Below are 57,671 nucleotides of genomic sequence, written 5' to 3' on the forward strand. Positions count from 1 at the left end.
AGGCCCGCGCCCTGGCCGAGGCCGACCGCGCGGCCTCGGTGCGCGGGCTGCTGGCTGAGTGGGCCGCCGAGCCTGCGGCCGAGCAGGGGCCGGTCCAGTACAGCGGTGCGGTGATTGACTGGGCGGTGCCCATGACGCCGGAACGGGTCGAGGTGCTCGACCAACTGTGGGCGGATCTCAATGAACCGATTGAGCAATACAACCAGCACAAGATTGAGTCCAACGCGACGTCGGCGCAGGGTAAATCCGCTGACGAGCTGGACCTGTGGCCCGTTTACAGCGCCGAGGCGCTGAGCCAGCTCAAGGCGTTCCTCGCCTCGTCGCAGGCGGTGCCGCCAGCCGGGCGTTCACTACCGGACCCGAGCGAGTATTTCTCCCGTTCGGCGCTGGAGGCGTTCGCTGACAGTGACGACTTGAGCGCAGCGATGGCGTTCAAGGTCCTGGATTTCTGCCACTTCCTGAGCAACGACGAAGGTCGCCTGAAGAACATCGCCTGCTCGACCTTTGACCGGGTGCATGAGCAGGACCCGTCTCTGAGCCTGATGGCCCTGGCCCAGAGGCTCGAAGACAGTGGCCGCAGCGGTGACGTCCTGTTGCTTGAGTGCTTTAACGGTGCCCTGGCCCAGGCGTGGGACGCCGAGGCCGTGGCGCCGTATTTTGCCTTGCACGTGGCTTGGCTGGAGCAGGCGCTGATTGACCTTGAGGTGTATTCCACCGACTCGCTGTACCGCGGCATCGTCAAGATGACGCCGCCCCCGCCGCAGTTGGTCAGCCGCCTGTTCGAGATCGCCCTGGGCTCCAACCAGGGAGAGCGGGTCCAGGCCCAGCGTGCCCTGGAGCGGCTGCCGGGCAAAGAGGCGCACCTGATTGCCGCCCTGGGCTCGGGCAAGTCCGAGGTCAAGCTGTTGGCCACCAAATGGCTCGGCAACCTGGGCCACAAACCGGCCATCCCAGCCCTGGAGCAGGCGCTGAAGAAGGACAAGAACGATGGCGTGCGCACCGCCATGATCGAAGCCCTGGAACAGCTCGGCCAGCCAGTGGAGCAGTACCTGGACCGCCAGCAATGGGTTACGGACGCCAGCAAGGCCATGGCCAAGGGCGCGCCCAAGGACCTGGCCTGGTTCCCTTGGGACGCCTTGCCCGAGCTGCGTTGGGCCGATACCCAGGAGCCGGTTCCGGCCCTGGCGGCCCAGGGCCTGCTGGCCCAGGCGGTGAAGCTCAAATCGGCGCAGCCGGGGGCCTTGTTGCGGCGTTTCTGCGGGATGTTTGAACCACGGAGTCGCGAGCGTTTCGGCCAGTTTGTACTGGACGCCTGGCTTGCTGAAGACACCCGGCCGATCCCCCTGGAAGAAGCCCAGCAGTTGGCCGAACGCCATGCTTCGAACACCTTGTTTTTCATCCAGCGCTACCCCGACGACTACAAAGACAGCCCGCACCTGGGTAAGAGCCTGGAGGCGCTGACCGCGAGTTTCCTGCCGCGCTTCATGCGCCAGCCGCAAGGCTCGGCGGCCGCCAGCAAAGGCTTGCTGGCCGTGGTCGCAACCTGTGCCGGTGCAGAGGCGGCAGCCCCGGCCGGGCGCTACCTCAAGGAGTTCTATGGCACTCGTGCCTCCCAGGGCAAGGCGCTGATCGCCATGCTGGCCTGGGTCGAGCACCCGTCCTCGACCCAGCTATTGCTGTCCATTGCCAGTCGCTTTCGCACCGCAGGCTTTCAGGAAGAAGCCATCCTGCAGGCCCGGGCCTTGGCTGAACGCAAAAACTGGACCCTGGCGGAACTGGCTGACCGCACCTTGCCGTCGGCCGGTTTCGACGAGAACGGGCTGCTGGAGCTGAGTTACGGCGAGCGAGTGTTCAGCGCCCGTTTGCTGGCCGACTTCAAGATCGAGTTGTACAACCCCGATGGCAAAAAAATTGCCGCCTTGCCCGACCCGCGTCAGGACGACGATGTCGACGAAGCCAAGGAAGCGAAGAAGCAATTCGCCAACGCCAAGAAGTCCCTGACCAGCCTCGTCAAGCAGCAGACCGAGCGCCTTTACGAAGCCCTGTGCACGGGGCGCGAATGGCCTTATGCCGACTGGCAGCGGTACCTCAACCAGCACCCGATCATGCGCCGGTTGTTGCAGCGCCTGGTCTGGGTGCAGGTCGAGGATGAGCAGGTGCTGGCCAGCTTCCGCCCGCTGGACGATGGCAGCCTGACCGATGTCGAGGACAACCCGCTGACCCTAGCCGACGAGGCCCGGGTGCGCCTGGCCCACGATTCGCTGTTGAGCGCCGAGGCTCTGGCCCAGTGGCAGCAGCACCTGGTGGACTATGAAGTGGCGCCGCTGTTCCAGCAGTTGGGCAAGGGCGTCTATCAATTGCCCGAAGGCCAGGGCGACGCCCATTCCATCGAGGACTTCAAGGGCCATCTGCTGGAAACCTTCGCCCTGCGCAGCCGCGCCCTGAAGCTCGGTTACACCCGGGGCGCGACCGAGGATGCCGGCTGGTTCTACACCTATGAAAAGTTCTTTGTCAGCCTCGGGCTGTCGGCCGACATCCGCTTTACTGGCAACCCGCTGCCCGAGAGCAATCGCACCGTGGCCCTGGTGGACCTGACCTTCTACAGCGAGGGTTACAGCCTGCCGCTGGCCGAGGTACCGACCATCCTGCTGTCCGAGTGCTACAACGACCTGCGCTTGATCGCCGCCCAGGGCACAGGTTTCGACCCCGACTGGGAAAAGAAAAGTGGATATTGATGCCGTAGAGGAATCGCGCCCATGACCCCAGCGTCCGCCTCCCTGCTCAAGGCCCCGGCCGAGCAGGCCCACGCTGCCGAGCTGGCGCGCCTGCAACAGCACGACCGCGGGCCACGCCCCCAGGGTTGGCGCCTGTCACCCCGGGCGGTGCGCAGCTTCATCCTCGGTGACGGGGCGCTGCAGGTGCGGCGTAAGTTCTACGGCGACGACGCGCTGATCGACCGCTGCATTGTGACCCTGATGAGCAACCGCGGGCTGATGCTGGTGGGCGAGCCGGGCACCGCCAAGTCGATGCTCTCCGAGCTGCTGGCGGCGGCCATTTGCGGGCAGTCCTTGTGCACCGTGCAGGGCACCGCCGGGACCACTGAAGAACAGATTCGCTACTCCTGGAACTACGCCTTGCTGCTGGCCGAAGGCCCGACCCCGCGAGCCCTGGTGCGTGGCCCGATGTACGAGGCCATGGGCAGTGGCAGCCTGTGTCGGATCGAGGAAATCACCCGCATGCAGCCCGAGATCCAGGACAGCCTGATTAGCCTGCTCTCGGACAAGGTGCTGCACGTGCCGGAACTCAAGGGCGAAGAGGCCACGGTGTTTGCCGCCCCGGGGTTCAATGTCCTGGCCACCGCCAACCTGCGAGACCGAGGGGTGCATGAGATGTCCAGCGCCCTCAAGCGCCGCTTCAACTTCGAAACGGTGCGCCCCATCAGCGACCGGCGCCTGGAAAGCCAACTGGTGCGCGAGCAGACCGAAGCCCTGTTGCAGCAGGCCCAAGTCAAGGTCGACTTCAGCCCCGACGTACTTGAACTGTTGGTGACCGCCTTCAACGACCTGCGCCACGGCGCCACCGCCGAAGGCACGGTGCTGGAGAAACCGACGGCAGTGATGTCGGCCGCCGAGGCGGTGGCGGTGGGGTATGCCGCGAGCCTGGATGCCCATTACTTTGGCAACGGCGTAGTCGGCGGCGAGCATATTGCCCGGCAATTGATCGGCACCGTGCTCAAGGACAACCCCGAAGACGGCGGCAAGCTGCGCCACTACTTCGACGTGGTGGTGCGCCAGCGTGCCCAGCGTCAGCCGCAATGGCAGCGGGTGCTTGAGGCGCGGCGTGAGCTGGATCGCTGACACGGCTCTGGCCGGCACCGAGCTAGACAGTGCCAGCCTGCGCGCCCTGGGCCAGAGCCTGGTCAGTGATGAGCTGATTGTGTTCGCCGTGCGCCACCACAGCCCCGGCTGTGCCTGGCAATTGCAGCAGTTGTTCGCCAGCCACCCGCCGAGCGTGGTGCTGGTGGAAGGGCCGCAATCCTTCAGCCCGTTGCTGCCGTTGCTGGTGCACCCCGAGGCGCAGATGCCCCTGGCGATCTACACCTACGCCGTGGGCGGCGCAACGGCCGATTCGCGGCGGGCGGCCTATTACCCGTTCTGTGATTATTCGCCGGAGTTGGTGGCGCTGCGCGCTGCCGCCGCACAAGGCATTCCGGCGCGCTTTATCGACCTCGATTTCGCCGAACAATGTGCCCTGGAGGCGACGCCGGCCGAGGCCGAGCCCGGCCAGGACTCGCTGCTCGACGAAGGCCATTACCGCCGCAGCGAACACTTGCAGCGTCTGGCCAGCCAACTGGGCTGTCGCGACCATGAAGAACTCTGGGAACACCTGTTCGAAGTACCGGCCACCCGTGGCGACTGGCCCGAACACCTGACCCGGGTCGCGGCTTACTGCCAACTGGCGCGCCTGGATTGCCGCCCCGACGAGCTGCACGCCGACGGCACCCTGGCCCGGGAAGCGGAGATGGCCTGGCATATCCAGCAGGCCCTGGCCGCCCGACGCCCGGGGGACGGGCCGGTGCTGGCCGTGGTGGGTGGCTTGCACGCAGTGGCGATGCCGGGCTTGCTGGCTGCCGCTGTCGAGCGCCCGTACATCCGCCGCGAAGGGCTGACCGATGAAGCCAGTGCGTTGATCCGCTACAGCTTCGACCGCCTGGAGCGCCTCAATGGTTATGCCGCAGGCATGACCGCGCCGGCCTGGCACCAGCGGCTGTGGCAGGCCCAGCTCAAGCACTCATCGCGCAGCGCCCAGGCGCCGGCCAGGCCACGGCAAGAGGCGGCCCTGGAACTGTTGTTCGAGGTTGTGGAAAAACTCCGGGAGAAGGGCTTGGCGCTGCCGCTGCCGACCCTCACGGCGGCCTATGAACAGATGTTACGCCTGGCCACCTTGCGTGACCGCGATGCGCCGATCCGGGTGGACGTCGAGGACGCCATCCTCAGTTGCTTTATCCAGGGCGATGCCGACGCCGACGGGGCCTGGGTACGCCAGGCGGCCACGGCCTGCTTCACCGGCCAGGCGTTGGGCCGGGTGCCGCCCGGGGCCGGCACGCCGCTCCTGGTCAAGGATGTGGAGTACCGCGCACGTCGCCAGCGTTTGAAACTCCACGATTCGCAGCCGCGGCGGGTGGTGCTGGACCTGTACCGGCGCGCCGATCATCGGCGCACCAGCCAGTTGCTGCATGGCCTGCAGTTGCTGGGCATTCCGTTCGCCTGGCGTACCGGCGGCCCGGACTTTGTCAGCGGCCAGGGGCTGCACCTGCTTCAGGAACACTGGCAGTACGCCTGGTCAGCCGGCACCGAAGGTGCATTGGTGGAGGCGTCGATCTACGGCGTGAACCTGCCGCAAGCAGTGGCCACTCGTTTTGCCATGCGCTTGGAGCAGCAGGCTGCGGCGGACGTGGCCGACGCCCGAGGCGCTGCGGCCTTGCTGGTGCAGGCCTGTGTGCTGGGGCTGCATGAGCAGGTGGCGGTCCCCTTGCAGCGCCTGGGCCAGGCCATCGGCGCGGACCCGGTGTTTGCCTCGCTGGTGGCGGCCAGCACCAGCCTCGCGTTGCTGCTGGAGTCCCGCGAGCCGCTGCAGGCGGCGCATCTGCCGGGCTTGGCGGATTTGCTGCGCAGCGCCTATCAGCGCGCCACGTACCTGGGCGCCCTGGGCGTGGGCGAGGCGGATGCCTTGGGCCATATCGGCTGCCTGGTGCAATTGCGCGAGCTGCTGGCCGGGACCACCGGGGCGGAACTGGATGCGCAGTTGTACTGGGCCATGGTCAGCCAGTTGCACCAGCAGCCCAACCGGTTGCTGCGCGGGGCCTGTGCCGGCTTGCTGTACCTGGCCGGGCACCTGGACGAAACCCGGTTGGCCAGTGAGTTGGCCGGGCACCTGCACGGCCAGCGGCAACCCAAGGAGGCGGTGGCCTACCTGCGCGGGCTGTTGTCCACCGCCCGCGAAAGCGCCTGGCAGATTCCCAGCCTGCTGGAGGTGCTGGACCGCTTGCTCAATCAGTGGGGCGAGGCGCAGTTTGTCGCCTGCCTGCCGGAACTGCGCCTGGCCTTTGCCGAAATGACCCCCCGTGAAACCGACCGTATCGCCCGACAGGTCGCGAGCCTGCACGGTGCCGAGGACCTGGGGCGGCTGCGCCACGGGGCGCTGCAGGCCGAGCAGGTCCAGGCCAACCTGCGCCTGTCGCAAAGCCTGGCCCTGGTGCTGCAGGCAGACGGTCTCGACGCCTGGGTGACGCCATGACACCCCTGGAACGCTGGCGCCTGGTGCTGGGCCAATACGCCGACAAACCCCTGCGCGATGCGGCCGGCGGGGCGGGCCTGGAAGGCCGGGCGGCGCGCATGGACGTGGCCCTGGAATACCTTTACGGCCGCGAATACCAGGGCCGGGGCCTGCGTGAAGAGACCCGAGCTGGTTCCCTCGACCCCACACAATTGACCCTGGTGACCTGGCTTGGCGAGGTACGCGAGCTGTTCCCCGTGGACACCGTGGAGGTGATTGAGCAGCACGCCCTGGACCGTTACGGCCTGACCGAACTGGTCACCGACCCCCAGGCCCTGGAGCGCCTGGAACCCAACCAGCAGCTGCTGCGCACCTTGCTTGCCTTGCGCGGGCACTTGCAGGGCGATTTGCTGCAGTTGGTGCGACGGATCATTCGCCAAGTGGTGGAAGAAATTCGCCAGCAACTGGAGCCGCAGGTGCGTCAGGTGCTGTCCGGGCGCCTCAACCGTCAGCGCCATTCGCCCATGGCGGTTGCCCGCAACTTCGATGCCCTGGGCACCGTGCGGCGCAACCTCAAGCATTACGACGTCGAGCGTCAGCGGCTGGTGGTGGAGAAACTGTACTTTTTCCAGCGCAACAGCCGGCGTTTGCCCTGGGACATCATCCTCTGCGTGGACCAGAGCGCGAGCATGGCCGACTCGGTGATCCACAGTGCCGTGATGGCTGGCATCCTCGCCGGGCTGCCGGCACTGCGGGTCAAGATCGTGGTGTTCGACACCCAGGTGGTGGACCTCAGCCAGTACGTCGATGACCCGGTGGAAACCCTGATGCGCGTGCAACTGGGCGGCGGCACTGACATCGGCAAGGCCCTGCGCTATTGCAGCCAGTTGCTGGAAAACCCCCAGCGCACGGTGCTGGTGCTGGTCAGTGACTTCTATGAAGGGGCCTCGCCCAACGAGTTGCTGCGCACCGTCAAGCAACTGGCCGAAGCCCGGGTCACCCTGCTGGGGCTGGCGGCCCTGGACGATCAAGCCAACCCCGATTACGACCGCCAGATGGCCACCCGCCTTGCGGCCTGCGGCATGCAGGTCGCCGCCCTGAGCCCCCGGCGCTTGGCCCACTGGTTGCTCAAGGTGATTTCATGAGCCTTCGCCCGGCGCTGCTGGCGCAACTCCTGAGCTTTGACGACGAAGCCTTTGTCGCCCTGGCCAATCGCGGCCTGCTGCGCCGTGCCTACAAGGACCTGGAAAGCAGCCCGCCACGGTTGCTGGAAGAGGGCGCCGAGCAGCTGCTGCTGGAGTGCGGTGTTTATCAGCTGCGCTTCGATCTACGGGGCCCGGCCTTTGCCCAGTGCAGTTGCCCGGCCAGCGGCGTGTGCCAACACATACTCAGCGCCGCCCTGGGCTTGCGCGAGATCTTGGCCGAACCCGGCGAGACGTTGGCGGCCGAACCCGCGCCGGATCAGCGCCAGGCGCTGATTCAAACCCTGCTTGCTCTGCCCCAGGCCGAGCTGCTGAAACACGCGGGCAAGCCCGGTTATCGCTGGGCCTGGCAGTTCGTCATGGACCTGGATCAGCCCCACGGGCTGCAGGTGGCCGGCGAGCAGAACCTGACCCTGACCCTGGGCACGCCGCCGCTGACCCTGCGTTACATGGGCGGGCCCCTGGGCGGGATGTTGGCCGACCAGCGCAGTGGCGCCCTGGAGAAATACCAGGTTGCGGCGGTGCTGGCGCTGCGCCGCTGGCAAGGCCTGGAACTGATCGCGCCAGAGCCAGTGGGCGCCGCCAACGCGGAGTCCACCACCGCTTTGCGTGACGCGGCGCGCCGCCGTTTGCGCGCAAGCGCGCGGCAGTTGCTGGAGGAGTCGGTGGCGGTGGGCCTGGCCCATTTGTCCTCGGCCATGCAGCAGCGCTACGTGACCCTGGCGGTCTGGGCCCAGGGCGCCGATTACCCGCGCTTGGCCCTGTCGCTAAGGCGTTTGGCGGACCAGGTGCAACTGCTGTTGGAGCGTGCGGCGGGCGCCGATGGCCAGCGCCTGTTCGATGAACTCAGCCGTTGTTACGCCTTGCTCCAGGCCCTGGAGACGGCGGCGCAGCGTGGCGAGGAACCGGCGCGTTTGCTGGGGCAGGCCCGCAGTCAGTACACGCCATCGGCGGCCCTGGAGCTCTGGGGGCTGGGGGCCAGTGCCTGGCGTTCGGCGTCCGGTTATCAAGGCTTGAGCCTGGTGTTCTGGAGCCCCGCGCAGCAGGGCTTTTTATCCTGCACCGAGGCCCGGCCGGTGTTGCAACGGGGCTTCAACCCGCTGACGCGCTACCGCAGCGCGGGGCCCTGGAATGGCTTGCTGTCGCCGGCCCATGCCAGCGGGCGCCGGTTGTCGTTGATGGGGGGGCAGGTCAATGGCGAGGGGCGTTTGTCGGTCGCCGAGTCGGTACAGGCCACGTTGCTTGAACCCCTGTCATCGGCGCAGTGCGGCCAGTTGCCGGCGGCGCAGGACTGGAACGCCTTGCTCCAGGCCCGTTCAAACCAGCGTCGCAGCCTGCTGACACCGGCCAGGCCGATGAATGACTGGACGCTGTTGCAGCCGGCCGCGGTGGGCGTTGTGCAGTTTGACCGTGCGCGCCAAGTCCAGGTCTGGCCGTTGCAGGACCGCAGCGGCGCCACCCTGTGGGTGGAGTTGGTCTATTCGGCCTACAGCCGGCATGCCATCGGCCGCATCGAACAACTGGCCAGTGAGCCCTGGGTCGAGGGCACTCGCTTGGTCGCCCGGGTGTTTGAACGGGCGGGCACGCTGATCGCCGAGCCCCTGAGCCTGATCCGCCCCAGTGCTGCTGCCGACGGCACTTTGCTCGATGCCCTGCATTTCGACCCGGCGCCTTTGGCCGCGCCCGTGACGGCCTTGGCGGTCACGGATGAGTCCGATGCCGAGCAGCACAGTGAACACCAGGATGAGACCGAGGACGAGCCACAGCCAACGCCGGGCCACTTGCTGCCGGAGTTGGCCGGGTGGCTGTGCCAACAGGCCGAGCGCGGGGTGGACCCGAACGTGGCGCCGGGCATCGGCCAGGCCCTGCAACAACGGGGCGCGAGCCTGCGGGCGGCGGGCTACAGCGCCTTCGAGCGCGGGCCTGAGGACGCCGGTGTGCCTGCGCGGCTGATCATTGCCCACTACCTGTGCCTGCAATATCAATACTTGCAGGCGTCAGGGGCCGACCTTGCGGCGAGCTAATTCTTTCCTTCAATGACCATCGGCCGACGGCGCGGCGGGTGGCGCGACCTTGCGCATCAGCGGCACCAGGGCGGTGGCGACGATAAAACACAGCATGATCATCAAGAAGGCGTCGCCATAGGTTTGCGTCTGCGCCTCGCGGTAGGTCAGCAACCACAGCTGGTGCAGGCTGGCGGTCAGCCCAGCGTCCCCGGTCTGGCCCAGGCTGGCAAAGTGGCCGCCGACCTGGTCCAGCCACTGGTTGAGGGCCTCGTTGCGGCTGTTCAAGTGTTCGGCCAGGCGGGTGAAGTGCAGGTTGGTGCGGTCATTGAGGATGGTGGCGCAGGCGGCAATGCCGATGGCCCCGCCCAGGTTGCGCATCAGGTTGAACAGCCCCGAGGCGTGCTTGAGCCGTGCCGGGGCCAGCCCGCCCAGGGTCAGGGTCACTGCCGGTGGCACCGCCAGTTGCTGGGCGATGCCGCGCAGGGCCTGGGGCAGCATCAGCTCGCGGGCGCCCCAGTCGTGGGTGATGGGGCTGAAGTCCCACATCGACACGGCGAATAGGCCCAGGCCAGCCATCATGATCCAGCGCAGGTCCACACGGTTGGCCAGGAACGCGTAAAGGGGGATCGCCAAGACCTGGAATACCCCCGTGGAAAACACCGCCAGGCCGATGTCCAGGGCGCCGTAGCCGCGCACCCGGCCGAGAAACAGCGGGGTCAGGTAAATGGTGGCGAACAGGCCGATGCCGGTGACAAAGGAAAAGAAGCAGCCGAGGGCGAAGTTGCGATCCTTCAGGGCCCGCAGGTCGACGATCGGGTTGGCCACGTGCAGGGTGCGGCCGATAAAGGCCAGCCCGGCCAGGCCGGAGATCCACGCAGTGCTGAGGATGGTGCTGTCGCTGAACCAGTTCCAGCGCGGGCCTTCCTCCAGGGTGTATTCCAGGCAGCCGAGAAACAGCGCGAGAAATACCATGCTCAGGTAGTCGGCGCCCTTGAGCAGGCTCAGTTCCGGCTGGTCGATCTTCACCAGCAGCGGCACCGCGACGGCGACGAATATGCCCGGCACCAGGTTGATGTAGAACAGCCAGTGCCAGGATGAAACATCAGTGATCCAGCCGCCGATCACCGGGCCCAGGGTGGGCGCCAGGGAGGCCACGGCGCCAATGGTGGCGGCGGCGATGACCCGCTGTTTGCCGCTGAAGAAAAAGAACGCGGTGGTGAACACCAGGGGGATCATCGAGCCGCCGAGAAACCCTTGCAGGGCGCGGAACGCAATCATGCTCTGGATGTTCCAGGCCGCACCGCACAGCAGGCTGGCCAGGGTAAAACCCACGGCTGAGGCGCAAAACAGCCAGCGCGTGGAGAACACCCGGGACAGCCAGCCCGACAGCGGAATCACGATGATCTCGGCGATCAGGTAGCTGGTCTGCACCCAGGCCGTCTCATCGGTGCCGGCGGACAGGCCGCCGCCGATATCGCGCAGCGAGGCGGAGACGATCTGGATGTCCAGCAGGGCGATAAACATGCCCACGCACATGCTGGCAAAGGCCAGGACTTTGGTCGCCGTGCTCATGCTCGCTGCGTTGAAGGGCAGGGCGGTCGTCGCCGGCGTAGCGCTGGCCTGGCTCATGGCGCGCGGGACTCGGTCAGGGCCACGGCCGGCGCCTCAGGCACGGCCTGGGTGTCCACGGCGGCGGTCACCGAGAGGCCGGGGCGCAACTGGCCAAGCACCCCGTCCGCCGGGTCGAGGATCACCCGCACCGGCACCCGTTGCACGATCTTGGTGAAGTTGCCGGTGGCATTCTCTGGGGGCAGAACGCTGAATTGCGCGCCGGTGGCCGGGGCCAGGCTGTCCAGGCGGCCGTGGAACTCGCGCCCCGGCAGCACGTCGGCGCGCACCACCACGCGCTGGCCCGGGGTCATGTGTTGCAGCTGGTCCTCCTTGAAGTTGGCGTCCACCCACAAGCCCCGGGCCGGGACCAGGGACAGCAATTGCGAGCCGGCCACCGCATAGGCGCCGGCCCGTGCCCGCCGATTGCCGATGACCCCGTCCACCGGGGCCCGCAGTTCGGTGTCTTGCAGGTTCAACTGGGCCAGGTCGCGCTCGGCCTTGGCCTGTGCCAGTGCGGCGCGAGCCTGGCGTTTTTGTGTGGCAATCACCTCGATCTGCCGCTGGGTGGCCAGCCATTCGGCCTGGGCACGGGTGTTCAGGGCCTGGGCGGTCTTGAAGGTGGCGTCGGCGCGCTGGGCGCTTTCCACCGACACCGCCGAACTGCCTACCAGGCGTTTGTAGCGGGCGTTGTCGTCCCGCGAGCGGCTCATCTCGGCGGCGGTGGCATCGATGCCGGCGCGGGCCTGGCTGATCACCGCGTGCTGCCATTGTTCGGTGGCGTCAAGGTTGGCCAGCAAGGCCTCCTGGGCGGCTACCGCACCTTCGGCCTTGGCCAGGCGTGCCCGGTAATCCCGGTCGTCGAGGCGAATCAGCAGGTCGCCGGCCTTGACCTGTTGGTTGTCGCTGACCAGCACCTGGTCGATGTACCCGGGCACCTTGGGCCCGATCACCGTCACCTCGGCGCCGATGTAGGCATCGTCCGTGGTTTCGATATAGCGTCCGTGGCTCCACCAATAGGCCACGTACAGCGCCAATGCCACCAGGGCGGCCAGGCCCAGGGCCAGTACCAGCAGGCGTTTGCCGCGCTTGGGGGCGTTGGCCGGGGTGACGGCAAGGTCGGTGGCGGGGTCGGCAGAAGAGAGGCTGGTCATGGTGGGTACCCGAGGAAAGATGTTATTACGATCATAATATGATGCTTGTAATATTTTGTGGCAAGTCTCTTTTCCGCGCCGGTCGTCAGTTGGTGGGCGGGAGCTCGCGGCAGGGGGGCTTTTCTTGACCATGATCAAGGGCCGTCCTTTCGCGGGCGCGCAGCCTGTGTCCCGGCCCCGGTCACATCACCGGGTCGTCCCCCTTCAAGGAGTTTCAGCCCATGGCCAAGATGAAAGCGGCGATCTTCGTCGAAAAAAACCGCATTGTTCTGGACGACAAGGACATCCCCGAGATCGGTCCCCTGGACGCCCTGGTGCGCATCACCACCACCACCCTGTGCGGCACCGACGTGCACATCCTGCGGGGCGAGTACCCGGTGGCCAAGGGGCTGACCATCGGCCACGAACCGGTGGGGGTCATCGAGCGCCTGGGGTCCCAAGTTCGCGGTTTTGTCGAGGGCCAGCGGGTGATTGCCGGCGCCATCACCCCCAGCGGCCAGAGCTACGCCTGCCTGTGCGGCTGCGGCGCCCAGGACGGCCCGGACACGCGCCACGGTTTTCGTGCGGCCGGCGGCTGGAAGTTCGGCAACACCATCGACGGCTGCCAGGCCGAATACGTGCGGGTGCCGGATGCCCTGGCCAACCTCTGCCCGATCCCCGACGGCCTGAGCGACGAGCAGGTGCTGATGTGCCCGGACATCATGTCCACCGGGTTCTCCGGGGCCGAACGGGCGGATGTGCAAATTGGCGACAGCGTCGCGGTGTTCGCCTTGGGGCCCATCGGCCTGTGCGCGGTGGCTGGGGCCCGGCTCAAGGGCGCCACCACCATCATCGGGGTCGATACCGTGGCCGCGCGCATGACCGTGGCGCGCCAGTTAGGCGCCACCCACGTGGTGGATTTCAAGGACGGTGATGTGGTGCAGCAGATCCTCGCGCTGACCGATGGCCGGGGCGTGGACGTGGCCATCGAGGCCCTGGGCACCCAAGGCACCTTCGAGTCGGCGCTGCGGGTGCTGCGTCCCGGCGGCAAGTTGTCGAGCCTGGGGGTGTATTCCACGGACTTGCGCATTCCCCTGGACGCCTACGGCGCCGGCCTGGCTGACCTGAGCATCCTCAGCACCCTGTGCCCTGGCGGCAAGGAACGCATGCGCCGCTTGATGGCGGTGGTGGCCAGCGCTCAGGTCGACCTCTCGCCCTTGGTCACTCACCGCTTCAAGCTGGACGACATCGAGGCCGCCTACGAGCTGTTCGCCCACCAGCGTGACGGTGTGATGAAGGTCGCGATCACCCCGTGAGGCGTTGGCGCAGGCGGCCTTGATGCATATCAAGATGGCCTGCGCGCCCTGGTTCGACACTGCACGCCTTTCTGTTCCCCGGAGGTGCACCATGAGCCAGTACCAGCGTCTGCTATTGATCCTCGACCCTGTGCAACACCAGTCCGCCGCCGCACGCCGAGCCACTGCCCTGGCCCAGGCCAGCGGTGCGGCGGTGCATGTGCTGGTGCTGGTGGAGCCGCCAGCCCGCGGCTACCTGTGGGAAGAACACCTGGAGGACAGCGAGCGCGAGGCCTACCTGCAACGCCATGAACGCTGGCTGCTGGTCGAGGCGCAGTGGATGCGCGATCAGGGCGTGGACGTCACCACCCAGGTGCTGTGGAGCGCCCAACCGCTCAAGGACCTGTTGCAGTACGTCAGCGAGTTCAGCCCGGACCTGTTGATCAAGGACGTGGCCCTGGAGTCGGCCCTCAAGCGGGTGTTTGTCACGCCCCTGGATTGCCACCTGTTGCGCGATTGCCCGGTGCCGGTGCACTTGGTTAATCAGGCCCCGCACTCGCTGCCTCGGCGCATCGTCGCCGCCGTGGATGCGGCCGCCGTGGGCACCCAGGCCGAAGGGCACAACGACCTGATCATCCAGACTGCCAACGCCTTGGCCCTGCAGTGCGATGCGCAACTGCACCTGGTGTATGCCTACGACCTGACGCCGGTGTTCGAAGGCGTCACCCCGGTGGGGGCGGGGGCCTGGAGCGCCAACTGCCTGGATGAACTGCGGGACTCCCTGCAGGAGGCCTTTATCCGCTTGGCCGAGCGCTACCAGGTGCCGGTCGAGCTGCGGCATTTTATCAGTGGCCCGCCGGTGCCGGGGCTGACCCGCTTTGTCGATGACTTCCTGGTGGACGTGGTGGTCATGGGCACGGTGCACCGCACCGGCTTCGGCCGGCTGATCGGCAGCACCACCGAGCGTGCCTTGTACTCCATGCCGGGCAGCATCCTGGCGGTCAAACCCCTGGCCTGAGGCCTGGCCCCGTCGGCCGCTGGGCTGCCGGGGCTTTCGTTCCTGTCCGATACCGCCACCCGTGCCGCCGCGCTATAAATGTCCGAACCGCGCGACTGCCGGATCGGCCCGCGGCCGATAGGTGGCCATGCGCTATTTAAAAGCTCGCCGATTCGCTGTTTAATTCGCCGCCATGAACGCCTCCCATCCCCATCGCCCATTGATCGCCTGGACCCTGTATTTCTGCGTCCTGTTCAATGTGTTCGCCTGCGGTTTGGGGCACGGGCAGATGCTCGGCCTGGAGCTCAACGGCGTTGGCGGCCAGTTCTGTTCCTCCATGGGCAACTCGGGCCCGGCCCTGGACGGCGACTTCAGCGACCAGGCGGCTGCCCAATGGTCCGCCACGTTCAGTTGCCCGTTGTGCTCGGCCCTGAGCCTGGGCATCGCCCTGATGTTCTGCCTGGGCTGGTTGCTGCTGGCCAGGCGATCGCGACGCTTCTGGCCTGAACAGCTCAGCAAAGCGCCACCCCGCCATGGCTGGCCCGGCGCCAACCCCCGGGCACCTCCCGCCCTCTGACCTTCCCCCTGGGCCGCCCTCGCGGCAGCCCCTTGTGTTCGTCGCTTGCCTACGGCCTGCGTGCGCTGTCGCGCGCTCGGCCTGGCGATCCGTGTTGGTCATTTTTCGAGTGTCAGTCATGAAGTCTGTGTATCGCTCCCCCGGCGCGGCGCTGCTGTGCGCCCTGTCGTTCAACGTTCTGGCCGAAGGGCCGCTGGATCTGCCGGAAGTGCGGATCGAAGGCGAAACTGAAGAACCGCAAGGCCTGTTGCTGGATACGCCGTCCCACACCGGTTCGCGCCTGGGGCTGAGCCCCCGGGAAACCCCCGCCTCGGTGAGTATCGTCAACCGCCAGCAGATCGAGCAGCGTGGCGCGCAAAACACCCAGGACATGCTGCGCGGCGTGCCGGGCTTGAATGCCGCGTCGCCACCAGGGTCGGCCGGTTCGGTGTCCTACCGGGGCTTCTCCGGGGCGCAGATCACCCAGCTGTTCAACGGCATCACCGTGCAGTACGACGCCATCGCTGCGCGCCCCGTGGACAGCTGGATCTACGACCGAGCGGAGGCCGTGGGCGGGCCGTCGAGCTTCCTGTTCGGTGCCGGCGCCGTGGGCGGCTCGATCAACTACGTGACCAAACTGCCGGTGCGGGGCGCCTCGTTCAATGAGGCGCGGATCAAGTACGGCTCCTACGACAACAGCGAAACCTCCCTGGGCTTCAACCATGGCCTCAACAGCGGCGATGGCCCGCTGCATTACGCCCGCCTGGATGTCAGCCACACCACCAGCAACGGTTACGTCGACCGCGAGCAACGGGATGCCTGGACCCTGGCGTTTTCCCTGCTCAGCGACATCAACGACCAGCTGTCCCACACCCTGGCGTTCGAATACCAGAACGAAAGCGTCGACAGCCCCTATTGGGGCACCCCGGTGCTCAACCCTCTGGGCGGGGCGATGAAAGTGGATAAAAGCCGGCGCTTTGAAAACTACAACGTTGCCGATGGCCGTTACGAGCAGCGGGTGCGCTGGCTACGCTCGATCGTCGACTACCGCTTCGATGACGCGACCTCGCTGCGCAACACCCTGTACCACTACAATGCCGCGCGGGATTTTCGCAACCTCGAAAGCTACGCCTACACCGCCGACAACAGCCTCGTGAATCGCTCCGGGGCGTTGCTGCAACGGCACGACCAGGAACTCAACGGCAACCGCTTCGAACTCTTGCACGAGGGCCGTCTGTTCGGCCTGGAAAGTCGCTGGTCGGCGGGGCTGGACTACAGCCACAACGTCTCCAGCAACTACCCGCGTTCGTTGCCGGCGCGAGTCGACAGCGTGGACCCGGGCCACTTCGAGCCGGGCGGTTTCTGGGACATTCCGGGCATGACCCGGGGTTTTGAAAAGAACCGCCGCAACCAGGTGGACACCTGGGCGCTGTTCCTGGAAAACCGCCTGCAACTGAGCGAGCGCCTGTCCCTGCTCAGCGGCCTGCGCCATGACCAGATCGACTTGCAGGTGACCAACTACCGCGCCGTCACCGATGCCAACCCGGCGTTCTTCAAGCGCGTCTACCGGCCCACCACCGGGCGCCTGGGGCTGCTCTACGACCTGACGCCAACGGCCAACGTCTACGTGCAATACAGCACTGCAGCCGACCCGCCGGCCGGCATCCTCAGCACCGCCACTTACGGCCAGGTGCGCGACTTTGACCTGAGCACCGGTTCCCAACTGGAGGTCGGCAGCAAGTTCGATTTCCTTGACGGGCGCGGCTCGGCCACCGTGGCGGCCTACCGCATTGAGCGCAAGAACCTGGCCACCGCGGACCTGGCCAACCCCGGCTTCACCCAGCCGGTGGGCCAGCAGTCGTCCCGGGGCGTGGAACTGGCGGCATCGTTGCGCCTGGCCCCGCAATGGTTGCTCGAAGGCAACCTCGCCTACGTCGATGCGCGCTACGACGAGTTCAATGAAAACGTCGGCGGCCGCACCCTGTCGCGCAAGGGCAACACCCCGACCAACATCCCCGACACCGTGGCCAACCTGTGGCTGACCTATGACCTGGACCCCAACTGGCAGATCGGCGGTGACAGCCGCTATGTGTCGGCGATGTATGCCGACGCGGCCAACACCCGTTACGCGCCGTCGTACACGATCTTCGGCGCTTTTGTCGGCTACAAGGTCGATGCCGATACGCGAGTCACGGCCCGGGTGCGCAACCTGACGGATCAGGTCTACGGCCAGTGGACCTCGTCGAGCATGCTTTACCTGGGAGCCCCACGAACCTTCGAACTGGCGCTGCAAACGCGCTTTTGAACCGCGGCACCGGGGCGTTAAACGCCCCGGTCACCTGTAAGGGGGGACGATGAAACGTTATCTGTACCTGTGGCACCGCTGGCTGGGCATTGTGGCCGGCCTGTTTATGGCGCTGTGGTTTATCTCTGGGGTGGTGATGCTGTACGTCGGCTACCCCAAGCTCACGCCTCGGGAGCACTTGGCGCACCTGCCGGTGCTGGCGGCGCCAGGCTGCTGCGTCGAGTTGGCGCAGGTGTTGAGTGCGGCCGGCAGCGGCTCCGCGCCCCTGAGCATTCGCCTGACCAGCGTGGCCGCGCGCCGACCTACATCCTGGTTTACCCCGGCCCGCGCAAGGTGGCGATCGATGCCCGCAGTGGCCAGCGACGGGCCGCCACCGATGCGCCTCAAGCCCTGGCGGCCGCTCGGCAATTCGCCCCCGAGGTGCCGGCCGAAAACCTTGGCCGGGTGGAGCAAGATGCCTGGAGCCTGTCCCGTGCACTGGATGTGGACCGGCCGTTATGGCGCGTGCAGGTGGCGGATGCCGAGGCGCGTTGGCTCTATGTCTCCGGGCAGACCGGCGAGGTGGTGCGCGATGCCACGGCCCGCGAACGGGCGTGGAATTGGCTGGGCGCCTGGTTGCATTGGTTGTACCCACTGCGCGGGATTGGCATCGACGGCGCCTGGAGCAACCTGGTGATCTACCTGTCCCTTGCGGCCACGTTGATGACCGCCCTGGGCCTGCTGCTCGGGGTGATGCGCTGGCGTTTCCGGCGGCCTTATCGCAGCGGTGCGCGCACGCCGTACCAAGGCGCTGCGCGTTGGCACCATGTGGGCGGGGTGTTGTTCGGGGTGCTGGCCTTGACCTGGATTTTCAGCGGCCTGATGTCGATGAATCCGTGGCAACTGTTCAGCAGCGCCCGGCCGTTGTCGGTGGCGGCCTACCAGGGCGGCGACTTGAAAGCGGCGGCGTTTCCGCTATCCGCCGCCGAGGGCCTGATGTTGTTTCGCCAGGACGGCCTCGACGCCCGGGAGCTGGAGTGGCGGCTGATCGGTGGCCAGGGTTACCTGATCGGTTATGACGGGGCAGGGCGCACCCGGGTGCTGTCCATGGTCGATCGGCAGGTGCAGCGCCAGTTCGACCCGCACACCCTGCAAGACGCCGCGTGGGCCATTCGCCCCCAGGCGCCCTTGCAGGTGCAGACCTTGCAGGCCTACGACTTCTATTACTACGGGCGTGAAGCCCACAGCATGCTCGGCCACCTGGAACAGCGCCTGCCGGCCTTGCGCGTGCGCTTCGATGACCCGGCGCAGACTTGGCTGCACCTGGACCTGTACACCGGCGCCATCGTCGCTCAACTGGATCAGCCACGGCGTGCCTCGCGCTGGCTGTTCGCGCTGCTGCACAGTTGGGATTACTGGCCACTGCTGGCCGCGCGGCCCTTGTGGGACGTTTGGATGATTGTCTTGAGCCTGGGTGGCTTGCTGATCAGCGTCACGGGCGTGGTGCTGGGTTGGCGTCGGCTGCGCCGAAAGACGCGGGGGCGGCGTCGCGTCTGAGAGGTCGAGATTGCGGTCAGGGTTGAGACGAGGCGCGCCCCGGTGGTGCAAGGCCACCGGGGCGGCGGGCATTACATCTTGCTGTGATCGTGCATCTGGCTGTGGTCGGGCATGGTCAGGGCGCGGGCCGGGGCCTGGACCTGGATCGACTGTTTCTCGCCCTTGGCGTTTTCCACGGTCAGGGTCAGCGGCACCTGGTCGCCTTCCTTAATCTGCGCGTTCAGGTCGATCAGCATCACGTGGTAACCGTGGGGTTCCAGGGTCACGGCCTTGCCGGCGGGCAGGGCCACGGCGGCGACCGGCTGCATGCTCATCACATCGTTCTTCATGCTCGACTCATGGATCTGCACGGTCTTGGCCACCGGCGATTGCACGCTGAGCAGTTGGCTGTCGCTGTCGGCGGTGAGGGTCATGAAGGCGCCGCTGGCTTGCTGGCCGGGCACGGTGGCGCGGACCCACGCATCGCTGACCAGGGTCTGGGCCGAAGCATGGGCCGCCAAGCCTAGTAGGGACAGGCCCAAGGCCAGTTGTTTGAGGCGTTTAACAGTGACAGGCATTAGCAAACCTCCATGACGGTGAGCAGGTCTTCTGCGCACTCTTGAGCGTTAAGGGACGCCGACAGGCCCAGGCGCAGCTCGCCCCGGGAATCGAAGACATAGCTGGTGGCGGTGTGGGACAGGGTGTAGGTCGAACCGCTGGGGATCTTTTCGTAGAACACGCCGAATTCCTTGGCGGTGGCGGCGGTTTGTTCCAGGGTGCCGTACAGGGCCTCGAAGCTCGGGTCGAAGGCTTTGACGTAGGCGTCGAGCACTTCCGGGGTGTCGCGTTCCGGGTCCAGGGTGATGAACACCACCTGCAAGCGGTCGCCGTCGCGGCCCATGAGTTTCTTGATTTGCACGGCGCGGGCCAGGGCGGTGGGGCACACGGCCGGGCACTGGGTGAAGCCGAAGAACACCATCGGCATCAGGCCGCGATAGCTGCTGAGCAGGCGGGGCTCGCCCTGGGAGTTGGTCAGCTTGAAGGTCCGGCCCATGATCTTGTCGCTCAGATCCTTGCCGTACTTGAAGTTCAACTTATTGCTGCTGTCGCAACCGGCGAGCAGGCCCAGGCTGAGCAGGCTCATGCCGCCGATAACCTGGCGGCGGGTGAATAACACACTCATGGATTAGCGTCCTGTGAGGCGCCTGAGGGGCCGCGTGGCGGCGGCGAGTCAGGCCTTGGAAGCGGCGCATGTTACCAAGCGTGCGGTGGCTGAGGCTTGCACTTTCGACGATCGGACCCGAGTGCGGCGTGCACCGCGCCCCGGGTTCGGCCAGCGTGGCCTTGCGGGTGATCCCCACAACGGCGGGCCCCGGTCGGGTCAGTCGTCGTCCTTGTGCGACATATTGCCGCTCAGCCAGTGCTGGTGCTGCCGGCAACGTTCGCTGGCCGGCACCGGCCGGCCGAACAGGTAGCCCTGGAAGTGCGAGCAGCCCTCGGCGCTGAGTTGTTCCAACTGTTCGCGGGTCTCCACGCCCTCGGCGGTGGTCTTGATCAGCAGGCTGCTGCTCATGCCGGTGATGGCGCGAACGATCGACAAGGCTTCGCGGCTTTCGCCCATGTCGTGGACAAAGGATTTGTCGATCTTGATCCGGTCGAACGGGAACGAGCGCAGGTAACCCAGGGAGGAATAGCCGGTACCGAAATCGTCGAGGGCGATGCACACCCCCATCGCTTTCAGGGCGCGCAAGGTGCGCACATTGCCCTCGCTGTTTTCCAGCAGCACCGACTCGGTGATCTCCAGCTCCAGGCGCGACGGCGCGAGCCCGGAATCGGCCAGGGCCAGGGCCACCACGTTCACCAGTTCGCTGTTCTTGAACTGCACCGGTGACAGGTTGACCGCCACCGATTGCCCTTCCGGCCAGCGCGCGGCCTCCTGGCACGCCAGGTTCAGGGCGCGGGCGCCGACCTCGTGGATCAGCCCGGTGTCCTCGGCAATGGGAATGAAGTCCATGGGCAGGATCAGGCCATTGCTCGGGTGTTCCCAGCGCATCAAGGCCTCGTAGCCGGAAATCTGCTGGGTCTGTTTGTCGACGATGGGTTGGTAATAGAGTTGCAGCTGGCCCAGGTGTAGGGCTGTGCGCAGCTCGGTCTCCATGACCCGGCGGCGGCGCGCCGCCTCGTCCAGTTCGGCATGGAAGTGTTCGTAGCGGTTACGCCCGTTGCGCTTGGCCTGGTACAGGGCCATGTCGGCGTAACGCAGCAACTGCGCCGCGCTGCTGTGATCGCTGGGGGCCAGGGCGATGCCGACGCTGAGGCCGACGCAGAAACTCTGGCCGTCGATCATGAAGGCCGGGGCCACCACGTCGATCAGGCGCTGGGCGGTGGCCTGGGCATCGCTGGCGTTGGCCAGGTTGGGCAAGACAATCGCGAACTCGTCGCCGCCCAGCCGCGCCAGGGTGTCCTGGTCGCGCAGGGCGCCGCGCAGGCGCTGGCCCAGGGCCCGCAGCAAGCGATCGCCAAAGGCGTGGCCGAGGGCGTCGTTGATGTTCTTGAAGTTATCCAGGTCCAGGCACAGTGCGGCGGTCAGCCGTTCGCTCTCGTGGTCTTCTTGCAGGGCCTGTTCCAGGCGGCTGTGGAACAGGGTGCGGTTGGGCAGGCCGGTGAGTTCGTCGTGGTGGGCCATGTGATGAATCTGCGCGTGGGCGGCGATTTCATCGGTGACGTCCTCGGCGATCTGCAGCACATAGCGGCCACTGGCTTCCGGGCTTTGCCCCAGCAGGCTGCGGGTGCGCAGGGTCCGGGGGCCAAGGGCGGTGTCGAGGCGCTGCTGGCTCAGGTGCAGGCCGTCATGCTCCACGCAGTGTTGGGTCAATTGTTCCACATGCTCGGCCATCACCGGGGTCAGGCATTCGCGCACACTGCGCCCGACCATCTGCCGGCGCTCGCCGCCGAACAGGCGTTCGGCCTGGGGGTTGGCCAGGAGGATCTGCCGCGAGCCCACGTCCTGGACGATGACGCTGGAGGGAATATTGGAAATCACCGAGTCGAGGAACAGCGACAGTGAGGCCATTTTCTCGCTCTGGCGCTCCGCCAGTTCCTTGGCCTGCAACAGATCGTTTTCGTACTGGCGGCGTTCGGTGATGTCGCGGGTGATCTTGGCGAAGCCGATCAACTGGCCGTCTTCATCCTTGATCGCCTCGATCACCACGCTGGTCCAGAACGGCGTGCCGTCCTTGCGCAGGCGAATGCCCTGGGCTTCGAAGCGGCCCTCGCGGCGGGCGGTTTCCAGGCACTGGTGGGGCAGGCCGGCGAGGCGATCCTCGGGGGTGTAGAACAGTGAGAAATGCTCGCCCACCACTTCCTCGGCGCGGTAGCCCTTGGCCCGTTCGGCACCGGCGTTCCAGTTCACCACGTGGCCCTGGGGGTCGAGCATGTAGATCGCGTAGTCCTTGACCCCCTGCACCAGCAGGCGGAAGTGCCGCTCCTGTTCCCGTTGTTCCAGGAGCAGCCGGCGCTGCTCGGTGCAGTCGCGGGTGACCTTGGCAAAGCCGATCAACTGGCCGTCATCGTCGTGCACCGCATCGATCACCACGTGGGCCCAGAACGATGTGCCGTCCTTGCGCAGGCGCCAGCCTTCGGCTTCATAGCGACCGGTTGCGCGAGCGATTTCCAAGCCTTTCTGCGGCAGCCCGGCGGACTGTTCTGCGGCACTGTAGAAACGCGAGAAATGTTCGCCGACGATCTCTTCCGCACGGTAGCCCTTGGCCCGTTGGGCCCCGGCGTTCCAATTGCTGACGATACCGTCGGGCGTGAGCATGTAGATCGCATAGTCGATCACGCTCTGGACCAGCAGGCGGTACATCACATCGGGGCTTTCTATCATCGACAGGTCTCTCAACACGGGCTGGCCGAAGCCAATAAGCAGGGCAAAGTGGATCGCTGAACAGGGGCCAAGCGAAAACGCCCGACTCAATAGCAAAGGTTATTTTTCCAGACAATAGTTCCTTGGTACTGATTTTGGGTCGCGGCCGTACATCCGCCCGACTCAATCAGGACCCGCGCGCAGCATAGACGGGTATCGGCCGACAGGTGGCAGAGGGGGTAGAGTGGGTGACTTGGCTAAGGGGCGGGCAGCAGCGGCAGGCGGATCACAAACTGGCTGCCCAGGCCCAGGCCGTCGCTGTGGGCCATGACATCGCCGTCATGGGCCAGCACCAGTTCTCGCACCACCGTGAGGCCAATGCCCAGGCCGTTGCCGTCAAAACTCATGGCGTGGGCGTCCTGCACATAGGGCTCGAAAATAAACGGCAGCATCGTCGGCGAGATGCCAATGCCGCTGTCGCTGATGGTGACCTGCACCCACTGTGCCAAAACCTTCACGTCCAGGGTGATCTGGCCCTCGCTCGGGGTGTACTTGACCGCATTGCCCAGCAGGTTGCAAAAGATCTGTGCCAGGCGCAGGGAGTCGCCGTATAGGGCCAGTGGCTGTTGGGGGATGTGCACCGTCATTTGCTGCTGGCGCAGGTCGATCTCTGCCCGGCAGGTGTCCAGGGCTTCTTGGAGAATGTCCGCCAAGTCCAGGGGCTGGCGGTCCAGGCGCAACTTGCCGGCATTGACCCGGGACACGTCCAGCAGGTCTTCCACCAGCCGCGACATGTGCTTGACCTGGCGCTCGATGATCGCCTGGATCCGTGGCAGCTCGTCACTCTTCATGCGCAACAGCAGATCGGCGGACATGCTCAGGGGCGTCAGTGGGTTGCGCAGTTCGTGAGCGACCTTGGCCAGCAGGTCCTGCTGTTGCTGGAGCGCCAGTTCCGCCCCGGATTGCAATTGCTGGGCGCCCAGGGCCGCCAGCACCAATTGCTCGTTGGCCTCGCGCAGGTGATCCAGGTGCGCTTGTTGCTGCGCGTGGGGGGCGGGCACCACCAGCACTCGGGGTGGCTGGCCACAGATGTCGTGGTCATGGTGCTGCGGGTCGTCGTGGAACTGAAAACCGCCGGCGCCGTGGCGCTTGGCCCGGTACATGGCCGCGTCGGCCTGGTCGATCAGCAGTTGCGGGTTTTCGCCGTCCTCGGGAAAGCGGCAGATGCCGATGCTGACCTTGAGGCTCAGGGGGTGTTCATGGATGTGCCGAGTGACGTTGAGGGCGTCGATGATCTTTTCAACCACGGTGATCACATCGGCTTTGCTGCAGATGTTGTTGAGCAGCACCAGGAACTCGTCACCGCCATAGCGGCTGACGGTATCGGTCTCGCGCACCGAAGCCTTGAGGCATTGCGCTACTTGCTTGAGGGCGGCGTCGCCAACCCGGTGGCCGAGGTTGTCATTGATGCTCTTGAAATTGTTCAGGTCCAGAAACAGCACGGCAAAGCCATCCCCCAGGCGCACGGCATGGGCAATGGTGTGTTCGATGCGCTTGAGCAGTTGCCCACGGTTGGGCAGGTTGGTCAGTTCGTCGATGCCTATCGACTGGGCGATCTCGTTCAGCGCTCGGGTGGCGCTGGCGGCTTCATCCTGGGCGTGCAGCAGGCGCATCACCAGCGCCTCGTTGGCCTCCAGCAACTCATTGGCCGGGTCCAGCTCGCGCAAATGATTTTGTGTGTGTCGCACCTGGGCCTGCAGATGGGTCAGGGTGGCCCGCAGCTCCATGGCCTGCTGATCCAGCAGGGCCAGTTCTTCCCGGGCAACGGCCAGAGCCTGTTGCTGGGTGCCAGGTGCGTCCTTCATGGTCATGGCTTATCCACCGTCGTGGTCGGCCGCCGTGGGGCGCGGCGCGGCGAGTTTGGCTGCAGGTCGGCCGCCCAGCAGGCCTTCGCGGTCCGGCAGCATCTGGCCGATGCGGATGCCCTCGGCGTTGATGTCATACAGGCGCAGCTGGTCGGAGTGGGGGCTGGCCCGCACCTTGACCACCGCCATGATCCGCAGCAGGCGGCTGTCCACCTCGATGTAGCGCTGGACGATGATGGCGTCGGTCATGAAGGCCGTGCCATAGGGGCTGAAGCGCAGGTCGGTGTAGCGGTCCTCCAGCTCCGAGGTCATCAGCACGCTGACCCCGGTTTGGGTCAGGGCGGTGACCAGGCGCGACAGGGACTCGCGAAAGTCCTCGCGAAAGGTCGGCGCCAGGGCCAGTTCGAAGCCCGACAGCGAGTCGATGACCACCCGGGTGGCTTTGAGCCGATGGATTTCATCCAACAGCAGGTGGACGATTTCCTCGATCGACAGGTCCGGCGCGCGGCTGTCCACCAGGCCCACCTGGTCGCTGTCGATCAACTGCACCAACTGCGGGTTGTGGTTGCGGTTGGGGCGCTGCTCGAACACCGCGATCACCCCGGTTTCGCCCACGCGCGCGCCTTCTGCCAGGAACGCCGCGGCCATCAGGCTCTTGCCCGAGCCCGACGGCCCGGCCACCAACAGCGAATAACCCTTGGGCAGGCCGCCCCCGAGCATTGCGTCCAGTTCGGCGATGCCCATGGACAGGCGCGAGCGCTCGGCCTCGGGCACTGCCGGGGCCGGCGGATCAAGGTGCGAGCAGGGAGAGAAGACCTTCAGCCCGGCGTTGCTGATGCGAAAACTGTGCAGCCCCGGCAGTGTGGGCTGGCCGCGCATTTTCATGATTTCCATCTTGCGCACCATGGAGTTGCGCTGGACGCTCTGGCGCAGCCAGATCAGGCCGTCGGCCACGGTGAAGATCGGGTTGGTGTCGGTTTCGGTGAAGTACTCGCCGATCAGAAAGGTGGTGGCGTGCCAAGTGGTCATCAACATGCCCAGTTGCTGGACGAACTGCGGCAAGTTGTTGTTGGGGTTGTCCTGGGTACGGCTGGCCAGCACCACCGAACGGAAGGAATCGACGAACACCAGGGCCGGACCATGGCTCTCGACCTCGGCGACAATGCGTCGTAGCACCTCGTCCAGGTCACCGGCCAGGGTGTCGTCTACCAGGTTGATGTAGCGCACCGACTGGTTGATCGACTCGCTGTTGAAGAAGTCGAACTGCTGCTGGTAACGCAGCATTTTCAACGGCGGCTCGCCGAGCACCGTGAAGTACAGCGCCGGCCGCTCGGGCGTGGCCAGGGCGAACATCATCTGGTGGGCCAGGGTGGTCTTGCCGCAGCCCGGCGGGCCCGCGATCAGGTTGAAGGAAAACTCTGGCAGTCCGCCGCCCAGTATCTGGTCCAGCCCGGGCACCCCAGTGGCCAGACGGTTGATTGTGACTTTGCTGCTCATGGCGAAATGTCCTGCGCGGGCGTACCGCTGAAAGATTTTTCCCACACGGAACGAAGCAGACGTTCGGTGAGCGAGGGGCCGACCAAGGTGGCGAGCAACTCGTTGAACGTGGTCAGGAGCGTGACACCGACGCTGAAGGCGTAGGTGCTGCTGTGCTGGGCGAGGAGCCGCTCAAAGGCGGCCAGGTCCATGCTGCTCTGCACGCTCTCGTGGACCCCGCTGAGGTCCTCGCAGGACGTTGCGCACAGGTGCAGGCTGCGCCGATACAGGGCCGCGACCCCGCGCTGGCCGATGACCGGGGTGAGCGCAGCGTCCAGGTCTTGCAGGGTCGCCACGGTTGCGCTGGCGATCTGCGCAGCTGTCGGATCACGGCCGGCGCGGCGTGTCAGCGCCTCGGTAATCCTTGGGTTCTCTTCGCTTTCCATGAGCTGTGGTCACTAATTATTGCGATGAGGGGGTGGACAGTACGCCTGATCGGCCCGGCTTGTTGAAGTGTTTCAACCGGCGGCGATCGTTGCCCGGTTGCGCCTGCGCCGATTCGCCGGCCAACGGGCGTTCAGATTGACCAGTCTGGCGCGGTAGTCAGCCTGTGTCTGTCTGTTAGCGCACATTGGCCGCGTACTCGGTTCAGGCCCGGGCCTGGAGGCGAGGCGGGTTGAGGGCGGCATAGCATTCGCAGCAGGCGGCTTCCAGCCCCGGGCGGTCGAGGATGCTGATCTGGCCGCGGCTGTAGCGGATCAGTCGGCGCTGCTGCAGGGCGCCGGCGGCCACGGTCACGCCGCTGCGTCGCACACCGAGCATCTTGGCCAGGCATTCATGGGTCATCTGGAAATGATCGGCGTGGGCCCGGTCGTGAATCATCAGCAACCACAGGGCCAGGCGCGGTTCGATGGGGTGAAAGTGGATGCAGGCGGCGGTTTGCGACAGCTGCTCCAGAAGCCGATAGACCTGCTGGTGCAGAGCCTGCTGAAACGTCGGGTGCTCGCCCGGTGCGTCGTGCAGTTGCGTGGGGGCTACACGCAGGCTGCTGCCGGCGCCCTGGACCACGGCCCGCAGCGGCGCGGTGTCCAGGCCCAGGGCCAGGGTGGCGCCGAGCATGCCTTCATTGCCCAACAGGCCCATTTCCAGAGGGGGGTGATGGTTCAGGGTGACCCGCAAGGCAATGCATGCGGTCTGCGGGAAATACAGGTGCTGCAGAGGTTGGCGCGGTTCCCACAGCACCTGGCCAAGGGGCAGCTCCACCGACTCGCAGCGTTCCAGCAGCCACTGCCTCTCTGCGTCGGGCAGGCCCTGGATCAGCAGATTGTCGGCGTGACGTGGGGGCATGACCCTGAGCATGGGAGTGTCCTGAGGCGGGGACAGCGTGATGGGTTGCGGGCAGTGTGCGCAGGAACCGCAGCGCGGTCTGTGCGCTGCGGCACACAGTGCCTGTCGGGGCTCAGTCGTCGGCGCGGGGCGCGGGCAAGTAGGGCAGCAGGCGCGCAGTTTCGTTGTGCACCACGGCGTAGCATTCACAGCTCAGGCGCTGCAGGTGGGCGCGGTCGAGTACCCGGATGTGGCCGCGGCTGTACTCGATCACCCCCAGGCGCTGGAGCTTGCCTGCCGCTTCGGTCACCCCTTCGCGGCGGACACCGAGCATGTTGGCGATCAGTTCCTGGGTCATCAGCAACTGGTTGCCCGGCAGTCGGTCCAGGGACAGCAGCAGCCAGCGGCACAGCTGCTGCTCAATGGAGTGATGGCGGTTGCATACCGCCGTCTGGGCCATCTGGGTCAGCAGCGACTGGGTGTAGCGCAGCATCAGCAGGAGCATTTCGCCGTGGCGGTTGAACTCTTCCTTGAGCCGTGGCCCCGGCAGGCGAAAGGCGTGCCCGGCGCTCTGCACGATGGCCCGGCTGAGGGTACTTTCGCCGCCCATGAACACCGCGACGCCTACCAGGCCCTCGTTGCCGACCACGGCAATTTCCGCCGAGGCGCCGTTCTCCATCACGTACAGCAGAGAGACGATGGCGTCGGTGGGAAAGTAGACGTGGCGTGGAATGTCGCCGGACTCGAACAGCACCTGGCCCAGGCTCAGGGTGATGAGTTCCAGGTCTGGCAGCAGGCGCTGCTTCACCGGCTCCGGGAGTGCGTCGAGCAAGTGGTTCTGACGTGGCTTGTGTGCTTGCAACATATCTAAAGCCACCGTAGGAGAAGGGTTTCCAGAGGGTTCAGGGTAGTCCAGAAGCCGTCGTGGCGTGCTCATGTCGGTTATGATTTGGCCTCCACGTCGGGGCTGACCCGGGGGGCGCCACTGCCGTCGGGCGTTATGTCGGACAGGGGGGCGGGTTGGGTGTCGGGTGCCGGCGCGCAGGTCACCAGCACCTGTTGTTCCTGACCATCGTCACGCAGGGTCAGCAGGGGCTCAGCCAGCAGGACGCCGTTGTGGCGGATGCTGTGCACCGCCCCGGGGCTCTGGTGCACCTCAATGTGGTAGCGGGTGGCGCCGAACCAGTAGTCCAGGCTGAAGCCCGGCCAGTGGGGCGGCAGCAGTGGCTCGATGCGCAGGCTGTCGCCCTGGCGCACCAGGCCCAGCAGGGACTCGAGCAGCAGCCGGTACATCCAGCCCGCCGAGCCGGTGTACCAGGTCCAGCCGCCGCGCCCAGTGTGGGGCGCCACGCCGTAGACGTCGGCGGCCATCACGTAGGGCTCGACCTTGTACACCGCCAATTCTTCGGCGCTGCGCCGGTTCACCGGGTTGATCATGCGCAGCAGTTCCCAGGCCCGGGCGCTGTCGCCCAGACGGGCAAAGGCCATGCAGGCCCAGATCGCGGCATGGGTGTATTGGCCGCCGTTCTCCCGGACCCCGGGCACGTAACCCTTGATGTAGCCCGGGTCCAGTTGGCCCTGGTCGAAGGGCGGGTCGAGCAGCAGCACCACGCCGGCCTCACGCCGCACCAAGTGCTGGTCCAGGGCCTTCATGGCCTGGCGCTGACGTGCGTCGCTGGCGGCGCCGGAGAGCACCGACCAGCTCTGGGCGATGGAGTCGATGCGGCATTCCTGGTTGGCCGCCGAGCCCAGCACCTGGCCGTTGTCGAAGTACGCGCGGCGGTACCAGGCGCCGTCCCAGCCGTGGGTTTCCAGGTTGGGTTGCAAGGCGGCGGCCTGGTCCTCGCAGCGTTGGGCGAAGGCCGGGTCGGAGTGCCCTCGGGCGGTGACGGCAAATTGCTGCAGCACTTCATAGGCGAAGAACCCCAGCCAGACGCTTTCTCCCAGGCCCTGTTCGCCGACCCGGTTCATGCCGTCGTTCCAGTCGCCGGTGCCCATCAGCGGCAAGCCGCGAGTGCCCCGCGCCAGGCTGTGCTCGATGGCGCGCTGGCAATGCTGGTAGAGGCTTTCCTGTTGGCTGCTGTGGCCCGGCAGGTCGTAGTAGGACTCTTCGCCGACGTTCAGGGCCCGACCCTCGACAAAGCCCACCGGCTCGTTGAGCACGCTGCGGTCGCCGGTGACTTGCACGTAACGGCTGGTGGCCAGGGGCAGCCAGAGGAAGTCGTCGGAGCAGCCGGTGCGCACCCCGCGATCCTGGGGCGGGTGCCACCAGTGCTGCACGTCGCCTTCGGGGTATTGGTGGGCGGCGCAGAGCAGCAGGTGGCGGCGCGCTGCCGCCGGGTCGGCGTGGAGCATGGCCATGCTGTCCTGCAACTGATCGCGAAAGCCGATGGCGCCGCCGGACTGGTAGTAACCGCTGCGAGCCAGGAAGCGGCACGCGATCACCTGGTACATCAGCCAGCCGTTGAGCAGTACGTCGATGGCCGGGTCCGGGGTCTTGACCTGGACCACTTCGAGCAGGGTCCGCCAATGCAGGCGCACGGCGTCCAGTTCGGCGGCTGCCGGACGGCTGCCACGGTATTTCTGCACCAGGCGGGTGGCGGCCTTGGCGTCCTGCTCGGCGCCGAGGCGGAAGATGATTTCCTGGCTTTCACCTTCGCCCAGTTCCAGGCTGACCTGCATCGCCGCACAGGGGTCGAAGCCGCCGCCGGAGCGCCCGGACAAGCGGGCCCGGCCCATGGCGGCCGGGTTGGCCAGGCTGCCGTTGCGGCCGATGAATTCGGTGCGGTCGCCGCTGAAGCTGCGGCCCGTGGCGTCGGTGTCGAGAAAACCCACGCGCCCGGAAAACTCGATGGAGAAGGCATTGCGGGCAAACAGCGCGCCGCTGAACGGGTCGCTTTCGGTGACCACGTGCATCGCCGATTTGCTGCGCAGGTCGCCCAGCACCCATTCCACATAACTGGTGGCGGACAGGCGCCGGGTGCGCGGGCTGGTGTTGCGGATCAGCAGGCGCGAGAACTTGATCGGCGCGTCCAGCGCCACGTACACCCAGAGTTCGGAATAAATGCCGTCTTCCTCGTGCTCGAAGACGCTGTAGCCGAAGCCGTGACGGGTGCGATAGCTGCCGCTGCCGGGGCAGGGCAACGGGGTCGGCGACCAGAAGTGCCCGGTGTCTTCATCGCGCAGGTACAGGGCTTCGCCGCTGGGATCGCTGATGGGGTCGTTGTGCCATGGGGTCAGGCGAAACTCGTGGGCGTTCTCGCTCCAGGTGTAGGCGCCGCCGCTTTCCGAGAGCACCGTGCCGAACTGCCGATTGGCCAGGACGTTGACCCAGGGCGCCGGGGTCGGTTGCCCGGGTTGCAGGAGCATCACATACTCCCGGCCGTCGGGGCTGAAACCGCCGAACGGGGTGTTGAGTATCAGCGTCGCGGGGCGGGCGATGGCGGCCAGCCGTGGCGCTGGCTCGCGTCGTTCCAGATTGGGCTCCAAGCGCGCCAGCAGCGGGTCGGCGCGGCGCCGTTGCACTTGCTCGGCGAGGCTGCCACGGCCGTCGTTGATCACCAGACGCGCCACCGCCAGCATCAGCGTGCGGTCTTCGCTGGACAGTTGCTGGGCCGGGCGCACAAAGATCCCGCCAGGGCGATCGATCAGGCTGGCTTCGCTGCCTGACGTCACCAGGCCCATGATCAGGTCCTGCAATTGCTGGCGATAACCGGCCTGGTCTTCGTTCCAGATCACCAGGTCCACCGCCAGGCCCTTTTGTCGCCAGTAGGCGTGGGCCTTGACCATCTGTTGCACCAGTTCGATGTTGCCCAGGTCGCCGACCTGCAACAGCACAATCGGCAAGTCGCCGGAAATGCCCTGGCCCCAGAGCCCCGACTGGCTGCGCCGGTTGCTCAGCAGCAGGCTGCCGTCGGCGCGCAGGCTGACGTTGGCGTAGAGGATCGAGGCGGCCATCTGTTCGAACAGCCGGGCTTCGGCCAGGGAAGCGTTGAGTTGGCGCAACAGCACTTGGCCGTGGGTCCAGGCCAGGTCGAAGACCCGGTCCGCCAGGTGCCGGTCGCGGTATTTGTGGATCAGTTGCAGGCAGCCGTCGCGGTGGCTGGCGACCCCGGTGACAAAGTCGATGGTCGCGGTTTGCCCAGCGTCCAGGCTGATGCGGCAGCGGATCGCCACGATCGGGTCGAGCACCGGCCCGGCGCTGCCGGACAGGGTGTCGGTGTCGCGGTCCAGGGCGGCCGGGGCGATCACACTGCGGCTGCGGCCGATAAAGCGCGCACGGTCGGTTTCATAGGAAATGCTGTCGATGTCCACCCCGTGGGCGGCCAGCAGGTGGCACATCCACGGCGCCTGTTCGTGGCTGGCCCGGGGTCGGCGGGTGCAGACGATGGCTTGCAGGGTCGGCAGCAGTTCGGTCTCCACGAACAGGTTGCTGAAGGCCGGGTGCATGGCGTCGCTGAGGGCGCTGGCCAGCACCACTTCGGCGTAGCTGGTGACCTCGATGCTGCGTCGGCTGCGGCCGCGGTTGGTGATGTGCAGGCGCCGCAGTTCGATGTCGTCCTCAGGGGACACGACAATTTCACAGTGGCTGTCGAAGTCCCGTTCGCGGACCCGGAATTCGGCCCGGGCGTCGGTGAAAATTGCCTCGAAGCTTTCCGGGCGACCCAGTGTGGGTTGGTGTGCGGCGGACCAGAAAGCGCCGCTGGCGACGTCCCGCAGGTAGCAGAACTGGCCCCAGTTATCGCAGGTGCTGTCTTCGTGCCAACGGGTCACCGCCAGTTCCTGGCAACGGCTGTAGCCGCCGCCGGCGCTGCTGACCATGACGTGGTAACGGCCGTTGGACAGCAGTTGCACGGCGGGGCGCTTGCGGTCCGGGTCGGCGAACACCCGCAGCTTGGTTTCGTGCCCGCGCGCCGCTTCGTCGGCGGCCGGGGCGCTGGAGGCGTGCAGGTACTGGGCGGCGGTCTTCGGCACCCGCTCCTGCAACAGCAGGGCGGTGGCCTGGAACTGCGGGTCGGACTCGAAGCGGCGTTGCATGGGCTGATCCAGCAGGCGCCAGGCCAGGGCCAGCAGGCTCATGCCCTGGTGGTGGGCCATGAACTGTTTGACCACCGCGTAGTTCTGGCCTCGGGGCAGGCGCGCCGGGGTGTAGTCCACGGCTTCGTAAAGGCCGAAACGTCCGCCCAGGCCCAGTTCGCTGAGGCGTTGCAGGTTCTGGCAGGCGGCCTGGGGCGCGATCATCAGCGCCAGCACACTGGCGTAGGGCGCCACCACGCTGTCTTCACCCAGGCCGCGCTTGAGGCCCAGGCCCGGTACGCCGAAGGCCCGGTATTGGTAATTGAAGTGGGCGTCCAGGGTGTTGTAGCCCGACTCGGACACGCCCCAGGGAATGCCCAGTTGCTGGCCGTGCTCGATCTGCAGGGTCACGGCGGCGCGGCAGGTCTGGTCCAGCAGGGTACCGGGGTAGTTGGGCATCACCAGCATCGGCATCAGGTATTCGAACATCGAGCCGGACCAGGACAGCAGCACCGGCTGGCCGCCATGGCTGGTGAGCAGACGGCCGAGGGAGAACCAGCCTTCCTGGGGCAGTTGGCCCTGGGCGATGACCACAAAGTTGGTCAGGCGCACTTCCGAGGCCAGCAGGTCGTAGTAGCCGGCGTCGAGCTTGCGTTCGTCGGCGTTGTAGCCGATCACGAACAGGTTGCGCCGGACGTCGTAGAGGAAGCCGAAGTCCATCTCGGCCATGCGCTGCACCTGTTCGGCCAGGCGAGCGACAACTGCTAGGCGCTCGCTGGCCAGCTCGCGCACCGCCAGCACCTGAGGCTGCAGGGCCGGGGCCCAGTGTTCGGGTTGCAGCTGGGCCAGTTGCCGCCAGCTCAAGACCGGAGCGGGGCTGCCATCGAGCAGGGGCGGCAGGGCAAAGCGTTGCTGTTCTTCACGGATGTCCGTGACCTGGGCCAGCAATGCCTGTTGCCAGAAGTCCGGCTCGTCGAGGGCGGTGGTGGTGGGGAAGTCGGTGCGCTCGATCTGCCCAAGCAGGGCTTGCAACCCGGCCTCGGCACCCTCGGCCAGGGTCGCCACGCTGCGTGCCTGCTGAATCAGGGCTTCGGTGGCGTGCGGCGTCAGGCCGGCATCGCGCAGGGTTTCGTGGAACACTTCCAGGGTGTCCGCCAGCCCGGTGACCAGGCGCGCCGCGGGCAAGGGTTGGTCGGCCAGGGCCAGCAGGCCGGGGCGCAGGGTCAGCAGTAACCCGGCCAGGTTGCCGCTGTCCACGGTGGATACGTACAGCGGTGGCAGGGGCTTGAGGGTCTGGGTGTCGTACCAGTTGTAGAAGTGCCCGCGATAACGCTCAAGCAAGGCCATGCTCGCCAGGGACTGGTCCAGGCGGTGCAGCAGGCGGCTGCTGCTCAGGTAGCCAAAGTCGTGGGCTGCCAGGTGCGACAGCAGGGCCATGCCCAGGTTGGTCGGCGAGGTGCGGTGGGCGACCACCGCCTGAGGCTGTTCCTGGATATTGTCCGGGGCCAGCCAGTGGTCCGCCGGGCCGACGTACTGGTCGAAGAAGGCCCAGGTGCGCCGCGCCAGGCGGTGGAGAAAGCGCAGTTCGTCGCTGGACGGGTGGAACGCAGCCTGGGACGAAGGTCGGCTCAGCCACCAGGCGATCGCCGGGCCGGCCAGCCACAGCAGGATAAAGGGCCCGGCTGCCAGCAGCACGTCGGGGGTGGGCAGCAACAGTGCCAGCAGCACCAGGCCCAGGGCTGGGGCAATCCACTGGCTGCGGTACAGCTCGGCCAGGGGGTTGCCCTGGCTGCGCTCCACTTCCCGCGAGGGCTGCCACTGCAACAGGCGGCGCTTGCTGAACAGCATGCGCCACAGGGTGCGGCCAATGGCGTCGAGGCTGTACCAGGTTTCATAGGGCAGCCAGACCAGGGGCAGCAGGGCCCGGGTGAACTGTTGGGCGCAGGCCTGGAAGGCCGCACCCAAGTGCTGTTCGAGGGGCACGTCGACGGTTTTCTGCATCAGCTCCTGGAGGGCGCTGGACAGCGGCTGGATCAGTACCAGCAACAGCACGGCGAAGGTCCAGGACAGGGGCTGGTTGGTGCCCAGCCAGCCCCACAACAGCATGGTCAGGAAGGCCGCCGGCTCCAGGCTGCGGCGCAGGTTGTCGGCAATCTTCCAGCGTGCCAGGGCGCTCAGGCGATTGCGCGTCACCCCTTTGCGCGCCCAGGCCCACGGCAGCAGCCAGGGCAGCAGTTGCCAGTCACCGCGGATCCAGCGATGGCGGCGCTTGACGTCGGCGCTGTAGCGCGACGGGTATTCCTCGAACAGTTGCACATCGCTGAGCAGCCCGGAGCGGGCGTAGCAGCCCTCGATCAGGTCGTGGCTGAGCACCCGGTTGTCCGGGAAGCAGTCCTTGAGCGCGTGCTCGAAGGCGTCCACGGCATAGATGCCCTTGCCGATAAAGGAGCCGTGTTCGAACAAGTCCTGGTACACGTCGGAGACGGCCCGGGTGTAGGGGTCGACCCCGGCCTCGCTGCCGAACAGCCGGGCATAGGCCGAGCGTGCACTGCTGGGCAGGCTGATGCCGACCCGTGGCTGGAGAATGGCGTAGCCGGCACTGATCTGCCCGCTGCGCGGGTCCAGTCGCGGGTGGTTGAGGGGGTGGTCCATGGCGCCGACGCATTGCTGCGCCACATCCCGGGGCAGTTGGGTGTCGGTGTCCAGGGTGATCACGTAGCGGATCGGCGGCAGGGCCTCGAAGGCGCCGACGATCAGGCAGAAGCGCTCGCGGCCCTGGCCCCGCAGCAAGGCGTTGAGTTCGGCAAGTTTGCCGCGCTTGCGCTCGTAACCCATCCAGCAGCCTTCGGCGGCGTTCCAGCGCCGTGGCCGGTGCAGCAGGAAGAAACGCTCGGCGCCGGTGTCGGGGTACTTGCGGTTCAGGGCCTCGATCAGTTGCCGGGCCAGGCCGAGCAGCGCGGCGTCTTCGGCCAGGGTTTCGCTGGCGGCGTCCATGAAGTCGCTGAGCAGGGCGAAATGCAGGTGCGCATCACGGTTGGCCAGAAAGCGCACTTCCAGGCCTTCCACCAGTTCTTCGACGTCTGCGGCATTGGCGAACAGGGTCGGCACCACCACCAGGGTCCGGGCGTCGGCCGGGATGCCTTCGCTGTAATCCAGGCGCGGCAGGATGCACGGCGCCACGGTCAGGGTCACCAGCCAGTTGATCAGGCCGATGGCCAGGCGGCTGCTCATCAGCAGGGTCGGCACCCCCAGCAATGCCAGCACCCAATAGGGTTGGCCCTCGTCGTGGATGGCCTGGAGAAAGGTCCAGGCCAGCAGCGTCGAGAGCACCAGCACCGGGGCCAGGAAGAAGCTCAGGGGCGCGCGCACCAGCAGGCGTTGCCAGCGTGTACCGATGGGCACCTTGGCCCCCAGTCGCTGTTCCAGTTGCGTGCGGCCGGGGCCCACCAGGTAGTAGCCGACATGCCGGGCGACCTCGGCCTCGGCCGAGTCGGGCGCGCCCTGGCGGGCCAGGTCAATGGCGGCCAGGGCCACTTGGTCCTCGCTCTGCGGGCAGCGCCGGGCCAGACGTTCGAGTACATGCCGATAGTGGTCGCGGGTGGCGAAGTCCATGCGCGGGTAGACCGCTGCCGGGTCGCTGCGCAGGGCCTGTTCGACGTGGCTCAGGCGCTCGACGAAGTCGCGCCAGTTGGTCGACGACAGCAGGCGCAGGCTGGCGATGCTGTTGCTGATGGAAACCTGGTCCGCGGCCTGTTGCTGGGCATCGAGTTGCACCAGGCGTTCGATGTTCAGCCCCGACTCCCCCAGCAACTGTTCGATCCAGGCCAGGGGCAGCACCAGGGCGGCGTTCTGCCCTTGCAGGCGGCGGGCCATTTCGGCGACGAAAGAGGCGGTCATCGGCGGTTCGGAGCGGGCCAGGTCAGCCACGGTCAGCACCACGCTCTTGGCGTCCTGCTCGGCGGTCTCGATCAGGCGGTCGGCCCAGTCGTTGGCCAGGTTGCGTTCGTCCCAGTTGGCCATGACCCGCGAGGCCACGCGGCGCAGGTTCTCGATCAGCGCCAGGCGCAGCATGATCGGAATGGCCCACAGCTCACCGAGCTTGAGCGGCATCACGCTCTGATAGCACTCGACAAAGCGGCTCAGGCTGTCGGCGTCGATGCGTCCGTCGCCATGGGAGATGGTTTCCAGGGCGATGTCGTAGACCCGTGGCTGGCCCGCCGAGGCGCCTTCGGCCAGGCGCGGCAGTTGCCGGCTGTAGCCACGGGGCAGGTGGCTCTGGGTGGTGCGGATCTGTTCTTCCACCAGGTAGAAGTTGTCCAGCAGCCATTCGGCGGCCGGGGTGCTGCGTCGGGTGGACAGCGGTGCGCTGCTCAGGGCCTTGCAACTGCTGGCCAGGGTTGCAGCGTTGTCGGCCAGGCGCGCCAGCAGCCCGTCGTTGTGGTTGTCTTGGCTGAGGCGGTGTTGCTGGGCCAGCAGGGTGCCGTGGCGGGCCATCTGTTCGGCGTTGAACAGTTCCGAGCGCAGCAGGGGCTCGTGGGTGAACGTGCGCCGGGCATCATGCCATTGGCGGTAGTAAGCGGCAGGCAGACGCCAGAACCGAAAGAGTGCGTGGGTCCAATGACTGTCCATGTGTTCCTTGGCAGGGCGTGCCCGGCACGGGCCGATGGCCACGGGCGGGCAGGAAATGGGGCAGGGCCGGCGCTCCGACCGGGGGTCGCGAGGGCCATGCAAGACGCAACTTCTCAGGGTTCGAGTCTGGTCAATGCGTGAGGGGCTGTCTGTGCGCTGACGAACATAGCCGCGTTGTTCGTGGGGGTTGACCGCTCATCGGCTGGTTAAAATCATTCGTCCTTTGCGGTTGTCGACCTTTTGCTGGGCGTATGGCGGCGTGGAATGCGTTGTCGGGCCCAATCACAGGCGAACCTACACATGTTGGATCTCGACGACTTCAGGTTCCAATCCCATCAGTTGTTGATCGAACTGGACGCGGCCACCAGCGAAATGATGAAACTGGTCTCCTGCCGGCAGACCACTGGCGCGCAGTGGGACCTCGCCAGCCAGCGCCAGCACGTGGCCTATGAAGACTGGAACCGCTTTCTCAACCAGCCGGTGAGCCGTAACTGAGGCGGGCATTTAATCTGCCTGGGTACGGCCGAGTGCGGTGATAATACCGGTCATTTTCACCGCCGAGTCCACCAACGCCATGTTCGAAATCCACGCCTTCGACCCCGTCCTGTATCGCCGCCAGACCCGTCACAGCACCTTGATCATCGCCCTGATTTTCCTCAGCCTGGCCATGCTCCTGTCTAGCTTGGCGGTGTACACCTGGGGCACCCCGGGCGGCGACAACCTGCGCCTGAACATCGCGGGCGTGGCGGTGGGCTTTTTGCTCAGTGCCCTGCTGGTGCGCCAAGTGTTCTGGAGCCAACCCTGGATGGCTGCGGCGGTCTATGGCTGGCGGCTCAAGCGCAACCTGATGCGCGTGACCAACGTCATGCACCAGGTCGAAGCCGGGGTCAGCGCTGACAACCCAGAGGCGCTGAAGCTGTTGCGCTTCTATCACCAGGGCCTGAGCCAGATGCACCAACTGGACGCCAACACCAGCGCCCTCAGCCAGGAACAGCGCGCCATCGATGCCCATCGCCAACGCCTGGAAACCCTGGGCATCGACAGCGATCAACCGCGCCTCGACCCGCAATGGCTGGAAGCGGTGAAACGTATTCCGGCGGCGCGTTGAAGCCAGTGTGCTGTTCCATTGATCCCTTGTTTGTGAGTTGTGTCGAAGTAGATACATCAAGCTGAAAAAAACATGAATGAGATGGATTATCAATATCATTCAATTTTCAAGATTAATCCTATAGACTCCGCCAGCGCTGGGGCTAACCGCCATCGGCCGACCGTCAAAAACATAAAAAACGACGTGGGTGGAGCGAATCATGGGTATCAAGAAGCACACATTGGCCTGGGCTGCGGGGTCGGCTCTGTGCCTGGGTAACAGCGCCTGGGCCGCGCCTGCGCCAGAGCCGCTGGAGATTGCACCGGTGACGGTGACCGGCGAGAAAATGAACCGCACCCTGGAGCAGACCCAGTCCAGCGTGGTGGTGGTGACCGACGAAGAGCTGCGTGAGCACGCGGACCAAAGCCTGGTGGATGTGTTTGCCCGCACGCCGGGTGTCTACACCCAGGCCGGCAACGAAAACTGGGGCATTCGTGGAGTGCCGGTGTCCGGCTTCGACGACCAGGGCCCGGCCACCCTCAATGGCGCAGTCTCGGTGTTTATCGACGGTGCCCAGCAGCCCAACCGAGCCCTGACCCTGAGCCCGACGCCACTCTGGGACGTGGAGCAAGTCGAGGTGTTCCTCGGCCCGCAGTCCACCACCCAGGGCCGCAACTCACTGGCCGGGGCCGTGGTCATCCAGACCAAGAACCCCACATTCGAACCGTCCTTTTCAGCCCAGACCAACGTCGGCAACTACGGTGAACGCGGCACGGCCGTGGCCGGTGGCGGTGCCTTGGTGGACGACAAGATTGCCGGGCGTATCGCCGTGGACTATCAGGAAGGCGATGGCTACATTCGCAACATCACCCGGGACGACGACGCTAACCCGCGTCGCACCAGTAACGCCCGGGGCAAGTTGCTGATCCTGCCCAATGATGATGTGGATGTGCTGCTGACCTACGCCCACGGCGAGCACCGCCAGGGCGACAACTCGATCCTGCGCAGCAATGGCAAGGTGCGCTACTACAAGATCGCCTCCGACACTGAGGTGTATGACAGCCTCAAGCAGGACACCGTCAGCGCCAAGGTGGACTACCGCCTGAACGACGCCTGGACCCTGACCAGCCTCACCGCCAATACCCGCACCGACTACAGCGCCCGGCTGGACTTCGACCAGAGCGCCGACGCCAACCAGGTGGTGCTGCGCAGGCAGGACGGCGAGCTGTTCAGCCAGGAGCTGCGCCTGGGTTACCAGGGCGACAGCCTGCGGGGTTTTGTCGGTGCCTATTACGGCCGCACCCGCAATGAGTTCCACGACCGCTTGCTGGTCAATAGCCAGTTGTTCGGCGCCACCCGTGGCGACACACAGATTGAAAACCAGGCGCTGTTCGGCGAACTCAACTGGACCTTCGCCCCGAGCTGGACCCTGATCACCGGCCTGCGCCTGGACCACGAGCAGAACGACACCGACGTCGACCAGGACGATTTCTCCAGCCCTGGCCAGGTCAACAAATCCTTCAACGCGTTTTTGCCGAAAATCGGCATCGACCATGAATTGGCCACAGACCAGTTCGTCGGCTTCATGGTGCAGAAAGGCTATCGTGGCGGAGGCGTCAACGTCCGAGCTGGGGGCGGGCACGAAGCCTACGATCCGGAATACACCACTAACTACGAGCTGTCCTATCGCGGTGCCTGGTTCGACAAGAGCCTGCGGGCCCGGGCCAACCTCTATTACACCGACTGGAAAGACCAACAGGTCAGCGTGCTCGACAGCACCAGCAACTTCGTCCACGTGTTCAACGCTGGCAGTAGCGACATCAAGGGCCTGGAAGTCTTCATTGAAAAAGACCTCAGCCAGCAGCTGACCCTTACCGCCAGTGCGGCCTATACCGATGGCAAGTACAAGGACTTCGTCACCGGCAACGGTCAGGACATGAGCGGCCAGTCTTTCCTCTACGCGCCCAAGTACAAGCTGTCGGTGGGGGGCACCTATCGCTTCGACAATGGCCTGAGCCTCAACACCGACGTTACCTACCAGGACCGCAGCCCGTCGCAATACGATTTCGACTCGACGGGCAACGTCAGCGGTGTGCGCAAGAGCGATGACTACGTGCTGGTCAACTTCAATGGCGAGTACAAAGTCACCCGCAACATTGCGGTCTCGGCGTACGTGAAAAATGCCTTCAACAGGCAATACGTCACCAACAACCGTGATGACGCCGACCGCGACGACGACATCATTGATGTCGGCGCGCCGCGAACCTTCGGCATGGCGTTGCGTTACGACCTCTAAGGCGCATATGGGCGACGGGTCCGGCGCCCGTCTTGGGCGCCGGACGGGGTGGCGGTCTGTCAGGGCTGGGCGAGGAACTGCAGCAGTGCGGCGTTGAACAGCGCCGGGTCCTGGAGAAAGGCGAAGTGGCTGGCGTTGGGCAGGATCAGCAGCCCGGCGCCGGGGATGGTTGCCGCCAGGTATTCGGTGTGGTCGCGCTTGATGGCTTCGTCGCGGTCGCCGTCGACGATCAGCACCGGGGTGCGGATCTTGCCCAGGTCGGCGTCGCTCCAGTTCGGCTGGCTGGCCCACATATGGCTGATCTGCTCGACAAAAGCGTCATATTCCTTGGGCGTCGGCGACAGCTTGGCGTACTCCTTGCCGGCCCGTTCGATGTAGGCGGCGAAGGTCGGATCCTTGTCGACGTTGTCCTTGACCCCCGAGGTCTGGCTGTTGGCGGCAAAGGCAAATACCTTGCCGACGCGGGTCGGGTGACGCTGGGCCAGGTCCAGGCCAAGGATGGCGCCATCGCTCCAGCCGACGATGTCGGCCTTGGGGATCTTCAATTGGTCGAGCACCGCCACCACGTCATCGGCCATCAGGTCGTAGCCGAAGGGGCGTGCGTCTCGCGAGCTGCGGCCGTGGCCACGGCTGTCTAGGGTGATGACCCGGTGCTGCGCGGCCAGGGCCTTGACCTGCAAACCCCAGTAGTCGGAGTTGGCCAGACCGCCGTGCAGCAGCACCACCGGCGAACCCTGGCCGGTGCTGGTGTAGTAGAGCTTGACCCCGTTGACCTGGGCATAGCCGGATTGGGCCGTGGCAACGGGCGCCGGGGTCGGCGGCAGGGTTTGCCAGCGTTCGGCGGCCTGGACGCTGGTCAGGGCGCCGAGCAGGCAGAGTGTGGCGAGCAAGCGTAGGGGCATGGGACGGTCCTGTCTGAAGGGGAGGGCAGTACAGCGTAGCCAATCCGCCCAGGCTTGAGATGAGGGCTGTTTAGGCCTTTTGCTTATGACCTGCAGCGGGTGTGATCTAAGGCGGACCATCGCCTGGCCGGAGGAACAGGCGATGAAGCGGGCCGGCGACACCGCCGGAACCCGCTCCAGTGGCGGCTGAGTTGGGTTACAGCGCCGCTTGCGGGCTGCGTCCGAGCACTCGGGAGTATTCCTCCTTGGCCTGCTGCTCGGTGAATTCCCCCGACCATTTGGACACCACCACCGTCGCCACGCTGTTGCCGATGGTGTTGCAGGTGGCGATCGCCATGGACATGAAGCGGTACACGCCGAACAGCAGTGCCAGGCCTTCGGCGGGCAGCACGCCGATGGCGGTGACGGTGGCGGCAAACACCACGAAGCTGCCGCCGGATACCGCCGCTGCGCCTTTGGAGGTCACCAGCATGATGGCGATGATGCCCAGCTGTTGTTCCCAGCTCAGGGGCACGCCGTAGGCGTTGGCGATAAACAGCACGCACAGCGACATGTAGATCGAGGTGCCATCCAGGTTGAAGGCGTAGCCGGTGGGCAGCACCAGGCCGACGCTCTGTTTCGAGCAGCCGAATTTCTCCAGCTTCTGCAGCAGGCGCGGCAGGGCGCTTTCCGAAGAGGCGGTGCCGAGGACAATAAAGACTTCATCCTTGATGTACTTGAGGAAGCGCCACAGGCTGAACCCGGACAGTCGGCACACCACGCCCAGCACCACGAAGATAAAGAAGGCCACGCAGACGTAGAACATCAGCACCAGGTTGGCCAGGGACATCAGCACCGCGGTGCCGTTGCTGCCGACGGCGTAGGCCACCGAGCCGAAGGCGCCGAGGGGGGCGAACTTCATGATCAGGTTGATGAACTCGAAGAAGCACTCGGAGATGCGGTTCAGGCCGTCCTCGATCACCGAACGACGCTCGGGTTTCAGGGCCAGCAGGGCGAAGCCGAACAGCACCGAAATCACCAGCACCTGCAAGAGTTGCCCACCGGCGAAGGCGCCGACGAAGTTGTCCGGGAAGATGCCGTAGATGAAGTCCATGGTCGAGGCCGGCGCATGGCCCTTGGCAACGGCCGCGCTGGCTGCCGCAGCCGCCGCGCTGCTGGGGTGGGCGTCGTGCATGCTGGAGCCGATCTGCAGCAGGTTGCCCCACAACAGGCCGATGGCCAGGGCGATGGTGGACACCACCTCGAAGTAGATCAGGGCGCGCAGGCCGACTTTGCCGACGCGCTTGATATCGCCCGCCGAGGCGATGCCGTGGACCACGGTGAAGAACACCAGCGGGGCGACGGCGGTCTTGATCAGCTTGAGGAAGATGTCGCCGAGGATTTTGAACTTGGCCGCCCATTCCGGCGCCAGGAAGCCGAAGGCGATGCCCAGCAACATGGCGGCGACGACCTGGAACGTCAGGTCCTTGTAGAACGGTTTTTTTGCGGGGGTGGATGACATGTCTGTGATCTCATTGTTGTTATGGTTCGGGTACTGAAAACGGCGGAGAACCCCTGTGGAGCCGGCAAGTCGGCGACAGCAACCTGGCAATGGATGCATCAGGTGACTGACTCACCGCGATCGCCGGCAAGCCGGCTCCTACAGGGCGTTCGGGGTCAGCGGGGAACGGCACCCTCGCGCGCCAGGGCGATGTCCACCATCTGCGGCGCCAGGCCCAGGTAGTTGGCCGGGTCGGTGAGGCGCTGCAGTTCGGCCAGGTCCAGTTGGGCGGTGGCTTCGCCTTGGGCCAGCAGGGCGTCCAGCAGGCTGGTGCCTTGGTCGTTGGCCAGGCGGCAGGCGGCGTACACCACGTCGTGGGCCACTTGGCGACCGAGGGCCGGGGCCAGGCCCATCATCACGGCTTCGGCCACGATCAGGCCCTGGGTCATGTCGAGGTTCTTGCGCATGCGCTCGGTGCGCACTTCCAGGCCGGCCAGCATGAACTTGGCCTGACCCAGGGAGGCGGCGCTCAGGGCGAAGGCTTCGGGGATGGCAATCCACTCGGCCTGCCACGGGCCGGTGGAGCGCTCGAAGTCCTGGATCATTGCGTCAAGCATCAGCCCGGCGTGTTGGCGCACGCCCTTGGCGGCGGCGTACATCAGTTCGCAGGAAATCGGGTTGCGTTTCTGCGGCATGGTGCTGCTGGCGCCACGGCCCTTGACGAAGGGTTCGTACACTTCGCCCAGCTCGCTGGTCATCATCATCATCACGTCCAGGGCGATCTTGCCCAGGGAACCGGTCACCAGGCCGAGGAAGTTCAGGGCTTCGGCCAGGCCGTCCCGGGCCACGTGCCAGGTGGCCTGAGGCACGCCGAGGCCGAGTTCGGCCATCAACGCTTCCTGCACTTCCAGGCCTTTGTCGCCGAGGGACGCCAGGGTGCCCGCGGCACCGGCGAATTGGCCGATTTCCACCCGTGGACGCAACTCCACCAGACGCTCGGCGTGGCGGTCAAACATGCTCAGCCACACCGCGCACTTGTAGCCGAAGGTGATCGGCAGGGCGTGCTGCAGGTGGGTCCGGCCGGCCATCGGCGTGTCGCGGTAACGCAGCGCCAGCTCGGCCAGCAGCCCGCGCACGGCCTGGATATCACGCTCGACGATGGCCAGGGCAGCGCGCACTTGCAGGACCACGGCGGTGTCCATGATGTCTTGGGTGGTGGCGCCCCAATGCACATAACGCCCGGCTTCGCCGCAGGTCTTGGACAGTTGTTCCACCAACGGCAGGATCGGGTAACCGACGATTTCGGTTTCGTGCTGCATCAACGCCAGGTCGAGGGATTCGTAGGTGGCCAGTTCGGCGATCTGCTCGGCGGCCTCGGCCGGGATCACCCCGCAACGGGCCTCGGCGCGGGCCAGGGCCACTTCCACTTCGATGTAGCGTTCGATCAGGGCTTTGTCGGAAAACACGCCGCGCATTTCGGCGGTGCCGAACATGTCACGGAACAGGGCGGAGTCGAAGACGGTGCTGGACATGGGTCAATCCTGATATGTTGTTATTGATCGGACATATTTAATATGTCCGTACATAATTCTTACGTGGCCGCTGATACACTGTCAACTCGTTGAACGCTCGGGACTGATGAAAGGTATGAACCAGACGCGCTATGCGGTTGTGGCGAAGGATTTGATGGAAGCGATCGCCAGTGGGCGCTACCCCGTGGGCAGCCTGTTGCCCACCGAGTTCGAGCTGTGTGAGCTGTACGAGGTGAGCCGCCACACCGTGCGCGCGGCCATTACCCAGTTGCAGAGCCAGGGGCTGGTGTCGCGGCGCAAGCGGGTGGGCACCCGGGTCGAGGCCAGCACGCCACGGGGCGGGTATTCACAGTCCCTGGATTCGGTGTCGGACTTGGCGCACCTGGCGGAAACCCAGATCCGCAGCATTCAGAACGTGCGCCATTTCGTGGCCGATATCGCCGAGGCCCGGCGCCTGGGGCTGGAGCCGGGGGAGCACTACTTTTGCGTGTCGAGCATCCGTGTCGACCAGCAGCACCCGGAAGCGCCGCTGTGCTGGACCGATGTCTACGCCCAGGATATTTATGCCGAGGTGATTGAACTGGCGCGCGAACGTCCCGAGCAGTTGATCGCCGCCCTGATCGAAGAGCATTTCGGCCGCCATATCGAGGTGGTGGACCAGCAAGTGCGTGCGGTGCTGCTGACCCCGGAGATTGCCAAGCGCCTGAATGCCGAGGCCGCCGCTCCTGGCCTGAAAATCACCCGGCATTACCGCGATGAGCAGGGGGCGCTGATGGTGGTCTCCGAGACCACCCACCCCGACGACCGCTTCACCCTGACCATGCAGATGAAACGCGAAAAGACCCCGGTGGCCTGACCCCGCCAGCGCTTGGCTGCGGCGGCTGCCCATTGCGGCCGCCCGGGCTGTCGGTGATCTGGTTATAAATTCAGATCATATTGATATAAGTCGTTATAAGAAAAATCGCTATGCTGCCGCCTGAAATTTATATGGCCCTTTGTAGGACATGGTTAATGGATGTCGGTAATTTTGGTTTTGTTGCAGCGGGCCTGATCGTTGGTTTTATCGTAGGCATGACAGGCGTCGGCGGCGGTTCGCTGATGACCCCCATTCTTTTGTGGTTCGGCATTAACCCGGCGACCGCCGTGGGCACCGACCTCTTGTACGCCGCCATCACCAAATCCGGTGGTGTGCTGGTGCATCAGAAGAACAAGAACATCGACTGGAAGATCACCGGCTGGCTGACCTTAGGCAGCGTGCCGGCGGTGCTGGCGACCCTGTGGTTCCTGAAGAACCTGGACAGCGACCCGCAAGCCTTGAACTCGGTGATCAAGCAAGCCTTGGGCTTTGTGCTGCTGCTGACGGCGCTGGCGATCCTGTTCAAGAAAAAGCTGCTGGCCTTTGCCCAGCGGCACGCTGGTGATCACTACCAGCTCAGCGATCGCAACCTCAACGGCTTGACCGTGGTCACCGGCCTGGTGCTGGGCACCATGGTTGCCCTGACCTCCATCGGGGCGGGCGCCCTGGGCACCGTGGCGCTGTTTATTCTCTACCCGTTCCTGGCCACCAAGCGCCTGGTGGGCACCGAGATTGCTCACGCCGTGCCCCTGACCTTGGTGGCCGGCCTGGGCCATGCCAGCATGGGCAACATGGACTGGAGCCTGTTGGGCTTTCTGTTGATGGGTTCCTTGCCGGGCATCTGGGTCGGCAGCCACATGACCGGCCGGGTCTCCGATGAACTGCTGCGGCCGTTCCTCGCGGTGATGCTGTTCTCCATCGGCTTCAAGCTGGCGTTCTGAGCCAGTGCTGCTGGCGGTCGCCGGTTCAACCGGCGGCCAATTGCTCCAGCAGGCGATAACCCTCGTCCCAATCCCCCAAGCCGCTGCTGCTATTCAGGTGCCCCCTGGCGCCGACTTCCAGCAGTTGCGCACCGCGCCGCGCGGCCCAGTCGCGGGCGTAGTCAAGCTCGGCATAGGGGTCATTGCTACTGGCGACCACTTGGCACGGGAAGTCCAACGGCACCACTGGCGTGTGGCTGAAACCAACGGTCGCCGCCGTGGGGAATGCCTGCGCCTGTGGGTCGGGTACCGCCACCAGCAACGCTCCGCGCACCCGGCCCTGGCGGGTGTCGGCGGCGGCCCAATGGGCCAGTGCCAGGCAGCCCAAACTGTGGGCAACCACCAGGGTTTCGGGGCCCATGCTCAGCAGTTGGCGGTCGATGGCCGCGACCCAGTCGGCGCAATCCACTCGTTTCCAGTCGGGCACCTGCAGCCGCTGCCAATCGGGGTGCCTGGCCTGCCAGCGGCTCTGCCAGTGGGCCGCGTCCGAGTTGCCGATTCCGGGTATCACCAGCACCGCTTTGTCCATTCGCCTGACTCCTTGAAAAGAGCCCAAAGCTTAGGCCCGGGCCAGCGCGGAAAACAGCACGCGCCCCATGAAAGCTTGGTAGATTTCGCCGCTATTCCTGGAAAAACACAGGCCCGACAAATGAAACCAAAGTCACCCGAACTGGACCGCCTGGATTGGCGGATTATCGAAACCCTGCAGCAGGATGGGCGCATCACCAGCACCGAGTTGGGCAAGCGCATCGGCCTGTCGCAACCAGCGGTGACCACGCGCATTCGCCGTCTCGAAGACTTGGGGGTGATCGAGGGCTACAGCGCCCGGGTCAATCATGCCTTGCTCGGACGGCCGATCCGCGCCCTGATCCGCCTGCGCACCAGCCACGCGCAGATCGGCCGCTGCCTGGAGACCTTCGAGCAGACCGGGGAAATCATCGAGGCCGACCGGGTGACCGGGGAAGACTGTTTTGTGCTGCGGGTGGTGGTGGCGCAGATGGAGCGCCTGGAGCAGATCATCGACAGCCTGGCGGTCTTGGGTGCGGTGACCACCTCGATCATCCTCGCCAGCTACCCGCGCAAGGTGCTGGCCGAGGTGCGCGAGTAGGGGCTTCAGGCCCGGCGATAAAGGGCCAGGAAGGCTGCGAGGGAGAGCAGGGTGGCGCCGCAGCATTTGTTCAGGCGGCGCATGCCCGTGGCGGTCAGGTAACGGGCCGCTTGTACACCGCCGGCGGCGTACAGGGCCATGACCAGGATATCGACCCCGGCCGACACCAGGGCGAGGATCGCGTACTGGGGCAGGGTCGGCTGACTGGGGTCGACGAACTGCGGCAGGAAGGCGGTGAAAAACAGCAGCACCTTGGGGTTGGTCAGGGCCACCGAGAAGCTGCGGCGGAACACCTCGCCCTGACGCGCGCCGGCACTCACCTGGGCGCTGTCTAGGGCGGCCGGCGTGCTGCGCCATAACTGCAGGCCCAGCCAGGCCAGGTAGCCCACGCCCAGCCACTTCAAGATCTCGAACAATTGCTGCGACGCCAGCAGCATGGCACCCAGGCCCAAGCCGACCGCGGCGACGATGAGGATGTCCGACAGTGCGGCGCCGGCCATGCCCATCGCCACCAGGCGGCGGTTGCGCGAGGTGCCGTTGGCCATGGCCAACAAGGAGGTCGGGCCGGGGATCAGGGCGCCGATAAAGCAACTGGAGGTGTAGAGCATCAGGGTTGTGAGGTTCATGCAGCAGCGCTCGGAGCAAGTGCGTGGGAGGGGCGTCGGGGGATCATGCCCAATAGTCGACGGCGAATAAAGACCGCTGGCCGCACCTCTGCGGGATGTGGCTGATGGGGATCAACTTTCGCCGTTCACAGGTGTCAGTTACTCTGCGCGGGCACAGTGGTCAGCACCGTCAACAACTCTCCCTCCTCAAGTGGCTCGGTACATGACTATTTCTTCTCTTGGCAGCCCGTCTTCCGATGCACCGCGTGGTGGCGTCATGGGCGCTGCCATTCGGGGCCATGACTGGTCGTCGTCACCCCTGGGCGCTATCGAGCACTGGCCGGATGTGTTGCGCAATACCTTGAGCCTGGTACTTGAATCCCCCGAGAGCCTGTACCTGCTCTGGGGGCCGGACAGGGTCTTTCTGTTCAACGATGCTTACCGGCCGATCCTCGGCCCACGGTTGGACAGTGCCCTGGGACAGACCATCGACACCCTCTGGGCCGATGCCTGGCCCCAGGTGCAGCCGTTGGTGGAACAGGCCTATGCCGGCCAGGCCTGCCGTCTGATCGACATGCCGATCACCATGCAGCGCTTTCCCGGTGAGGATCAGACCTGGTGGTCGTTCTCCATGAGCCCGGTGTACGACGAGGCCCGTGAGACGGTGGTGGGCATGCTCTGCTGCACCGTCGAAACCACTCACCGGGTGTTGCTGGAACAACGTGCGCGGCTTACTGAGTCGAGCCTGCGGGAAACCCGCGAACTCAATACCCGGGTGCTGGCGGCCAGTAACGACTGCATCAAGGTCCTCGATCTGGACGGCAAGTTGTCCTTTATGAGCGAGGGCGGCATGCGGGTCATGGAGGTCAGCGACTTCAACGCAATTCGCGGCTGCCCCTGGCCGAGCTTCTGGGAAGGCCAGGGCAACGCCGAGGCCTTGGCCGCCATCGAAGCGGCGAAGAACGGCCGGTCGGCGCGCTTTCTGGAGGCGGCCAACACCTTGCTGGGCAACCGCAAGTGGTGGGATGTGCAGGTCTCGCCGATGTTCGACGAAGCCGGGCAACCGGAGAAGATCCTGTGCATTTCCCGCGATGTCACCGCCACCCGCGAGGCCGAGGAAGAGTTGCGCCGGGTCAATGAGTCCCTGGAGCAGCGGGTCCAGGAGCGCACCCAGGACCGCGACCGCATCTGGCGCTTGTCCGCCGACCTGATGATCGTCGCCCGTTTCGACGGCAGCATTGTCGCTGCCAACCCGGCCTGGACCCGACTCCTGGGGTGGAGCCAGGAGCAACTGGTGGGGCGCAGCTTCCACGAACTGGTGCACCCCGAGGATCGTTCCGCCACCTTGGCCGTCACCGGCGATCTGGCCCAGGGCAGCAGCGTCGGCAACTTTGAAAACCGCTACCTGCACCAGGACGGTTCCTATCGCAGCGTGTCCTGGACAGCCGTGCCGGACCGCAGCTACATCCACGCTGTGGGCCGCGATACCCAGGCCGAGCGCGAGGCCGCCCTGGCCCTGCGCAAGACCGAAGACGTGCTGCGCCAGGCGCAGAAAATGGAAGCCGTGGGGCAGCTCACCGGGGGCGTGGCCCATGACTTCAATAACCTGCTGACGGTGATCCGCTCGTCCACCGACCTGCTGCGGCGCAACCTCAGCGAGCAGCGCCGGCAGGTGTACATCGACGCGATTTCCGACACCGTCGATCGCGCCAGCAAGCTCACCGGCCAGCTGCTGGCGTACGCCCGCCAGCAGAACCTGCGGCCCCAGGTGTTTGATGTGGGGCGCAGCGTCCAGGCCCTGGGTGAGATGATCAACCCACTGATTGGCTCGTGCATCGAGGTGCGCATCGAGCTGCCTGAGGAGCCGTGTTTTATTCATGCCGACGCCGGTCAGTTTGACACTGCCTTGATCAACATGGCGGTCAACGCCCGCGACGCGATGCAGGGCGAAGGTCTGTTGGTGATTGCCGTGGAGCGGGCGCACAGCACCCCGGCCCATGGCGCCCAGGGCGAGGTGCCGGGGGACTTTGTCGCGGTGTCGCTGACGGACAACGGCTCGGGCATCGACCCGTTGCAGATCGAGCGGATTTTCGAACCGTTCTTCACCACCAAAGAGGTGGGCAAAGGCACCGGCCTGGGCCTGTCCCAGGTGTTCGGTTTCGCCAAGCAATCGGGCGGCGAACTCCTGGTCCAGAGCCAGCCGGGGCAGGGTACGCGCTTCACCCTGTACTTGCCCCGTTCCCTGGAGGCGCCGGGGGCCGAGCCCGAGGTGCGCTCGGTGGCGGTCAACCTGGATGGCCAGGGCGCGACCCTGCTGGTGGTGGAAGACAACCCCGAAGTGGGCGGCCTGTTGGCCCTGGCCCTGACGGAATTGGGTTACCGCATCGAATGGGCCACCAGCGCTGCTGCGGCCCTGGCCTGGCTTGCCAAGGATGCCGGAGCCTTCCAAGCGGTGTTTTCCGATGTGGTGATGCCGGGCATGAGCGGTGTGGAACTGGCCCAGCAGATTCGTCAGCAACACCCCGGGTTGCCGGTGATTCTCACCAGCGGTTTCAGCCCGGCCCTGGCCCAGGGCGATACGCAAGAGTTCGTGTTTTTGCAGAAGCCCTACTCGGTGGCGGCGCTGGCCGAGGCGTTGAGCGAAGCCATCCGGCCTGCTTGAATCTCGGTACGCAATCCATTTTTGGCAAAGGTCAGGACCTCGCCGTCCTCGGGAATCAGTAACCGTTGCGCCAGCCCGGCCCGGTGCGCCGCCGCAGCCAAGGCCTGGCGGCTGACCGGGCAGTGGCTCAGCGCCTGCAGATGGTTGGCCACGACCTGACCGTGGCTGAGGCGGCGCAATTCAAGCAGCTCTTTAATACCCATGATGATCTCGCCGCCCAGGTCGAAGTGCGCGCCGCCGGCCGGTGCCACGCAGACCTCGGGTTGATGGGCCTGGATAAAGTCGCGCAGGGCCGGCGTCAGCAGGGTGTCGCCGCACAGGTACAGGCTCGGTTCGTCGGGCCACTCGATGAAATACCCCACGCCATGCTCCATCAATCGCCCGACCAGCCCGCGCCCATGGACGCAGGGCAGGGTGCGGATCTGCCCGCCGAGAAAGGCCGTCGGCTGCCCGTGTGCGGTGGGCAGGGCCTGGACTTGGAGCCCGCGCGCTTGCAGGTACGGGGCGTCGTGGGCGGTGCAGATCACCGGGATCTGCCGTTGGCGCAGGAACTCCCGCCCGGCCCGGTCCAGGTGGTCGAAATGGCCTTTCTGGCAATGGGTCAGCAGGCAGTGGGTCACTGACTCCAGGGCCGCCGCTGCCGAATCCGGCAAGTCCACCAGCGGGTTGCGCTGCAGCGGCCGTAGCAGGCGCAACGGCGGCAGGCTGTGGCGCGCGCCGAGCATAGGGTCGAGGAGGATCCGATAAGGACCGGATTCGATAATCAGGGTGGCATTGCGAAGCTGATGAAGGCGCATGGCAGACCTCGGTGGCGAAGGCTGCATTGTCTTGGTCGGCGGTGCCTTGCAGAATGGCGGTTTTTGACAATCTGCATTCAATTTCTGCCGGAGCCACGGATGAACATCGGCCTGTTGCTGTACCCCGGTTGCATGCCCGCCGGCTTGCTGGCCTTTGCCGACCTGTTGCACGGCGCTAACCGCCACGCCGGGCGCGAGTTGTTCCACCCACAGTACGTGGCTCTGGCGTCGGGCCCGGTGCGCTGTGCCCACGGCGTGCCGCTGAACGCCGAGGCGGGGCTGGAGCAGACGCCCCTCGATGGCCTGTTGATACCTGGGTTCTGGGCCGAGTCGGCGGCCGACGTCAGCGCGACCCTGGCGGCCAGCGACGCGTTGCTGCAAGCCCTGGCGCGCCAGCGTGGCCCGCAGCTGTGGAGCTATTGCACTGGGGTGGTGTTACTGGCTGCCAGTGGCCAGCTCCAAGGCCGCGCCGCCACCCTGACTTGGTGGTTGCTGGAACCCATGCTGCAGCAGTTTCCCGAGGTGGATTGGCGCAGCGAGCGCACCTGGGTCTTTGATCGCGGCGTGGCCACGGCCAGCGGTGTGGGCGGCTACCTGCCGATCGCCCAGGAGTTGATCCAGCGCCACTTGGGCGCGGAACGCATGCAGCAGTTGAACCAGCTGTTGGTGTTGCCGCGCCCGGTGCAGCCGCACCCGGTCTTTGCCGCCTTGAGCCTGATCCAGCAAGACAGCCCCTGGCTGCGTCGCCTGCAACTGTGGGTCGAACAGACGCCGGCAGAGCAGGCCACCGTGGCGCGCCTGGCACTGGCCATGGGCGTGTCCGAGCGCAGTCTGGCGCGCCGGGTGCGGCTGGAGCAGGGCCAGGCGGTGGGGACGTGGATGCGCTTGGTCAAGCTCAATCAGGTCAGTGAGCGCTTGCTGTTCAGCACCCTGTCGGTGAGCCAGATCAGCGCGGCGCTGGGCTTCAGCAGCGACTCGAACCTGAGCCGCATGTTCAAGCAGCAGACCGGGCTGGCACCGCTGCCTTATCGCCAGCGCTATGGCGCGGCGGGGTGACGGCGGCCCTGGGGCTGTGCTCCAATTTGGCCCCGGCCGCCGACGCTGATTCTGTGTCTGAACCCATGCCCAAACCGATACCTGAAGCCCGCTGGACCCTGAGCATTCCCTTGCGCTTGATCGAAGCGCGCTACGGCCCTGGCAATTTCGACGATGCCGGCGACGAGCTGTGCGCCTGCGTGGCGGCGCTGGGGAGTTACGCCTGCCATTTTGACTTTGACAGCCGCCACCCCAACCCCTGGTACCACGTGCTGGTGCTGAGTGTGCCTGGTTTGCCGGCCGCCCTGGTCGAGCCGCTGCTGGCCCGCGTACGCGCCCTGGACCTTCTGAGCTGAGAGCCGCCCCTGATGAACCCTGTCTACGCCCACACCCGCTTTGCCACCGACACCGCGACCCTGGCGATCTTCGACCCGGCCTGCCTGGCCCATCGCGCTGCCGATACGGCGGACTGGTGGTCCATCGCCGAGGATGAAGTGTTGGAAATCAACCTCGGCCATGTGCTGTTCGCCAACCTGGGCAGCGATGGCGACTATGACGTCGAGGTGTATCAGGGGCTGGGGCGTTCGGGCTTGGCCGAGGGCGTGGCGGCGCGCCTGCACGTGCGTTCCGGCTGCCTGTACATCGGCGCCGGCGAACAGGTGCCGGCTGACGGCCTGGGGCCGGAAACCGTGTATGGCGGGGTCTTGCTGTTTGCCCAGTGCGGCACCGTTGACGTGCGGGTCTTTCGCCCGACGCCTGAGCGGCTGGTGGTGGAGTACGCACCGTCAAGCGAGGTCGCCGGCAATGCCTTTGCCGCGACCCCACGTTTGCCCATGCCTTGAGGCCCGGTTCCTGCGTTTGGCTTACCAGTCGTAGGTCATTTCCATGGACGCCACGCGCTCCTGTCCGTAGTAACAGCCGAAGCGGTAGTTGCACGACGACACATACTCCCGGTCAAACAGGTTCTGCACGTTCAGGCTGCCTTGCAGGCCTCGCAGGCTCGGGCTGAGTTTGCCCAGGTCGTAGCTGACGGTGGAGTCGAAGACCACGAACGACGGCACGGTGAAGGTGTTGTCAGCATCCCCGGGTTTCTTTCCGGTGTAGCGTGCCCCCAGGCCCAGGGTCAGGCCGTTGAGCGCTGCTTGGGTGAAGTGGTAGTTGCTCCACAGGCTGGCCGAGACGGGTGCCTGTGCCTCGCTGCGGCTGCCTTCCTCGGAGTAGTTGCTCTTGGTGTAGAAGGAGTCGATGTAGGTGGCTGCCGCCAGCACATCGATGTTGTCGATGCTGGATTTGATTTCCAGTTCCACCCCCCGCGAACGCACTTCGGCTTGTTGCAGTTCATATTCCGGATAGAGCAGGTCGCCGGTGCGCATCTTGGTCTGCTTGATCTGGAACACCGAGGCGGTCATCAGGGTGTTGTCGAACGGCTGATATTTCACCCCCACTTCATATTGCTCGCCCTCGGACGGTTCGAAGGCCTGGCCGCCGCGTTGCGGGGCGCTGGTGCCCACCACCGGCAGGAACGACTGGGAGTAACTGACGTAGGGTGCCAAGCCGAAGTCCGTAACGTAGGTCAGGCCCACGCGGCCGGTGAACTTCTGGTCGTTCTGCTCGGTGACGCTGTGGGCCAGCAGGTCCTTGTTTTCCACTTTGGCCCAGTCCTGGCGCCCGCCGAGGGTCAGCACCCATGGGTCGAGCTTGATCTGGTCCTGCAGGTACAGGCCGGTCTGGCTCACGGTGTTGTCCCAACGGGTGGTCAACTGCGGGGTCACGTTGCGGGTGTCGTAGTTGTTGTTGGCACCGTACAGGTTGATCGGCAGCACGTTACTGGCGTTGTAGCCGGTGTATTTGCGGTTGAAGTTGCGGTGTTCCAGGCCCACCAGAGCGGTGTGTTCCAGAGCGCCGGTGGCGAAGCGGTATTCCAGGTTGTTGTCCAGGGTGTAGGTGCTGTTGTGTTGTTGCCAGTCGAGTTTTGTGCGGGTGGCCTGGGTGTCATCCACCACCCCGGCGGCGCTGACGAAGTTGTACAGGTAGAAGCCTCGGTAGCGGTCGTGGACATCGATGTAGCGAGCGCTCTGGCGGAACTTCAGGTCCTCGGAAAAGGCCTGGCTGAAGTCATAGCCGAGCACGTACTGGTCGCGTTTGTAGTCGTTGTAGTTGGAGTCGCCGAGGAACAGGTCGCGATCGATTTTCTTGCCGTTGGAGGCACGGGTCAGGGTGCCGATGGCCGGCAGTGCCTGGTAGTCGGCCAAGCCGTCATCGCGCTGGATCTGCGCGTACAGCGTCAGCTCCGTGGCATCGCTCGGGGACCAGGTCAGGCTGGGCGCCAGCAGCATGCGCTGGCTGTTGGTGTGGTCCAGTTGGTCGTTGCCTTTTTTGCTCACGCCCACCAGCCGATAGGAAAATTGTTTCTGTTCGTCCAAGGGGCCGCTGCTGTCGAACGCCCCGTTAACCCGGTTGTAGCTACCCACGCCGAGCTTGACCTGGTGACGCGGCTCATGGGTGGGGCGCTTGGACACCATGTTGATCAGCCCGCCGGGCTGGTTCTGGCCGTACAGCACCGACGCCGGGCCCTTGAGCACTTCAATGCGTTCCAGGGTGTAGGGGTCGATCTGCGGGGCGCCGCCCAGGCTGCCGGCATAGGGCAGGTAGGCGCCGTCGAGGTACAGAGGGGTTGGGGCGAAACCCCGGCTGGTGATCTCGTCGGCGATGTTGTTGCGGTCGGTGAAGCCGGTGACGTCGAGCCCGGGGGTGTAGCGCAGGGCCTGGGTCAGGTTGCGCGCGCCCTGGGTCTGCACCTGGTCGGCGGTGACCACGTTGATGGTCTGTGGGATTTCCAGCAGCGGGGTGTCGGTCTTGGTCCCAGTGGCGCTGCGGCTGGCCACATAACCGTCCACCGCGCCCCAGGCTGACTCCGGGGTCTTTCCGGAGATACTGGTCACGCCCAGTTGCAGGCTGTCAGTGCCCTGGGGAATCGGCAGCAGGGAATAACTGCCATTGGCCTGGCGTACGGCCTGCAAGGCACTGCCCTTGAGCAACTGCTGCAACGCCGACTCGGCGCTGTAGCGCCCATGCAGCCCGGCCGATTGCCAGCCTTGTGCGGCGGCAGGCTCGAACGACAGGCTGACCCCCGCGGTGGCGGCGAACTGGGCCAGGGCCGCTTCCAGGGAACCGGGGGCAATCGCGAATTCCAGCTCTGTTTCAGTCTGGGCCCAGGCATGGGGAACCATGACCAGCGTGGCCAGGGGCGCGGCAAGCGTCATGCTCAGCAGTGCGCAGTGCAGGGCTCGGCTTGAGGCGAGGGCGCAGGCAGCGGTCAGTGTCTTGCGTGGGAACAGGGGCGAGGCATTGCTGGGCGTGCGAGGGTACATGCGGGTTCCTTGGGTCCGTTGGCAGTCATGGCGTCTGATGCGCCGCTACCTTCCTTGCCGGACGAGAATCTGAAACACCAACCCCTGTTGAAAAAATAAATGATAACGGCTCGTATCGCGGTGTTAGCCGGCCTCGACCCGGGTCCAGTAACGGCTGAAACGACGAATGCGCACCGGCAGCGTGGTGCTCAGGTTGTCCAGCAATTGGTCGGTGTCGTCCAGTTGAAAGGCCCCGGAGATGCGCAGCCGGGCTACGTCCTCAGTGAAGCCCAGGTGGCCTGGGTGGTAGCGCTGCAACTCGCTGAGCAGTTGCCCCAGGCTCCAGTCGCTGACCACCAGCATGCCCCGGGTCCAGGCATCGGCCTGGGGGTTGGCGGCTTGCACGGTGCCGAGGGCGTTGCCGACAAAACTCAATTGCTGCCCAGCGTCCACGCGCAGGGGCGCGTCCGGCTGGGCGTGGGCGCGCACTTGCACGGCATGTTGCTGCACGCTGACCAGGGTCCGGCCCGCGTCGCTGCGCACCAGGAAACGGGTGCCCAGGGCGCGGATGCTGCCGGCCTCCGTGTGCACGATAAACGGCCGAGCCAGCGGGTCCTGGGCGGTTTCGACGAGGATCTCCCCACGCAGTAATTGCAGTTCGCGTAACTGGCTGCTGTAGCGCACGTTGACGGCGGTGGCGGTGTTGAGCTGCAACTGGCTACCGTCGTCCAGGCGCACGCGTCGCCGTTCGCCGGTGGCGGTGCGTTGGTCGGCCACCAGGCTGGGCAGCGGCGTGGTGCGCCAGGCCAGGGTGCTGAGCGCGCTGCCGGCCAAGAGCAGCGACAGCACTTTCAGCACCTCGCGGCGTTTGGCCCGGGCGCCGTTCAAGGTTGAACGGGCGATGCCCGGTGCAACCCGCTCCAGCTTGTCCTGCAAACGGGCCAGGCGCTCCCAGGCCTGGCGATGACGCAGGTCGTGCTCCAGCCATTGCCGATGGGCTTCGTGCAGCGCTGTGCCCGGCGCCTCCTGGTAGAGGTCGACGTACCAACGTGCGGCGGCTTCCAGGGTGGCGTGGTCCAGGGGCTGGGCCATGCTTCAGTCCTCCACCAGCAGCAGGCAATGGGTCAGGGCTCGCACCGCATGTTTCTTCACGGTGTTGACCGAAATCTGCAGGCGTCGGCCGATCTCCACATGGCTCAGGCCGTCGAGCTGGGTCATCAGGAACACCTCCCGGGTACGGGTGCCCAAGCCATCGAGCAGGGTGTCGATTTCCATCAGCGTCTCGATGATCAGCGCGCGGGTTTCGGGGGAAATGGCCGTAGGCTCAGGCAGGGCGGCGAGGGTTTCCAGGTAGGCCTGTTCCAGGTCTCGGCGACGGAACAGGTCGATCATCAGGCTGCGGGCGATGGTGCTCAAGTAGGCCCGCGGCTCTCGCAGTTCAATGTCTTTGCGCTTGCTCAGGACCCGGACGAAGGTGTCCTGGGCCAAGTCGGCGGCGTTGTCCACACACCCGAGTTTCTTGCGCAGCCAGCCGCACAGCCAGGAGTGATGGTCCTCGTAGAGGCTCTGCACGTGGTGTTGCGGGGAGTGATCGATGGTGGACATGCGAGGGGAAACCCGGAGAGGCATTTGATAATGCATCTCATTTTCTTGCAGGCGCAATGCTTTGGCAAGCCACCTTTGGCGGTGCTTTACGGTGGCGATTGTCAGTTTTCGAGCAACCGACGCCGCCGCTGGGCCATGGCCAGGCACGAGGCCAACCCCAGGGATTCGATGCCGAACCGGTTGATCAGGCCCCGCCAGCCATCACTGCGGATCGTGGCAGCACAGGCACAGCTTGTTGCCCTCGGGGTCGCGGAAGTAGGTGCCGTAGTAATTCGCGTGGTAGTGCGGGCGCAGGCCCGGGGCGCC

At 65.8% G+C, this 57,671-nt stretch carries 40 protein-coding genes and 1 pseudogene (1 of these 41 running past the window's edge); 20 read left to right on the forward strand and 21 right to left on the reverse strand.

From position 1 onward, the window contains the following. The 5 genes from M1B35_RS15300 to M1B35_RS15320 all read left to right on the forward strand — a co-directional run. Positions 1-2,735 (forward strand): DUF4132 domain-containing protein (locus tag M1B35_RS15300; protein ID WP_268262406.1); only part of this gene is annotated, 2,735 nt, incomplete at its 5' end. A gap of 21 nt (positions 2,736-2,756) precedes the next feature. Continuing rightward, positions 2,757-3,857, forward strand: coding sequence for an ATP-binding protein (locus tag M1B35_RS15305; protein ID WP_123335136.1), 1,101 nt, complete (start codon positions 2,757-2,759; stop codon positions 3,855-3,857). Beyond that, entirely contained in the window at positions 3,841-6,297 is a 2,457-nt protein-coding gene (locus M1B35_RS15310; RefSeq protein ID WP_268262407.1) for a DUF5682 family protein, read from the forward strand. The genes M1B35_RS15305 and M1B35_RS15310 overlap by 17 nt, the downstream gene beginning before the upstream one ends. Then, entirely contained in the window at positions 6,294-7,421 is a 1,128-nt protein-coding gene (locus M1B35_RS15315) for a VWA domain-containing protein (protein ID WP_268262408.1), read from the forward strand. Before M1B35_RS15310 ends, M1B35_RS15315 begins: the two co-directional genes overlap by 4 nt. Beyond that, positions 7,418-9,502: a hypothetical protein gene (locus M1B35_RS15320; protein ID WP_268262409.1), complete on the forward strand. Its 2,085-nt coding sequence runs from the start codon at positions 7,418-7,420 to the stop codon at positions 9,500-9,502. The genes M1B35_RS15315 and M1B35_RS15320 overlap by 4 nt, the downstream gene beginning before the upstream one ends. Before the next feature lie 9 nt (positions 9,503-9,511). Here the strand turns inward: M1B35_RS15320 and M1B35_RS15325 are convergent, their stop codons facing one another. Further along, entirely contained in the window at positions 9,512-11,113 is a 1,602-nt protein-coding gene (locus tag M1B35_RS15325; protein ID WP_268262410.1) for a DHA2 family efflux MFS transporter permease subunit, read from the reverse strand. Then, a complete protein-coding gene (locus M1B35_RS15330) occupies positions 11,110-12,246 on the reverse strand; it encodes an HlyD family secretion protein (RefSeq protein WP_268262411.1) in 1,137 nt (378 codons plus the stop codon). The genes M1B35_RS15325 and M1B35_RS15330 overlap by 4 nt, the downstream gene beginning before the upstream one ends. Before the next feature lie 221 nt (positions 12,247-12,467). Here M1B35_RS15330 and M1B35_RS15335 point away from each other — a divergent pair, with 221 nt between their 5' ends. From M1B35_RS15335 to M1B35_RS15355, 5 genes and pseudogenes are all read left to right on the forward strand, one after another. Next, a complete protein-coding gene (locus tag M1B35_RS15335; RefSeq protein ID WP_123335149.1) occupies positions 12,468-13,541 on the forward strand; it encodes an NAD(P)-dependent alcohol dehydrogenase in 1,074 nt (357 codons plus the stop codon). A gap of 91 nt (positions 13,542-13,632) precedes the next feature. After that, entirely contained in the window at positions 13,633-14,538 is a 906-nt protein-coding gene (locus M1B35_RS15340; protein ID WP_123335151.1) for a universal stress protein, read from the forward strand. Positions 14,539-14,710: 172 nt separating this feature from the next. Continuing rightward, positions 14,711-15,094 carry a DUF2946 domain-containing protein gene (locus M1B35_RS15345; RefSeq protein ID WP_268262412.1) on the forward strand — a complete coding sequence of 128 codons (384 nt, stop codon included), beginning with the start codon at positions 14,711-14,713 and terminating at the stop codon, positions 15,092-15,094. Between the two features lie 118 nt (positions 15,095-15,212). Continuing rightward, on the forward strand, positions 15,213-17,378 hold the full coding sequence (locus tag M1B35_RS15350) for a TonB-dependent receptor (RefSeq protein WP_268262413.1): 2,166 nt from the start codon (positions 15,213-15,215) through the stop codon (positions 17,376-17,378). Positions 17,379-17,427: 49 nt separating this feature from the next. Next, positions 17,428-18,914: pseudogene (locus tag M1B35_RS15355) on the forward strand (PepSY domain-containing protein). Positions 18,915-18,985: 71 nt separating this feature from the next. Here M1B35_RS15355 and M1B35_RS15360 read toward each other — a convergent pair. From M1B35_RS15360 to M1B35_RS15400, 9 genes are all read right to left on the reverse strand, one after another. Further along, complete coding sequence (locus tag M1B35_RS15360; RefSeq protein ID WP_123335158.1) at positions 18,986-19,471, reverse strand: copper chaperone PCu(A)C; 486 nt, start codon at positions 19,469-19,471, stop codon at positions 18,986-18,988. Continuing rightward, a complete protein-coding gene (locus tag M1B35_RS15365) occupies positions 19,471-20,076 on the reverse strand; it encodes an SCO family protein (RefSeq protein ID WP_123335160.1) in 606 nt (201 codons plus the stop codon). The genes M1B35_RS15360 and M1B35_RS15365 overlap by 1 nt, the downstream gene beginning before the upstream one ends. A gap of 198 nt (positions 20,077-20,274) precedes the next feature. Continuing rightward, the gene (locus M1B35_RS15370) at positions 20,275-22,785 is read right to left on the reverse strand and encodes a sensor domain-containing protein (RefSeq protein WP_268262512.1); all 2,511 of its coding nucleotides are present in this window, start codon (positions 22,783-22,785) and stop codon (positions 20,275-20,277) included. Positions 22,786-23,015: 230 nt separating this feature from the next. After that, a complete protein-coding gene (locus M1B35_RS15375; protein ID WP_268262414.1) occupies positions 23,016-24,623 on the reverse strand; it encodes a diguanylate cyclase domain-containing protein in 1,608 nt (535 codons plus the stop codon). Positions 24,624-24,632: 9 nt separating this feature from the next. After that, positions 24,633-26,120: an ATPase domain-containing protein gene (locus M1B35_RS15380; protein WP_268262415.1), complete on the reverse strand. Its 1,488-nt coding sequence runs from the start codon at positions 26,118-26,120 to the stop codon at positions 24,633-24,635. Beyond that, positions 26,117-26,545 (reverse strand): hypothetical protein, encoded by a 429-nt coding sequence (locus tag M1B35_RS15385; RefSeq protein WP_259740434.1) that lies wholly within the window; start codon positions 26,543-26,545, stop codon positions 26,117-26,119. Before M1B35_RS15385 ends, M1B35_RS15380 begins: the two co-directional genes overlap by 4 nt. A 202-nt stretch (positions 26,546-26,747) precedes the next feature. Further along, entirely contained in the window at positions 26,748-27,458 is a 711-nt protein-coding gene (locus M1B35_RS15390; protein ID WP_268262416.1) for a Crp/Fnr family transcriptional regulator, read from the reverse strand. 100 nt (positions 27,459-27,558) lie between these two features. Then, positions 27,559-28,290 (reverse strand): Crp/Fnr family transcriptional regulator, encoded by a 732-nt coding sequence (locus tag M1B35_RS15395; RefSeq protein WP_123335167.1) that lies wholly within the window; start codon positions 28,288-28,290, stop codon positions 27,559-27,561. Positions 28,291-28,367: 77 nt separating this feature from the next. Further along, positions 28,368-37,070 (reverse strand): glycoside hydrolase family 94 protein, encoded by an 8,703-nt coding sequence (locus tag M1B35_RS15400; RefSeq protein ID WP_268262417.1) that lies wholly within the window; start codon positions 37,068-37,070, stop codon positions 28,368-28,370. 300 nt (positions 37,071-37,370) lie between these two features. On the opposite strand from M1B35_RS15400, the gene M1B35_RS15405 reads away from it, so the two are divergent. The 3 genes from M1B35_RS15405 to M1B35_RS15415 all read left to right on the forward strand — a co-directional run bounded on the left by M1B35_RS15405 (position 37,371) and on the right by M1B35_RS15415 (position 40,453). Then, positions 37,371-37,565, forward strand: coding sequence for a hypothetical protein (locus M1B35_RS15405; protein WP_123335171.1), 195 nt, complete (start codon positions 37,371-37,373; stop codon positions 37,563-37,565). 79 nt (positions 37,566-37,644) lie between these two features. Next, complete coding sequence (locus tag M1B35_RS15410) at positions 37,645-38,178, forward strand: DUF3087 family protein (protein WP_268262513.1); 534 nt, start codon at positions 37,645-37,647, stop codon at positions 38,176-38,178. Positions 38,179-38,377: 199 nt separating this feature from the next. Further along, positions 38,378-40,453: a TonB-dependent receptor gene (locus M1B35_RS15415; protein WP_268262418.1), complete on the forward strand. Its 2,076-nt coding sequence runs from the start codon at positions 38,378-38,380 to the stop codon at positions 40,451-40,453. Between the two features lie 59 nt (positions 40,454-40,512). Here M1B35_RS15415 and M1B35_RS15420 read toward each other — a convergent pair whose 3' ends face one another. The 3 genes from M1B35_RS15420 to M1B35_RS15430 form a co-directional block, all read right to left on the reverse strand. After that, positions 40,513-41,355, reverse strand: a complete 843-nt coding sequence (locus M1B35_RS15420) for an alpha/beta fold hydrolase (protein WP_268262419.1) — start codon at positions 41,353-41,355, stop codon at positions 40,513-40,515. A 196-nt stretch (positions 41,356-41,551) separates the two neighbouring features. Then, positions 41,552-42,856: a cation:dicarboxylate symporter family transporter gene (locus M1B35_RS15425; RefSeq protein WP_268262420.1), complete on the reverse strand. Its 1,305-nt coding sequence runs from the start codon at positions 42,854-42,856 to the stop codon at positions 41,552-41,554. 155 nt (positions 42,857-43,011) lie between these two features. Beyond that, positions 43,012-44,367: a class-II fumarase/aspartase family protein gene (locus tag M1B35_RS15430; RefSeq protein WP_268262421.1), complete on the reverse strand. Its 1,356-nt coding sequence runs from the start codon at positions 44,365-44,367 to the stop codon at positions 43,012-43,014. Between the two features lie 115 nt (positions 44,368-44,482). Here M1B35_RS15430 and M1B35_RS15435 point away from each other — a divergent pair, with 115 nt between their 5' ends. Further along, on the forward strand, positions 44,483-45,223 hold the full coding sequence (locus M1B35_RS15435) for a GntR family transcriptional regulator (protein ID WP_268262422.1): 741 nt from the start codon (positions 44,483-44,485) through the stop codon (positions 45,221-45,223). A gap of 155 nt (positions 45,224-45,378) precedes the next feature. After that, positions 45,379-46,164 (forward strand): sulfite exporter TauE/SafE family protein, encoded by a 786-nt coding sequence (locus M1B35_RS15440; RefSeq protein ID WP_123335197.1) that lies wholly within the window; start codon positions 45,379-45,381, stop codon positions 46,162-46,164. A 25-nt stretch (positions 46,165-46,189) separates the two neighbouring features. Here M1B35_RS15440 and M1B35_RS15445 read toward each other — a convergent pair whose 3' ends face one another. Next, positions 46,190-46,732, reverse strand: coding sequence for an RBBP9/YdeN family alpha/beta hydrolase (locus M1B35_RS15445; RefSeq protein ID WP_268262423.1), 543 nt, complete (start codon positions 46,730-46,732; stop codon positions 46,190-46,192). Positions 46,733-46,852: 120 nt separating this feature from the next. Between M1B35_RS15445 and M1B35_RS15450 the strand changes: the two genes are divergently transcribed. After that, positions 46,853-47,311 carry an Lrp/AsnC family transcriptional regulator gene (locus tag M1B35_RS15450; RefSeq protein WP_123335201.1) on the forward strand — a complete coding sequence of 153 codons (459 nt, stop codon included), beginning with the start codon at positions 46,853-46,855 and terminating at the stop codon, positions 47,309-47,311. A 5-nt stretch (positions 47,312-47,316) separates the two neighbouring features. On the opposite strand, the gene M1B35_RS15455 is transcribed toward M1B35_RS15450, so the two are convergent. Next, positions 47,317-47,937, reverse strand: a complete 621-nt coding sequence (locus tag M1B35_RS15455; protein ID WP_268262424.1) for a LysE family translocator — start codon at positions 47,935-47,937, stop codon at positions 47,317-47,319. 256 nt (positions 47,938-48,193) lie between these two features. Here M1B35_RS15455 and M1B35_RS15460 point away from each other — a divergent pair, with 256 nt between their 5' ends. After that, the gene (locus M1B35_RS15460; RefSeq protein ID WP_123335206.1) at positions 48,194-50,578 is read left to right on the forward strand and encodes a hybrid sensor histidine kinase/response regulator; all 2,385 of its coding nucleotides are present in this window, start codon (positions 48,194-48,196) and stop codon (positions 50,576-50,578) included. On the opposite strand, the gene M1B35_RS15465 is transcribed toward M1B35_RS15460, so the two are convergent. Beyond that, positions 50,524-51,375 (reverse strand): MBL fold metallo-hydrolase, encoded by an 852-nt coding sequence (locus M1B35_RS15465; RefSeq protein WP_268262425.1) that lies wholly within the window; start codon positions 51,373-51,375, stop codon positions 50,524-50,526. The genes M1B35_RS15460 and M1B35_RS15465 overlap by 55 nt on opposite strands. 99 nt (positions 51,376-51,474) lie before the next feature. Here M1B35_RS15465 and M1B35_RS15470 point away from each other — a divergent pair, with 99 nt between their 5' ends. The 3 genes from M1B35_RS15470 to M1B35_RS15480 all read left to right on the forward strand — a co-directional run bounded on the left by M1B35_RS15470 (position 51,475) and on the right by M1B35_RS15480 (position 53,252). Then, the gene (locus tag M1B35_RS15470) at positions 51,475-52,431 is read left to right on the forward strand and encodes a GlxA family transcriptional regulator (RefSeq protein WP_268262426.1); all 957 of its coding nucleotides are present in this window, start codon (positions 51,475-51,477) and stop codon (positions 52,429-52,431) included. Between the two features lie 65 nt (positions 52,432-52,496). Further along, positions 52,497-52,766 (forward strand): hypothetical protein, encoded by a 270-nt coding sequence (locus tag M1B35_RS15475; RefSeq protein WP_268262427.1) that lies wholly within the window; start codon positions 52,497-52,499, stop codon positions 52,764-52,766. A 12-nt stretch (positions 52,767-52,778) separates the two neighbouring features. Beyond that, complete coding sequence (locus M1B35_RS15480) at positions 52,779-53,252, forward strand: DUF6386 family protein (protein WP_268262428.1); 474 nt, start codon at positions 52,779-52,781, stop codon at positions 53,250-53,252. Between the two features lie 21 nt (positions 53,253-53,273). Here the strand turns inward: M1B35_RS15480 and M1B35_RS15485 are convergent, their stop codons facing one another. The 4 genes from M1B35_RS15485 to M1B35_RS15500 all read right to left on the reverse strand — a co-directional run. Then, positions 53,274-55,673 (reverse strand): TonB-dependent siderophore receptor, encoded by a 2,400-nt coding sequence (locus M1B35_RS15485; protein WP_268262514.1) that lies wholly within the window; start codon positions 55,671-55,673, stop codon positions 53,274-53,276. 231 nt (positions 55,674-55,904) lie between these two features. Then, a complete protein-coding gene (locus tag M1B35_RS15490) occupies positions 55,905-56,852 on the reverse strand; it encodes a FecR domain-containing protein (protein ID WP_268262429.1) in 948 nt (315 codons plus the stop codon). A gap of 3 nt (positions 56,853-56,855) precedes the next feature. Then, positions 56,856-57,365: a sigma-70 family RNA polymerase sigma factor gene (locus M1B35_RS15495; protein ID WP_268262430.1), complete on the reverse strand. Its 510-nt coding sequence runs from the start codon at positions 57,363-57,365 to the stop codon at positions 56,856-56,858. Between the two features lie 201 nt (positions 57,366-57,566). Further along, a protein-coding gene (locus M1B35_RS15500; RefSeq protein ID WP_268262431.1) for a VOC family protein crosses the window boundary here: on the reverse strand, positions 57,567-57,671 show its 3' end. Its footprint extends 288 nt past the window's final position; only the last 105 of its 393 coding nucleotides appear in the window; its start codon lies off the right edge, out of view; the stop codon is at positions 57,567-57,569.

The sequence above is a fragment of the Pseudomonas morbosilactucae genome, assembly GCF_023241665.1.
Lineage (GTDB): Bacteria > Pseudomonadota > Gammaproteobacteria > Pseudomonadales > Pseudomonadaceae > Aquipseudomonas > Aquipseudomonas morbosilactucae.

Coding starts and splice junctions, on each gene's coding strand:
- M1B35_RS15430 (WP_268262421.1), bottom strand. CDS start 44,367: ATGTCCAGCACCGTCTTCGACTCCGCCCTGTTCCGTGACATGTTCGGC.
- M1B35_RS15360 (WP_123335158.1), bottom strand. CDS start 19,471: ATGCCTGTCACTGTTAAACGCCTCAAACAACTGGCCTTGGGCCTGTCC.
- M1B35_RS15365 (WP_123335160.1), bottom strand. CDS start 20,076: ATGAGTGTGTTATTCACCCGCCGCCAGGTTATCGGCGGCATGAGCCTG.
- M1B35_RS15380 (WP_268262415.1), bottom strand. CDS start 26,120: ATGAGCAGCAAAGTCACAATCAACCGTCTGGCCACTGGGGTGCCCGGG.
- M1B35_RS15465 (WP_268262425.1), bottom strand. CDS start 51,375: ATGCGCCTTCATCAGCTTCGCAATGCCACCCTGATTATCGAATCCGGT.
- M1B35_RS15400 (WP_268262417.1), bottom strand. CDS start 37,070: ATGGACAGTCATTGGACCCACGCACTCTTTCGGTTCTGGCGTCTGCCT.
- M1B35_RS15335 (WP_123335149.1), top strand. CDS start 12,468: ATGGCCAAGATGAAAGCGGCGATCTTCGTCGAAAAAAACCGCATTGTT.
- M1B35_RS15490 (WP_268262429.1), bottom strand. CDS start 56,852: ATGGCCCAGCCCCTGGACCACGCCACCCTGGAAGCCGCCGCACGTTGG.
- M1B35_RS15440 (WP_123335197.1), top strand. CDS start 45,379: ATGGATGTCGGTAATTTTGGTTTTGTTGCAGCGGGCCTGATCGTTGGT.
- M1B35_RS15480 (WP_268262428.1), top strand. CDS start 52,779: ATGAACCCTGTCTACGCCCACACCCGCTTTGCCACCGACACCGCGACC.
- M1B35_RS15415 (WP_268262418.1), top strand. CDS start 38,378: ATGGGTATCAAGAAGCACACATTGGCCTGGGCTGCGGGGTCGGCTCTG.
- M1B35_RS15410 (WP_268262513.1), top strand. CDS start 37,645: ATGTTCGAAATCCACGCCTTCGACCCCGTCCTGTATCGCCGCCAGACC.
- M1B35_RS15350 (WP_268262413.1), top strand. CDS start 15,213: ATGAAGTCTGTGTATCGCTCCCCCGGCGCGGCGCTGCTGTGCGCCCTG.
- M1B35_RS15445 (WP_268262423.1), bottom strand. CDS start 46,732: ATGGACAAAGCGGTGCTGGTGATACCCGGAATCGGCAACTCGGACGCG.
- M1B35_RS15435 (WP_268262422.1), top strand. CDS start 44,483: ATGAACCAGACGCGCTATGCGGTTGTGGCGAAGGATTTGATGGAAGCG.
- M1B35_RS15460 (WP_123335206.1), top strand. CDS start 48,194: ATGGGCGCTGCCATTCGGGGCCATGACTGGTCGTCGTCACCCCTGGGC.
- M1B35_RS15450 (WP_123335201.1), top strand. CDS start 46,853: ATGAAACCAAAGTCACCCGAACTGGACCGCCTGGATTGGCGGATTATC.
- M1B35_RS15495 (WP_268262430.1), bottom strand. CDS start 57,365: ATGTCCACCATCGATCACTCCCCGCAACACCACGTGCAGAGCCTCTAC.
- M1B35_RS15315 (WP_268262408.1), top strand. CDS start 6,294: ATGACACCCCTGGAACGCTGGCGCCTGGTGCTGGGCCAATACGCCGAC.
- M1B35_RS15455 (WP_268262424.1), bottom strand. CDS start 47,937: ATGAACCTCACAACCCTGATGCTCTACACCTCCAGTTGCTTTATCGGC.
- M1B35_RS15485 (WP_268262514.1), bottom strand. CDS start 55,673: ATGACGCTTGCCGCGCCCCTGGCCACGCTGGTCATGGTTCCCCATGCC.
- M1B35_RS15405 (WP_123335171.1), top strand. CDS start 37,371: ATGTTGGATCTCGACGACTTCAGGTTCCAATCCCATCAGTTGTTGATC.
- M1B35_RS15345 (WP_268262412.1), top strand. CDS start 14,711: ATGAACGCCTCCCATCCCCATCGCCCATTGATCGCCTGGACCCTGTAT.
- M1B35_RS15420 (WP_268262419.1), bottom strand. CDS start 41,355: ATGCCCCTACGCTTGCTCGCCACACTCTGCCTGCTCGGCGCCCTGACC.
- M1B35_RS15325 (WP_268262410.1), bottom strand. CDS start 11,113: ATGAGCCAGGCCAGCGCTACGCCGGCGACGACCGCCCTGCCCTTCAAC.
- M1B35_RS15470 (WP_268262426.1), top strand. CDS start 51,475: ATGAACATCGGCCTGTTGCTGTACCCCGGTTGCATGCCCGCCGGCTTG.
- M1B35_RS15330 (WP_268262411.1), bottom strand. CDS start 12,246: ATGACCAGCCTCTCTTCTGCCGACCCCGCCACCGACCTTGCCGTCACC.
- M1B35_RS15320 (WP_268262409.1), top strand. CDS start 7,418: ATGAGCCTTCGCCCGGCGCTGCTGGCGCAACTCCTGAGCTTTGACGAC.
- M1B35_RS15425 (WP_268262420.1), bottom strand. CDS start 42,856: ATGTCATCCACCCCCGCAAAAAAACCGTTCTACAAGGACCTGACGTTC.
- M1B35_RS15385 (WP_259740434.1), bottom strand. CDS start 26,545: ATGGAAAGCGAAGAGAACCCAAGGATTACCGAGGCGCTGACACGCCGC.
- M1B35_RS15375 (WP_268262414.1), bottom strand. CDS start 24,623: ATGAAGGACGCACCTGGCACCCAGCAACAGGCTCTGGCCGTTGCCCGG.
- M1B35_RS15390 (WP_268262416.1), bottom strand. CDS start 27,458: ATGCTCAGGGTCATGCCCCCACGTCACGCCGACAATCTGCTGATCCAG.
- M1B35_RS15305 (WP_123335136.1), top strand. CDS start 2,757: ATGACCCCAGCGTCCGCCTCCCTGCTCAAGGCCCCGGCCGAGCAGGCC.
- M1B35_RS15395 (WP_123335167.1), bottom strand. CDS start 28,290: ATGTTGCAAGCACACAAGCCACGTCAGAACCACTTGCTCGACGCACTC.
- M1B35_RS15475 (WP_268262427.1), top strand. CDS start 52,497: ATGCCCAAACCGATACCTGAAGCCCGCTGGACCCTGAGCATTCCCTTG.
- M1B35_RS15340 (WP_123335151.1), top strand. CDS start 13,633: ATGAGCCAGTACCAGCGTCTGCTATTGATCCTCGACCCTGTGCAACAC.